General features: G+C 34.4%; 37 protein-coding genes, 1 tRNA gene and 4 pseudogenes (2 of these 42 running past the window's edge). 17 read left to right on the top strand and 25 right to left on the bottom strand.

The annotated features are described in order from the left end of the window. The 3 genes from ACICP9_RS00980 to ACICP9_RS00970 all read right to left on the bottom strand — a co-directional run. On the bottom strand, positions 1–243 hold the start of the coding sequence (locus tag ACICP9_RS00980) for an efflux RND transporter permease subunit (protein ID WP_395498116.1). The gene continues 2,841 nt to the left of window position 1, outside the view; 243 of the gene's 3,084 nt are visible here — the first part of the coding sequence; the start codon lies at positions 241–243; its stop codon lies beyond the left edge, outside the window. Between the two features lie 73 nt (positions 244–316). Then, on the bottom strand, positions 317–1,468 hold the full coding sequence (locus ACICP9_RS00975) for an efflux RND transporter periplasmic adaptor subunit (RefSeq protein WP_395498114.1): 1,152 nt from the start codon (positions 1,466–1,468) through the stop codon (positions 317–319). Between the two features lie 15 nt (positions 1,469–1,483). After that, the gene (locus ACICP9_RS00970; RefSeq protein ID WP_395498112.1) at positions 1,484–2,989 is read right to left on the bottom strand and encodes an efflux transporter outer membrane subunit; all 1,506 of its coding nucleotides are present in this window, start codon (positions 2,987–2,989) and stop codon (positions 1,484–1,486) included. 246 nt (positions 2,990–3,235) lie between these two features. Here ACICP9_RS00970 and ACICP9_RS00965 point away from each other — a divergent pair, with 246 nt between their 5' ends. Beyond that, a complete protein-coding gene (locus ACICP9_RS00965; RefSeq protein ID WP_395498110.1) occupies positions 3,236–4,138 on the top strand; it encodes a DMT family transporter in 903 nt (300 codons plus the stop codon). A 161-nt stretch (positions 4,139–4,299) separates the two neighbouring features. Here ACICP9_RS00965 and pepN read toward each other — a convergent pair whose 3' ends face one another. Together pepN and ACICP9_RS00955 are read right to left on the bottom strand one after the other, a co-directional pair. Beyond that, entirely contained in the window at positions 4,300–6,939 is a 2,640-nt protein-coding gene (pepN, locus tag ACICP9_RS00960) for an aminopeptidase N (protein ID WP_395498108.1), read from the bottom strand. 10 nt (positions 6,940–6,949) lie between these two features. Next, positions 6,950–7,828, bottom strand: a complete 879-nt coding sequence (locus ACICP9_RS00955) for a DMT family transporter (RefSeq protein WP_395498106.1) — start codon at positions 7,826–7,828, stop codon at positions 6,950–6,952. Between the two features lie 91 nt (positions 7,829–7,919). Between ACICP9_RS00955 and dapB the strand changes: the two genes are divergently transcribed. The 3 genes from dapB (at position 7,920) to ACICP9_RS00940 (ending at position 10,690) form a co-directional block, all read left to right on the top strand. Then, positions 7,920–8,612 carry a 4-hydroxy-tetrahydrodipicolinate reductase gene (gene dapB, locus ACICP9_RS00950; RefSeq protein WP_395498958.1) on the top strand — a complete coding sequence of 231 codons (693 nt, stop codon included), beginning with the start codon at positions 7,920–7,922 and terminating at the stop codon, positions 8,610–8,612. Between the two features lie 35 nt (positions 8,613–8,647). Further along, a complete protein-coding gene (gene rsmG / locus ACICP9_RS00945; protein ID WP_395498104.1) occupies positions 8,648–9,286 on the top strand; it encodes a 16S rRNA (guanine(527)-N(7))-methyltransferase RsmG in 639 nt (212 codons plus the stop codon). A gap of 120 nt (positions 9,287–9,406) precedes the next feature. After that, positions 9,407–10,690 (top strand): hypothetical protein, encoded by a 1,284-nt coding sequence (locus ACICP9_RS00940; protein ID WP_395498102.1) that lies wholly within the window; start codon positions 9,407–9,409, stop codon positions 10,688–10,690. Between the two features lie 124 nt (positions 10,691–10,814). On the opposite strand, the gene ACICP9_RS00935 is transcribed toward ACICP9_RS00940, so the two are convergent. Then, entirely contained in the window at positions 10,815–13,613 is a 2,799-nt protein-coding gene (locus ACICP9_RS00935; protein ID WP_395498100.1) for an autotransporter outer membrane beta-barrel domain-containing protein, read from the bottom strand. A gap of 201 nt (positions 13,614–13,814) precedes the next feature. On the opposite strand from ACICP9_RS00935, the gene ACICP9_RS00930 reads away from it, so the two are divergent. Beyond that, positions 13,815–14,108, top strand: coding sequence for a hypothetical protein (locus ACICP9_RS00930; RefSeq protein ID WP_395498098.1), 294 nt, complete (start codon positions 13,815–13,817; stop codon positions 14,106–14,108). Between the two features lie 126 nt (positions 14,109–14,234). Here the strand turns inward: ACICP9_RS00930 and ACICP9_RS00925 are convergent, their stop codons facing one another. Further along, positions 14,235–21,269 carry an NB-ARC domain-containing protein gene (locus tag ACICP9_RS00925; protein WP_395498096.1) on the bottom strand — a complete coding sequence of 2,345 codons (7,035 nt, stop codon included), beginning with the start codon at positions 21,267–21,269 and terminating at the stop codon, positions 14,235–14,237. Between the two features lie 263 nt (positions 21,270–21,532). Further along, entirely contained in the window at positions 21,533–22,729 is a 1,197-nt protein-coding gene (locus ACICP9_RS00920) for a hypothetical protein (RefSeq protein ID WP_395498094.1), read from the bottom strand. Between the two features lie 383 nt (positions 22,730–23,112). Between ACICP9_RS00920 and ACICP9_RS00915 the strand changes: the two genes are divergently transcribed. From ACICP9_RS00915 to ACICP9_RS00900, 4 genes and pseudogenes are all read left to right on the top strand, one after another. Then, entirely contained in the window at positions 23,113–23,535 is a 423-nt protein-coding gene (locus tag ACICP9_RS00915) for a LexA family protein (RefSeq protein ID WP_395498092.1), read from the top strand. Beyond that, positions 23,499–24,803, top strand: a complete 1,305-nt coding sequence (locus ACICP9_RS00910; RefSeq protein WP_395498090.1) for a Y-family DNA polymerase — start codon at positions 23,499–23,501, stop codon at positions 24,801–24,803. The genes ACICP9_RS00915 and ACICP9_RS00910 overlap by 37 nt, the downstream gene beginning before the upstream one ends. Positions 24,804–24,857: 54 nt before the next feature. Then, positions 24,858–25,416, top strand: a pseudogene (locus ACICP9_RS00905) (site-specific integrase); the annotation flags it as partial. Between the two features lie 46 nt (positions 25,417–25,462). After that, a tRNA-Arg gene (locus ACICP9_RS00900) sits at positions 25,463–25,539 on the top strand. A 53-nt stretch (positions 25,540–25,592) separates the two neighbouring features. On the opposite strand, the pseudogene ACICP9_RS00895 reads toward ACICP9_RS00900, so the two are convergent. Next, positions 25,593–25,946: pseudogene (locus ACICP9_RS00895) on the bottom strand (site-specific integrase); the annotation flags it as partial. A gap of 127 nt (positions 25,947–26,073) precedes the next feature. Between ACICP9_RS00895 and ACICP9_RS00890 the strand changes: the two are divergent. Then, positions 26,074–26,820 (top strand): hypothetical protein, encoded by a 747-nt coding sequence (locus ACICP9_RS00890; RefSeq protein ID WP_395498088.1) that lies wholly within the window; start codon positions 26,074–26,076, stop codon positions 26,818–26,820. A 283-nt stretch (positions 26,821–27,103) separates the two neighbouring features. Here ACICP9_RS00890 and ACICP9_RS00885 read toward each other — a convergent pair whose 3' ends face one another. Continuing rightward, on the bottom strand, positions 27,104–27,202 hold the full coding sequence (locus ACICP9_RS00885) for a hypothetical protein (protein ID WP_395498957.1): 99 nt from the start codon (positions 27,200–27,202) through the stop codon (positions 27,104–27,106). 322 nt (positions 27,203–27,524) lie between these two features. Between ACICP9_RS00885 and ACICP9_RS00880 the strand changes: the two genes are divergently transcribed. Genes ACICP9_RS00880 through ACICP9_RS00870 form a run of 3 tightly spaced genes read left to right on the top strand, consistent with a single transcriptional unit; the run spans position 27,525 to position 30,176 of the window. Then, positions 27,525–27,893, top strand: a complete 369-nt coding sequence (locus tag ACICP9_RS00880) for a hypothetical protein (RefSeq protein ID WP_071661869.1) — start codon at positions 27,525–27,527, stop codon at positions 27,891–27,893. After that, positions 27,877–29,799, top strand: coding sequence for a pyrroloquinoline quinone-dependent dehydrogenase (locus tag ACICP9_RS00875; RefSeq protein ID WP_071661870.1), 1,923 nt, complete (start codon positions 27,877–27,879; stop codon positions 29,797–29,799). Before ACICP9_RS00880 ends, ACICP9_RS00875 begins: the two co-directional genes overlap by 17 nt. After that, the gene (locus ACICP9_RS00870; protein ID WP_395498085.1) at positions 29,799–30,176 is read left to right on the top strand and encodes a hypothetical protein; all 378 of its coding nucleotides are present in this window, start codon (positions 29,799–29,801) and stop codon (positions 30,174–30,176) included. The genes ACICP9_RS00875 and ACICP9_RS00870 overlap by 1 nt, the downstream gene beginning before the upstream one ends. A gap of 27 nt (positions 30,177–30,203) precedes the next feature. Here the strand turns inward: ACICP9_RS00870 and pqqE are convergent, their stop codons facing one another. From pqqE to ACICP9_RS00835, 7 genes and pseudogenes are all read right to left on the bottom strand, one after another. After that, positions 30,204–31,343 (bottom strand): pyrroloquinoline quinone biosynthesis protein PqqE, encoded by a 1,140-nt coding sequence (gene pqqE / locus ACICP9_RS00865; protein ID WP_071661872.1) that lies wholly within the window; start codon positions 31,341–31,343, stop codon positions 30,204–30,206. Further along, positions 31,344–31,631, bottom strand: a complete 288-nt coding sequence (gene pqqD / locus ACICP9_RS00860; protein WP_395498083.1) for a pyrroloquinoline quinone biosynthesis peptide chaperone PqqD — start codon at positions 31,629–31,631, stop codon at positions 31,344–31,346. 8 nt (positions 31,632–31,639) lie between these two features. Then, entirely contained in the window at positions 31,640–32,380 is a 741-nt protein-coding gene (gene pqqC, locus ACICP9_RS00855) for a pyrroloquinoline-quinone synthase PqqC (RefSeq protein WP_071661874.1), read from the bottom strand. Between the two features lie 12 nt (positions 32,381–32,392). Then, positions 32,393–33,301: a pyrroloquinoline quinone biosynthesis protein PqqB gene (pqqB, locus tag ACICP9_RS00850; RefSeq protein ID WP_071661875.1), complete on the bottom strand. Its 909-nt coding sequence runs from the start codon at positions 33,299–33,301 to the stop codon at positions 32,393–32,395. Between the two features lie 22 nt (positions 33,302–33,323). Next, positions 33,324–33,398, bottom strand: coding sequence for a pyrroloquinoline quinone precursor peptide PqqA (pqqA, locus tag ACICP9_RS00845; protein WP_071661884.1), 75 nt, complete (start codon positions 33,396–33,398; stop codon positions 33,324–33,326). 762 nt (positions 33,399–34,160) lie between these two features. Further along, positions 34,161–34,331: pseudogene (locus ACICP9_RS00840) on the bottom strand (tyrosine-type recombinase/integrase); the annotation flags it as partial. Between the two features lie 73 nt (positions 34,332–34,404). Continuing rightward, complete coding sequence (locus ACICP9_RS00835) at positions 34,405–35,172, bottom strand: ankyrin repeat domain-containing protein (protein WP_395498081.1); 768 nt, start codon at positions 35,170–35,172, stop codon at positions 34,405–34,407. A 641-nt stretch (positions 35,173–35,813) separates the two neighbouring features. Between ACICP9_RS00835 and ACICP9_RS00830 the strand changes: the two are divergent. Then, positions 35,814–35,908: pseudogene (locus tag ACICP9_RS00830) on the top strand (IS30 family transposase); the annotation flags it as partial. A gap of 98 nt (positions 35,909–36,006) precedes the next feature. On the opposite strand, the gene ACICP9_RS00825 reads toward ACICP9_RS00830, so the two are convergent. From ACICP9_RS00825 to ACICP9_RS00800, 6 genes are all read right to left on the bottom strand, one after another. Continuing rightward, entirely contained in the window at positions 36,007–37,632 is a 1,626-nt protein-coding gene (locus ACICP9_RS00825; protein WP_395498079.1) for a hypothetical protein, read from the bottom strand. An 11-nt stretch (positions 37,633–37,643) separates the two neighbouring features. Beyond that, positions 37,644–39,809: a hypothetical protein gene (locus ACICP9_RS00820; protein ID WP_395498077.1), complete on the bottom strand. Its 2,166-nt coding sequence runs from the start codon at positions 39,807–39,809 to the stop codon at positions 37,644–37,646. A gap of 64 nt (positions 39,810–39,873) precedes the next feature. Next, the gene (locus tag ACICP9_RS00815; RefSeq protein WP_395498075.1) at positions 39,874–40,620 is read right to left on the bottom strand and encodes a hypothetical protein; all 747 of its coding nucleotides are present in this window, start codon (positions 40,618–40,620) and stop codon (positions 39,874–39,876) included. A gap of 417 nt (positions 40,621–41,037) precedes the next feature. After that, positions 41,038–41,862: a hypothetical protein gene (locus tag ACICP9_RS00810; RefSeq protein ID WP_395498073.1), complete on the bottom strand. Its 825-nt coding sequence runs from the start codon at positions 41,860–41,862 to the stop codon at positions 41,038–41,040. A 225-nt stretch (positions 41,863–42,087) separates the two neighbouring features. Continuing rightward, entirely contained in the window at positions 42,088–42,798 is a 711-nt protein-coding gene (locus ACICP9_RS00805; RefSeq protein ID WP_395498071.1) for an ankyrin repeat domain-containing protein, read from the bottom strand. A 256-nt stretch (positions 42,799–43,054) separates the two neighbouring features. Further along, positions 43,055–46,375, bottom strand: a complete 3,321-nt coding sequence (locus tag ACICP9_RS00800; protein ID WP_395498069.1) for an ankyrin repeat domain-containing protein — start codon at positions 46,373–46,375, stop codon at positions 43,055–43,057. Between the two features lie 390 nt (positions 46,376–46,765). On the opposite strand from ACICP9_RS00800, the gene ACICP9_RS00795 reads away from it, so the two are divergent. Then, positions 46,766–53,971: an NB-ARC domain-containing protein gene (locus ACICP9_RS00795; RefSeq protein WP_395498067.1), complete on the top strand. Its 7,206-nt coding sequence runs from the start codon at positions 46,766–46,768 to the stop codon at positions 53,969–53,971. A gap of 146 nt (positions 53,972–54,117) precedes the next feature. On the opposite strand, the gene phrB is transcribed toward ACICP9_RS00795, so the two are convergent. Continuing rightward, positions 54,118–55,533, bottom strand: a complete 1,416-nt coding sequence (gene phrB, locus ACICP9_RS00790; RefSeq protein WP_395498065.1) for a deoxyribodipyrimidine photo-lyase — start codon at positions 55,531–55,533, stop codon at positions 54,118–54,120. 153 nt (positions 55,534–55,686) lie between these two features. On the opposite strand from phrB, the gene ACICP9_RS00785 reads away from it, so the two are divergent. Then, complete coding sequence (locus tag ACICP9_RS00785; protein WP_395498063.1) at positions 55,687–56,658, top strand: hypothetical protein; 972 nt, start codon at positions 55,687–55,689, stop codon at positions 56,656–56,658. A gap of 86 nt (positions 56,659–56,744) precedes the next feature. Then, entirely contained in the window at positions 56,745–57,407 is a 663-nt protein-coding gene (locus ACICP9_RS00780) for an HAD family hydrolase (protein ID WP_395498061.1), read from the top strand. Positions 57,408–57,433: 26 nt separating this feature from the next. Here ACICP9_RS00780 and ACICP9_RS00775 read toward each other — a convergent pair whose 3' ends face one another. After that, on the bottom strand, positions 57,434–57,671 hold the final stretch of the coding sequence (locus ACICP9_RS00775; RefSeq protein WP_395498059.1) for a riboflavin synthase subunit alpha. The gene runs 407 nt beyond the window's last position; the window shows 238 of its 645 coding nt (coding positions 408–645); its start codon lies beyond the right edge, outside the window; its stop codon occupies positions 57,434–57,436.

Genomic DNA, 57,671 nt, shown 5'->3' with positions numbered 1-57,671 from the left:
AGTTAAATAATCAATTCCTTGCGCCTGCGCAATTGAATTTTCTAGTGGTGTCGTGATAAATCCTGCAATTAAAGCAGGATCAGCACCCGTATATACTGTAGAAACCGTTATTACGGCATTCTCAGTATAAGGATATTGCCGAACTTGCAACAAAGTTAACGAACGTATTCCTAACACCAAGATCAATAAACTAATCACGGTTGCTAACACAGGTCGCTGAATAAAAATATCCGTAAAGCGCATAAAAACCGCTATCCTTAATCTAAAACGAGCTCATTCTTTAAAAATAGCTCACTTTGTCTTCCATTCCATTGGTTTATTCATCAATAGCTACTGGTGCTGGATTATTATTCGGCACCACTGAATTATTAATAACGACTAAACTGCCATTCTTTAGTTTGAGCTGTCCACTCGTAACGACCATTTCACCTTCTTTCAGACCGTCTAAAATTGCAATTTGATCGCCGCGTTTTTCACCCGTCGTCACAAAAGTTTGTAGGACACTAAGTTGTGATTTTCCATTTTTATCCTTTCCTTTTTGTTGCACGATATAAGCGATCTCTCCATAAGGGTTAAAGCTAATTGCCGTCTGTGGCAAAGTTAAATAGTGTTTAAGTGGACTCGTTTGCACTTCCGCTGAAACAAACATACCAGGATATAATTCAGACTGTGGATTAGCGATGGTCGCTTCAATTTGCACGTTTCGCGTATTAACATCCACAATCGGATTGATGGTAGTCACTTTTCCAGTAAAAATTTTATCTGGATAGGTATCTGTTCTAATGTTAACTATCGATCCTATATGTAACTGCACTAACTTCTGCTGTGGAATAAAAAAATCGGCATAGAGTGGATCTAAGGCTTGTAAAGTAACGACTTGATCACCCGGATTAAGATATTGGCCTACGTTTACAGTCGAAACACCTAAACGACCACTAAACGGTGCTTTTAAAGTTTTTTTAGCGACTATCGCTTCTTGTTGAGCGACTTGTGCAGTTAAATTTTTTAAATTTTGCTCATCCGTATCAAGCACGGCTTTACTAATCGCTTTGACAGCAAATTGTGCCCTATCACGACGATAGATAATTTCAGCTAATTTCTCTTGTGCTTCTAATGAATGCAATAATGCCACATCTGAATCGGCGTTAAGTTGTACTAAAATATCTCCTTCCTTAACTTCCGCCCCTGGCTTCAAATAAACCATACGCACTAAGCCAGCTAATTCAGTTGTAACATAGACTCCGTTTACCGCACGCATACTACCGTAGGTCAAAATCTTAGGTTGCCACCATGAATATGAAACGCGCATAGCTGAAACAGTGACAACCGGTGAAATATTTTTTTGCATCGCATGTCGAATAAAGAAATGATTAATCGTTTGATAAGCAAAAATTAGAATAAAAAGCGTACCGACGCTGATCAACATGATGATCATGGGTCGATTAAAATGCTTTTTTAACCTATGCACGTTTGTGTTCCTCTACTAACAATCCGAGTTCCACCATCCACCCCCTAAAGCTTGAAATAAAGCGGCTGTATCCGCATATCGACTCGCTTCAGCTTGAACCAAACTAATCCGTGTTTGCTGATATTGTCGTTGTGCATCCAATAAAGAAAGGTAACTAACGCTGCCTAGAAAAAATTGTTGTCTCACTAAATATAAATTAGCATAAGCCGCTGATTCGGCCTGTTTTTGTGCGCGCATTTCTTGAGCATCCGCTTCTATAGCCCGTAACGTATCCGCTACATTTTGAAAAGCTTGCAACACCACTTCTCGATACTGTGCCGCCGCTACATCATAAGCGGCAATAGCCGCACGACGTTCAGCCAGTAAAGCACCTCCTCGAAAAAGTGGTTGAAATAATGCTCCTCCAATATTCCATAAATTACTCTGCGAGCCAAAAACTTTACTACCCACTGAATTAGATTTTCCCCAAGAACCATTCAACGTAAACTGTGGATATAAGTTAGCCGTAGCAATCCCTATTTGAGCATTAGCCGCTTCCCATAATGCTTCAGCGGCACGCACATCGGGTCTTTGCCGAACTAAAGCCGATGGCACACTCAATGGAAGTTCAGTCGGTAAGTGCAATTCATTCAAATCCAAAGACGGAATAACATAACATTCACTAGGAAAAGCACCGACTAAAATAGCCAGTAAGTGACGTGCTTGTGCCCAACTCTTTTCTAAAGGCGGTAAAGCGGCTCGAGTTTGTGCTAATTGGGTTTGTTGTGCAACGACCTCAATTTGTGAAACACTACCGAGATCAAATTGTTTTTTTATGATTGCCAATTGCTCAGCTTGCTCCCGTATCAATTGTTTAGTTACACAAATCTGACTATGCAATGAGGCTATGGTAATAGCCGTCGTTACAATATTGGACGTTAGACTCAGATAGGCCGCGCGAAGTTCAAAATATTGATACTCTACTTGCGATTGTAACCCTTGTATTTGTCGTCGCACCCCTCCAAAAAAATCCAGTAGATATGAAGCATTTACTGAGGCATTAAATAGATTAAATACGGACGTAGGAATCCCACTGGTGGTTAACGTATCACTTGCCGCATTGGATGAATTAAAAAACCCCGCATTGGAACCACGTTGTGCGGTCACTGCAGCTACGATATTGGGAAACAAACCATTACCTATCCCCGCGCTTAGATTTTCCTGTGCTTCAAATAAGGTAGCTTTAGCCGCTTTTAAATTAGGGCTGTTGGTTAACCCTTGGCAAATGAGTTTATTTATTTTAGGTGAATGAAATAAACGCCACCATTCTGCAGAAATAGTTTTAGCTTGAATAAATTGCTGCGAAGCGCCTCCATGCCCTGGTGCGCTGGCAGTTCTACAAGGCCAAGGGGGTTTTGTGTAATGATTTATCTTCGGAGGTTCAGGCGGTTCAAAATCAGGCCCCACCAGGCAAGCACTTAGGCTACCCAACATCATGGCAATCATGGCAAATTGATAATAGCTCCTATAAAAAACCCACATTACATCTGTCCATTTTTACCTGTTATATACACATTTTTTAAGTGTACTTTCCTATCATAGACGATATTTTTAGAACTTTGTGAAAAATTAAAGCGAATCATACCTCATTCACGCCTAATCAAGATAAGAAAAAACTTATCCCTACGCCAACAACAAACTATGCTTTAATTAAACTATTGGGAGATAAATCTACCATCGATAATTTTAAAAAATTAAAAAAAAATTTCTCTAATTGGAGCTTAATTTATGGTCAAGTATTTAAAAAGAATTGGTTCAGAAAAAGAACGTAAACTTGCCTTATTATATTTAGTGATAGGTGCTATAGCGATAGGTTTTGCTCCTATTTTTGTCCGATTAAGCGAAGTGGGTCCCATTGCGACTGGATTTTGGCGCGTAGCTATCGCCTTTCCCATTTTAACTTTACTTTCGTTAGGACAAGGCTATACACGTCCCGATGATAAGCAAGCGCCGACCTTAAAAGATTATCTTTGGCTATTATTTTCTGGTGTTTTATTTGGCGGTGATCTCGCCACATGGCATCTTTCTATTCAATATACGACCATCGCCAATTCGACTTTAATTGCTAACTTTTCACCCATCATCATCGCTTTATGGGGATGGATTGTTTTACGCAGACCGCCAAAAAAAAAGTTAGTGATTGGTTTATTATTAGCCATATTAGGTATCGCTGTCTTAATTCACCCCAGCTTCCATATGGACAAAAATATCCGCATTGGTGATGGATTAGCCTTTATCACTGCCTTTTTCTATGCCAGTTATTTATTAGTTTTAAATCGAGCGCGTAAAAAATTTACAGCTTTTTCCAGTATGGCGATATCCACTTTTGCCAGTATGCTCACTTTACTTACCATCACGTGCCTATCGGGTGAGCTTGCTATACCGCAAACAGAAATGGCATGGATTATTTTATTTGCTTTAGCTTTGTTTGCACATATTTTAGGACAAGGATTAATCGCTTACGCCTTACCGTATTTACCGGTTACCTTTTCATCAACCGCCCTGCTTATCCAACCGATGGTCGCTGCAATGGCAGGTTGGTACTTCTTTTCAGAATATCTAAGTTTCAGTCAAATGATCGGGATGCTGATCGCCTTAGTGGGTATCTTTTTAGCTAAACAGACTATTTAATCTTCAAAAATTCTCAAATGCGGTCGTATAAAATACTTTATACTCACAGCAATGGGATTTTTGGCAAGGCGCCGCGAAAACGAAGCAACCGCAGTGTATTCAAGATACATGAGGATTGCGAGTTGAACGGCAACACAGTCAAAAATTCAAGTGCGAAGAGTTTATAACAAACTTTTACTTACCATTTCATACACGTCTGAAGAAAGTCCCTGTATTTTAATAAGCTTCTCTAGTTGTTCGTGCATTAAGGCTTGACGATCAACATCAAAACGCTTCCATTGTGTAAAAGGTTTTACTAAACGCGCCGCTATCTGAGGATTGATAAGATCAAGGTGCTGTATTTGCTCACTTAAAAATACATAGCCGGCACCAGAACGATCATGAAATTGACTACGATTTTCTGAACAAAAAACACCAATCAAGGATCGAATTTTATTCGGATTCTTCCAATCAAAAGCAGGATGCTTCAGTAATTTTTTAACCTGATGTAAAGTATCCGGCAATGGAGCACGCGCTTGTATGGCTAACCATTTACAAACCACTAAAGAATTCGCTGAATTTTTTTCATAAAACTCTTTTAAAAAACTATCTCTTTGCGATAAATTATGATTGACTATTTCGCTTAATGCCACAATCCTGTCGGTTAAGTTATCGGCTTTTTTGTAATGATTCACACAGAGATGATGCACGTTAGGGTCTTGCAATAACATGAGATAGGTTAAACTTATGTTAGCTAAACGTCGATTCGTTACCGACTGCTTATCAAAAACATAAGGTTTTAAATCATGGCAGGCTTGATAACAGTGTAAAAAATTATTTTCTAGTTTTTTAGCGCACTGAAAACGCAACCATTCCCTTTCTTCATGAATACCATCGATATCAATAATAGGCATTTGTTCTGAAAAAGCAGCTTCACTCGGTAAACTGAGTAATTCTGCCAATAAATCCTTACTGTCCTGCTTATCCTCAGCAAATAGAATTTTATATCCTTTAAACAATTCACTAACGGCTGAATCTTCTAACGTTGATGAGGATTGAATTCGGCGCAACACAATTCGACTAGCTAATTCCTGCGCAGCATCCCATCGATTAAAGCCATCGGTATCCGATTGCATTAAAAAGGCGAGATCCTTGTCAGAATACTTAACCTTCAATTTTACTGGAGCAGAAAAATTTCTCAATAAAGAAGGAATTGGTTTAACATCGACGTTAACAAACTGGAAAACATGCTCAGATTCTCTGAGTTTTAATGTGCATTGCGTCCCCAGAGGTGTATCATCACCGACTAACTGTAAGTCAATCGCTTGGCCTGCTGGATTGAATAAAGCCATCACTAAAGGAATATAAAAAGGTTTTTTAGTCGGTTGACCAGGTGTAGCAGGGGAATGTTGTTTAAGAATCAAATCAAAGGTTTTTTCTTCCGGTGAATAATGGTAATCCACCTGTAATTCGGGTGTCCCGGATTGCTTATACCAACGACGAAATTGTTGTAGATCATAACCACTCCCTTTCTCGATTGATTTAACAAAATCTTCTATAGTAACTGCTTGTCCATCATGAACAGTAAAATAATCATCCATACCTTTGCGAAATAATTCTGGATCCACTAAGACCTTCATCATGCGAATGATTTCAGCGCCTTTTTCATACACGGTCATGGTATAGAAATTATTAATCTCAATATAAGAATCAGGTTGCACGGGATGAGCTAAAGGACCTGCATCTTCTGCAAACTGCATTGCTCTTAATTGTCTTACCGTGTTAATCCGTTCAGTCGCAGGATTGCCAATAGATTCACTAAATTCCTGTTCACGAAAGACCGTCAAGCCTTCTTTAAGACTTAATTGAAACCAATCGCGACACGTAATGCGATTACCGGTCCAATTATGAAAATACTCATGTCCTACAACTTTAGTAATATAACTATAATCTACGTCAGTTGCTGAACTCGGATCCGCCAAAATGGTCTGCGCATTAAAAATATTAAGTCCTTTATTTTCCATGGCGCCCATATTGAAATCATCGATGACCGCAATCATGAATATGTCTAAATCATATTCGCGACCATAGGCTTGTTCATCCCAACGCATGGCTTTTTTTAAAGATTCCATCGCATGATGGCATTTATTTTTCTCACCTTTTTCTGAAAAAATCTGTAAATTTATTTTTCGCTGTGATTGAGTCACAAATTCATTTTGACTATATTCTAAATCGCCTGCAACCAAAGCAAATAAATAACTCGGTTTTTTAAACGGATCTTCCCAAGTAACAGAATGTTGATTATTTTCTAAATCCTGCTGTGTGATTTTATTTCCGTTGGATAACAAAATGGGATATTTCTTTTTGTCAGCAATAATAGTAGTCGTATAACGGGCCAATACATCCGGGCGATCTAAAAAATAAGTAATGCGACGAAAACCTTCGGCTTCACATTGAGTACAAAAAATTCCTCGAGAAACATAAAGTCCACTTAATGCTGTATTTTCTTTAGGTTTAATTCTATTTTCAATCTCAAGATTAAATTGATCGGGTACTTGAAAAATAATAAGTTCATTACCTTTAAGTTGATAGTCGCTATTTGATAAAAGTCGACCATCGAGCTTAATAAAAATCAATTCGCAATTCTCACCCTGCAAAACCAGTGGTTTATTTTTATTTTCTGATATCGAGTTTCGAGTAAGCGCCAAACGAGAATTAACTTGAGTCAAATTTTCATTTAATTTAAAAGTTAATTCAACCCTATTGATCAAAAAACTAGGTGGAATGTAATCTTTAAGAAAAGTAGTTTTTAATTCAGTCATTTTTCACCTATTATTTTATGAGAGGATCAGGTTCTTTGTTCATATTCACTAAAGCAGGTAGAATTAAACTTAACAAAAGGAATGAACCACCCACAATCGTGGTTCTAGCTAGCACTTCTTGATTAATCAGCACACCAAATAGACTAGCAAATACTGGCTCTAAAGCAAATATCAACGCGGCTTTGGGAGCACTGGTAAATTTTTGATATTTATTCTGTAAATAATACGCCAAACTGGTCGCAAATACAGCACAAAATAAAATGCCAATTAAGGCTTGTGGCTGTAAAGCCGCACTAAAAGAATGTCCTTTAGTAAATAAAAATACAAACGGAACGGTAAACAAGAGTTGATAAAAAGCCAATAATTGATAATCACCAATCAATTGATTAGTACGCTGTAGATAAGTAATTTGTAAGGAAAAAAAGATAGCACCCAGAAAAACCCATAAATCGCCATGCTCAATATAAAGATGTTTTATATCCATTAAAACATAAAGTCCTATAAATCCTATGGCCGAACACAATAAATCCAAGCGACCCGGCTTTTCTAGCTTAAACAAAGGCGCTAAAAAAGGGACTACAATAACACTCGCACCGGTAATAAACGCTGCACGTGCAGAATGCACCGTTTCTAAACCGATAGTTAGACAAAGATAAGCCCCTGCATTGAGAACACCAATGATTAAACTGGCACACAAAATAGATCGAGTGGTTTTATGGAACAAAATCCAGACGCTCGGTAACAAAACCAAGGCTGCTAACGCAAAGCGTAAGCTCACAAATACAAACGGATCAACTTCAGTCAAAGCATTTCGAGTCAGTGGAAAAGTAACCCCCCACATCAAGGTGGCTAAAATTAGATAAAGATTAGCTTTACTAGATAATTTCATAAAATATAGAGTATAGTCACTCCAATCCCTTGCAACAACAGGAGAATTTCCGGTGTCAATTCGTGTTCTTGTTAACGGCGCGGCTGGGCGCATGGGGCGAATCACAACTAAAACGATTAAGCAGGATGCAGCATTCGATTTAGTCGCAGAAACTCACAGTAGCGATGAGCTTAAAAAATATCTATTGTCCAGCAAAGCAACAATTGCTATTGATTTTACCAATGCCGCTGTCGTCTTTGAAAATGCCAAAAGCATTATACTGGCAGGGACTCATCCAGTTATTGGAACTAGTGGTTTGCGCCCAGAACAAATAAATGAATTACAAAAGCTTTGCTCTGAGAAAAACTTAGGTGGGATCATTGCACCCAATTTTTGTATAGGTGCTTTATTGATGATGCGGTTTGCTGAACAAGCCGCACACTATTTTCCTGAATGTGAAATTATAGAAACCCATCATGAAAAAAAGTTAGACGCTCCATCTGCAACTGCTATAAAAACCGCTGAATTAATTAGTGCCGCTAGAAAAACATCGCCTAACACCAAAAAAACTCACGAAACACTAGAGGGCGCACGTGGCGCGGTTAAGAATCAAGTTCCGATACATGCACTACGTCTACCTGGGTTTCTCGCCAAACAAGCTATAATATTCGGCCATCTCGGTGGAAATCTCGTTATTGCCCATGAAACAATAGATCGTAATGCGTATATGCCTGGCGTATTACTGGCTTGTAAAAAAGTGAGGTCGTTAAAAAAATTAGTTTATGGTTTAGAAAATTTTTTATAAAAAATTATCATTAAAGCTTCGCGCGGAAAACTCAAATGATCGATTTCAAACAGTTACATGTTGAGCTTTTAAAACAATTAAGCAAAAATCATTTTGACATTAATGAAAAAATCAATAAGAAATTAATTGAATATGTCTTGTTATTACATAAGTGGAATCAAATACATAACTTAACCAGCATACGTGATCCTTTGCAGATGCTCTCCAAGCATATTATTGATAGTCTTGTTATTAGCCCTTACTTGCAAGGTCCACACATTCTAGATGTCGGCACAGGGGCCGGTTTGCCGGGCATACCTTTAGCATTGACGCACCCACACTATCGTTTCGCACTACTAGATAGTAACGGAAAAAAAACGCGCTTCTTAACCCATGTCATACAAACTTTAACGATAACTAACGTCGAGATCATTTCTTTGCGCGTTGAAAAATATCATCCCGAATATTGTTTTAATAGTATAGTCAGTCGAGCTTTTAGCCAGCTCAATGAATTTTTACATAAAACTAAACATTTATGCTGCGAAAATGGAAGTTTTTTAGCCATGAAAGGCCAATATCCCGCAGAAGAGATCCATGTACTTGATACTGATTTCAAGCTCATTGACACAAAACCTTTACGAATTGCTGATCTTGATGAAAAAAGACATCTACTGATTATTGGTTTAAATCACTAATAAATAAAATCCCTTTATGTATTTTATTAATTCCTTGTGAGTTATGAAAAGATTAATTATTCTATCTTACAATTAATAACTCAATAAAAACTTAATAACACTTTTGCCAAGGAGAATAAAATGCAAAACGTTGTTGCTGAAACAATATCTTTACTTCCTGCACAGCATTCTCCTAATTTTTTTCAAAAATCTATTACGGCCACTAAAAATATATCCTGTAAAACATTTAGTATAGCTTTGGCATCGGCAGTCAGTGTGATTACTTATTTTGAACCCTCTTATCAAGCAGGTGCTTCCATTGCAGACGGGCTAAAAGAGATTACCGCAGCAAGTGGAATTGGAACTAACTTTCTTTTTAATATACAAGCCTATCGGGAACTTTCGCAGCAGTTTTCTAAACTTTTTAAGTTGCCTTTGCAACTTTCAGCAGCAATATTTTTTTCTATCATGTGTGTAGCACCTAATTTATTTATGAATATAGTCGATGAAGAAGGAAACTATATTGATGAGCCCTTAATGATATTACAGATAGTTTCTGCCTTACTTAATATCGGTGTCAATATTGTAGGCTCCATGGAATTAATTAATAGCATTTCTTCTCTATTCAAAAATAAAACCGACTTACAAAAAGAAAAACTTATAGAAAAAATTAACCTTGCATTTGAAAAGTTTCAGAAACACCATCAATCAGAACCAAATGAAACATTAAATTCAGAATTACAGGAGCAGTTAATCTTTCTCCTTACAGCCAATAAGGAATCCACTTCACGGCAAAAAATAAGCTATTACTCTTTAAATGCCGGACTTGGCTTGTTCAGTATTCCCCAATTTAGTGCGTATTTATTAATAAGTTATTTTGGTATGCGTGACTTATCCGAAAAAAAATTAGGGACTCATCACTCAATCAGTCTATTACTAGGCTCACTCGCTGCCATTGGCAATGGGATACCGGGTGCAGGATTCTCGATTAAAGGTGTCAATTCGATGAGTAAAAAACTAATGTCTTTGCAAACACCTTCTTTGTTGGCTACACTTTTTGCACTCCCCGCATTATTCTCAGGGTTTACCACACACAAAGCCATGGCAGATAGTTTAAAAGAAGTAGGCTATTCAGGGAACCTAGCTGAAGCATTAAAATGGATAGCCAATCTTGGTGCAGCACTCATTTATAATTTACCGCAAATGCTCACTTTAGCGAACAGCTTGAATGCGCCTGCTGTTAATAATCAACTCCATGCTTTAAAGCAAAAGCTTAAAGATCAAATTAAAAATTTAAACGCTTCTAATGTGAAAAATTTTAAAACTGAATTACCTAATAAATTAAGTAGTTTTTTTAAAGATTATATTGCTGAAGATAGTGAGCCTAATTACCCTCATTCATACGCTGCCATCAATAGTATATAAAAACTTAGGCCCTATGAAAGAAAAGATAGGTTAACTAACAAAACTAGCTAAATTGTTCTTTTTCAAGGCTAGAACTTTTTGACATTCTGCTACTAAAAAACCACCTTAACAAGATATGTCTTGACTAATCCCATTTAATTCGCACACCTAACCTCCCTAGAATGATATAATTATTGTTATTAACATGGCTTAAACTGGTATTTACAGAAGCTTCGCCAAATACTGAAAAACAATCATTATTCCAATTCTTTGAGCCACCAATACCAAGTCCACCCCAAAGAGGATAATTTTGACTACTAAAAGGCGTTTCTGATACAGTAATAGCATATTGATTTAAAAAATCGTAATAAAGATTGGCAATTCCATATAAATGACTCCTATCTACTATACCCAGTGAATTTAACTCTCTATTTTGATAATCTACAGATAATCCTAAACGCCCAATAAGACTTTTGGCATTGTTTAAAGAAACATCCGCACCAAAAACATCTTTAAAATGATTAAAGTCAACCTGGTAATAACCAAATTGAGTTTGCGGAGTAAAAGACCAATTTGTATTGAAAAGAATTCGTTTTCCTATTTCAAGACTAGTAGCATAACTTTGCACATCATTATTATTTTTAAGCGTCTGATTACTTGTATTTGAAAACAAATCACTATCGTACCAAATGGCATGAGCTTGTCCATCAACGTAAAAACCATTGTTACCATACCAAGTTAGTGTTGCGGTTGGCCCATAACCGTTGGCATTGATTTTACCTTTACCGAAATATGAATTAATGTCAGAAAAAACTTTACCATAATGACCAGCTAATCCACCTACTAGTGATCCCGTAGAATCTGCAAATAAACGTTTATCTATACCTAAAGTATATTTCAATAAATTAGCCCGATAATCAAATGGAGCTATTGAGAATTTAGGCTCAAAGGAACCTTGCATTCCATCAATTTTACTCCAAAAACCATCACCTTCAATTAAATTGGAAGTCTTTAGTGATGAAAATTTATTTGAGCCCCACCAACTTCTATTACCAACCCTCTGTTGAAGGGTATCCATCAAGTTGAACAATTGTAAAACGTTGGCATAAGCTTCATAGATAGGTACACCCGGTTGATAAAGTGGCGTAGGACTATCTTTTAAGGATGAACGAAGATACCAATCTCCATCTGTAGGTGTACTAATACCATTTTTATAAAGTCTATATGCATAAGCCCCCGAAACTACTGCGGGATCCCCTTCAAATACATAGTCTCCAATTAATTGAAACGTAGCATTGGAAGCACCGTTTACATCAATGATTTTAATACCCTCATTAGTTGGTGCACCAATACCATCGGTATTAGTTACTTTTACGAAACCAGCCCCCGTCGTATTACCTTGAACAACTACAATATCGGTCGATGAATTGTCAGCACCCAGCGATGTATTTAAATTAATTGTCCCGTTGTTAGTAGTATAATTGCTATTGATCTGCAATTGTTTGTAAGTACCGCTATAGTTCCCAAAATCAATAACCCCATTATTTTCCATATTTAAAATGGTAGAATCAGCCGTCATTAACCATCGACTTGTCGGATCAATTAAAGCACTACCACCATCCATGCTACCAGTCAATAAAGTGTTAGAAAGTAATGATAGGGTGGAAGTTGAACCACCCTCTACAAAAACATCACCGTTTAAAACACTTTGCGAAAAAATACCGGTAAAATCACTGGTGTTATTAACATTTAAAAGCTGCTGACCTGTTACAGCGCTAGCCATACCATTGGTTATTTGTAAATTGGCACTGGTGGAACCGTCAATCAAAATAACATCATCTTCAGCAATTAAATTAATATTCGATAGATTTATTTGTTGATTATTACCATCAAACATTTGGATAGCATGTAATTTTGCATTAATTTGACCAGAGGCAATGTTAATGATGCCGTCATTATCACGAGTCCCTATTCCAACACCATTGGTACCCGATGAAATGATATTGGCATTGTTAATAGTAACAATGCCACTTTCATTTGCGCCCACACCGAGAGAATCATCACCTAAAGTTTGAATATTAGCTGTGCCATTGATGGTTATGCTTGGCGAACCATTGCCCGTTGAACCATTTGCAACGACACCAGGAATGTTGTCATTAACCGTAACCACATCTAAATCATTTAAAACAATACTTCCTGCTCCAGTACCTGAAGAAGTAGCATAAACACCAATAGAGGGAGTTCCTAGAAAAAGGGTACTACCTTCATGACGAATGCTTATTTTTCCTTCGGAAATAATAGTACCGCCATCATTAACATGCATTCCTCGAGAATTTAAGCCCCGCATGATTATGTTTGCATCGTTATGGATAATAATTCGGTTAGTGTTTGCACCTGTTGCCGTTATTCCCTCACTATCATAGCCATTAATATCCAGTTGAAGTGCTCCTCTTGTCTCAAGAAGTCCATTACCCACACCTCCATCAGCTGATAAGCCATTATTTTGTTGTGTGCCAGTAAAAATAGAATTACTTCCATGCGTGGTAATATTGGCACCTGCATTGATATTTATAACGCCATTACTTGAAACACGTGCTGCTGTTGAACCTTCGGTATTGCCGGTATTTCGACCTGTTTCAATCGTAACAAAACCATTAAAATTGATTATGCCACCATTTTGTGCGCGTGCACCAATCCCGTTAGTCCCTGCTAAAGTATTAATTAGAGTTACTGAAGAATTGGCGTTAATAACACTGTTTGTAGTGGAATTGAAAACAGCTTGTCCTACGGTATTTTGAGTATAGATTGCGTTATTAGCGGTACAAACACTTCCGGTAGTCGCATTGAGTCGATTTGCCGTTTGGGTACAAGCAGAATAACAAGGCTGTGAAATCGTGATAAATAACGAAAGCGCACTAATATAAAGTAATTGAATCCTTTTCATATAGGAAGAATTCCTTTTACCCCTGTAAAAAACCTACACGGATACTAATTTAAAAGCAGCTTACTTACAAGTATTAATACGCATTAGCAGACTTACCCAAAAGAAAAACTCTTCACTCTAAAGGCCACTATAAAAATTTACTATTCTTTCTATAGCTGAACTCAAGAGTTGACGGCTGGAGCTTTTAGGCAAGAAATCCTAGTGATCGAAGATAAACAATTACTGGCTTTAGCTTTGTTTATCTTGTTTTTTTCAGAAGGCACTAACGCAACAAATTCCTTGTCATCACAGGTATCAGCCAGTGCTTACACCCGTCATAGTAGTCAAGCTGATCTAATGTTCCCGCTAAACAGTAATAATACACATAATTTTTATGCCAATCCAAGTTGTCTTATGGTACTGATAATCAAGGTTACACTGGACCTAGTTTATCGCTGGATAAAAAATAACGCCGCTATTTTAGGATTATTTATTTGGTGGTTATACGCGCATTGATAATAATGCACGTTTATGGGGATTTCAGGTTCTTAAATGACGACTTATCAACCTCTTAGCTATGATCATCCATAAAAACGTTGTAAGATCACAACTTAAAATTAGATCTACTCCGAGTAGATACTCTTAACTCCAAGAATAACTACTTTTATTTTGTAATTTTTCAAATTTATCGATAGCCCTATATATCTGATTTTCGTGCTCCATTTCGATAGTTTCTCTGAAATTTAAAGGTTTTGCCTTTTTACCCCAAAGCGTATGATAAATCCAACTTAAAAATAAGGACTGGCTGTGAATCTCCGTATCATTAGCCGCGCTGGCTAAAAAATCAGAACCGGAATGAGAAAAATGATCACGAAAGGAAGGTAACAACGCACTAGAATTAGCCAATGGGGGGGGCTGTAATTTTGGTAGGGTTTGAAAAAAATCTCCAGAAACCACTTTATTCCAATTTTTAACCGTACTATTTTTTATTTTAGTTTGTCTTTTACGGCGTCCCACATCTTTTCTTTTATTTTTATTTTTTTTCTGATTCAGTTTTTTAGTATTCCGATACGATTTTTTTCGTAAAGAACTATCATATTTCTTGAGATAATCATCTGCTATTGCTAAGATGCGGTTTTTCTCCTCAATTCTACTAGCTTGAGAAGCATGTTTCCTATCATGAAAAAATGTTTGATTGATTTGTTTAGAATTTTTCTTTGTGTGTGTCGAGCTTTGAGTGGTATGGATTACTATTTTTTCTTCTCGATGAGCTTGACGTTTACGACGCACTCGTGGCTGAGATAACTTCTTCTGATGACCTTTCATCCCTATTGAATTTAAATACATAGGTGTAAGTAGGCTACTCAAATTACTGGTAGTTATTATTTGAGTTAAATGTTGAAAATGTGTCGCATGCTCAATTTGTTTTTGATGGTCATTAGGATGAATTTCTTGGTCAAAAAATTTAAATGTCGTCGATAATATCTTTTTTCTCATTTCCGGTTCTTGATAAAAATGGCGGCAGATAATTGTGCAGTAATCATTTGAAACTATAAAAGCATTAGTAAGTATAAGATTAGTTTCATTACGAAAGAATGCATAATTTCCAATGTTTTTCAATATTTGAATTTCAGTATCCTCTTCTATATCTTGAGTAGTAATGACGATAATCTTTTTATCGGCAGTAAAAAGTAAAGGTGCTGTAATTAAACTCCAAACTTCATCGTCTAGCGAAACTATATTTTTGGGCAGAATATCAAAAAAGATATCCAGTCTTTGATACCAATGACTATTATCAAACAGTGCATTTTTTAATAAGATCGTCAGCCAAGGTTCAAAACAATTTGAGTCATAAGAATCAGGATAAATCGGAGCATAAATCGCATTACTTAAGGTTAAGATTAAATCATTTCCAGAGGGAAATACATCTGAAGAGATAACAGCACTTGGATAGATTTGTTTATATTTCTTTATCATTTCCCGTAAATCTAACGTATCTATCCGCTCGAGCAACTCATTTGAATCTTCATTTAAGGTTTCATAGAGAACTATATTAGAAACTGGAAAGAATATTTTTTTATCAGGCAAAATAGTATAAACATTTTCACCTCCATTCCCCACCAAATGATTTTCATAGGCACCATTGATATAAAAAATCTCATGTTTTTTCTCTCGACCTATCGATAGGGTGAGGTTGTTTATTAATTGCATAGAGAAAGTTTTTTCTAAACGATTGGCTAATGCTTTAAATAAACTAATTTTTTCATCCATTGTTTGATTGTTATCGGTTATTTCTTTTCCATATAAGTGCTCATTACTTATTAATTTTATTTCAAAATCTTTAAACAAATAATAGAAGTTTTTGGAATGCTGTGCTGTATTATGGGTTTGGTTGACCTCTAAGGTCATTAAAGCCTCTGAAATACTAAGAGAAAATGTTTTTTTATCTTTATCTTCACCCACTAAAATAGAAATATGTACTGTATTATCTTGAATCGATATTAAATCAACTTCATGTAGGAAATATTCAAAGAAGAATCGATGCTGAATGGTTTCTTTAAAATAATAATGAATCCAAGACTCACCTATCTCGCCAGAAGGAATTCGATAGCTTATCGAGTCTATTGTTGGGTTTGATAAAAATGTGATTAGTGTATTATTTCTTAACACAAACTCTAAATTCTTATAAGAACGATCAGTGATAAAAAAATTATCGGGATGTGTTTGATTTTTTCCCCCGTAGGCATCGATAAAACGGACATCCTTATTGACATAAAAAATATCAGATTCATTTTTCCGTCCGTAAATGTGATCGATCCGATCGATTTGGACTCTAATCTCATCAGGCGCACAAAAGGGTGGAATCGATTGCATGGCGGCTTTGTTTTTTCCGCATAAGAATCCATCCGTATCAAATAGCAAATAATCACTGTTTTCAGGATGAAATTTATCCAGGACCAGTATATCAGTCTCATTGCCTCCTTGAAGCAGGCCTGCAATCGAATTTCCTTGCAAATTAAATACATTGCCATTATCACCCCCTAGATACCGTTTTTTACCGTTTTGTACAATAAATAATGTGGGGGAATGAGAAAAAGCAATGACTTCGTCCTCTCCTTCTCCTAAATCGACTAAAGTTCCATTACCGGTTCTGTTTAGTGCATAGCTTACGCCTAAGGTCTTATGGCATAAGTAATACTTCATTTTTATATTAAGTACCTCATAAGGAGGTGGAGAGGCGGATAAACAAATTAAATTACCCTCAGCAGGTTCGTCAGGATTATTATCGTCAGGTGTAAAATTTATTTTTTCAGTTAAAAAAGCTTTACGGATTTTGCATGTATCTTCTACAAAAGTAAAAGCAGGAAAAATATACCACTGAATAGCGGTGTTATCTTTTAAAAAATTAATCGCACGTTCTACTAATTGCCCATTATTGGCTTTAAGCTGTATATATTCTAAAGGAGCCAGATGAAGTGTGCTAAGTAAAAACTCAAAAAATTTTTCTCCTCTAGAAAGATGCACATATTTTTCAATGGCTTCAACGTGTTTTTCAACCGCATACCCTTCAGCTCCTAGCCAGACAACTAGCGCCATTCCTTCTCCAAGAGGACCAGTGAAGGCGGATATCCCCGTAATAAATCCAAGAAATTCAGCCCCCTCGATACCGGCTTCGATGCCATCGATACTCAAAATGACACTATTTGAAATGATATTCGGAAGAACATCTTTATTTCCCATTCTATAAGCGTGTATTTCATTTTTAAGATTATAAGCAAAATAAATTGAGGTGGCTTTAGCAACAAATGGCGAAGCCGCTTGCAGTGCTTTACCTAAAAATTGTCGTTTGCCCATGGAAGATACATTTTCATTGAATAAAATGCTGAGTACTTTTTTATTTTCCAAGCCTAAATTCTTTTCAAGTAAACTGGCATCGGAGGCTAAGTTTTTTCCTTGAGTGAGCAAGCTATCGGATATTTTTCCAAAAAACAGACTGCTAGTCATTAATCCGAAATTAATGGCCACTTCATTAAAATGACCTTGAATCAAGGCTGATAGCGTATCTTTAGTCATCAACGCTGAACTGATAAAACGGGATACTTGTTCTATTTTTTTAAAATGAGCTTTAGTACGTGAATTACTGATTTCTTTGATTCTATCTTGATCTGACTCTGATAAGGCACAAACACTCCTCTTTAAACTATGTGATGGGCAGCTATCATATAGTTCAGAGAGAGTGCCAAATATTTTTGATTGAAAACGAAAAAAAAGACTTACTGATTGCTGTTGATTTTGTTTTTTTGCAGCATTGGTTGAATATCGGATAAATTTTAAAGTAGGATTTTTTAAATTTAAAAAATATTCCGAAATATATTTAACATTTTCTTTGGAAAAAATTCCTAGACGCCATTTGTTTTCAATGTAGTTTAATATTTCTGATAAATAAAAAAAACAGCCTAGTTTGATATAATAAGCAATTGCATCGCCCAAAAATCTAAGAAATTTTTTCTTTGGAAATTTGAGATAAGCCAGATCAATAAAATATTGACAATATTTTGCATCCTGAAGAATTAAACTATCAAAAAATTTTTTTTCTGGATGGCCGTATACTAATTGAGTTACTAACTCTGTGTGTTCTGACATATAGATAAGAAAATGAAGATAATGAAAAACATTCTCTGGGTCTTTTCTAAAAGCATAGTCCCAATGCCAAAGAAATAGCTGCGTATTTTCGACTGTTTTTTCAAACATCGAAGAATCCTGTTCGATATTAAGCCGTATGACTTGTTGAACTAAGCGGTGAATAGAGTATTTATCTTCATTATCTTTTGGATTAATCATGGAGTAACTACTTAGCAAATTCATAATTTCATTTAAATCCATTAGTTTAAAGCTGCGATTAAGCTGAATTACTTGAAAAAATTTTGCAGCAGAGATACTATCTGGAGATAAATAGGCCATGATATTTAAAATATTTAACGCACCTTGACCTATTTCATAAGATTTAATTTTATCCAATGTAATAATCCAAGTAGTAAAAACGGTCTTCAAATAAGGATCATTAGCGTAATCTGAAAAATTAAACTTTAAGAGTTCTTGTTGTTTTCTTTTATAAAGCTCTATGTAGTGAAAAATAGAAAAACTAGCGTCCGTGTTCCTTTTTAGTTTAATATAAGCAAGTGCTTGTTGTAATGCTAAAGGTAAGCCTTGAAGTAGTTGGTTTAATTCCATTATCCTTTCGTATTGATTATCTTCCAAGTCTAAAGATTTCTTAATCAATTCTTCGGTTTCTTGCCCTGTAAATACAGACAAGGATAAAGTAGTCGCAATGTTATTCCAATTACTATAACGCGAAGTAATGAGTACCGTTGGTTTATTTCCAGGTGTAGATTTAGGTAGATACGACTCTATCGTATGGTAATCCTCGACATTATCAAAAATAAAAAGACTTTTTTTATCTGAGAAGTAATCATAAATCTCTCCAATGTATTTTAAGTGCTGTTCTTGATCATACTGATCTTGAGTTGTAATCTGTAGCTTGATAGCGAGTTGCTGAAATGAGTAAATTAAATTTTCTTTAGTTTCTGCATCAATCCATAAAACATTATGATCATAATGTTCCGCATAAAGCTCCGCATAGCGTAAAGCTAATTGTGTCTTTCCTATTCCTCCCAAACCACTAATTGACAGTTGAGAACCACTGGAAGCTTGCGATGAATCGCTGTCTGATGGGCTTAATGGAGATGAGATGCCTGAAAGCGATAAAGCAAACCAAGTGGGTACAATAGCGGTTGTTCTTTCTGATATTAAGATATTGTGTAATTTTTTTAGAATCTCAATTCTTCCACTAAAATTTTTTACCGGTTCCCTTAAATTGAAGTAAATTGGTTTTTTACTCTCAGGTTGTCTAACTATAAATTGAGAAGAATAATGATTCTTAATTTTATTAAGAATACGTTGCGCTTCAGCAAATGCATGATTCGTCTTGGAATGTAAAACATAATCATAATTTTTTGAAATAAATGGAAGCAGGTCTTCCGACTGAGAAAAATATTTTTCTATATACTCTTCTTTGAAACACTCCTTCAACGCTCCATTAGTTTTTTTTTCCCAATCAAATAGACGGCGATAGCCATATCGGTTACGTGGAGATTTTTTGGGAGCATAAAATTTCATAGGTTGATCATTGATATTGAATTCAACTAAACCTGTTTTCTCATATAAACTGACGGTACGAATATCATGTTTGTGCTTATCTTGTACATCATATCCTGCCACTCTCACTCTAGCTTGCTTAATATTTTTAAGCTTAGGATCAAAGAATTTTTCTGATGAACCTTTTACTACTCCTTTTTCTATAATCTCCTTAGAAATAATCACATTCTCCTCATCCGAAGTCTTTTCTATATAACTAAATACTCGTTCAACGGCATCCTCAGCTAATTTTTCCATAGCCACTTTGTCGCCTGCTTTATCGGTTACCTGCATAAATTGACTTTCAAAGCTGTAAAAAATATTTATGGCTGCTTCAGCTAAAATAAGATCCAAATAATCTGGTTTAAGCAGTGAAAAAGCGCGAGTAATTTTTTGAGCCTTATTTTTACTATATGCAAAATACTTATTACTAATCATTCTTAGTGAAGCCACTACTGAAGGAATAGAACCTACAAGGCTTTCAGCAACGCTTATACCTATTAAAGCGCCTGTTATGCCGGTTTTCAATTCAGTTTTTAATGCTTCCTCTGTTAATAGTTTATCTTTAGCAAGCAAATGATAGATCCCTAGTGTTTTTATAAAAGCACTCATGAAGGTTTCAAGAAAGATTTCTAAATAAATGGTTGGATTTTCTTTTTCAGTAAGGAGCGTTTTAAATCGTTTAGAATCAGGTTCAATCTTATCTATAGCAGGTCTAACATCATGCGATGGGAGTTCCAATTTTTTTTGTAGGTCGGGCAAAAAAGAAGGGTGTCGCTCTAGCCAAATTGGATCCTTACAGAGTTTTTCAGAAAAAAATACTCGCATTATATCGAAATATTCTTTATTACGCGGCCGGTTCAATTCATTAACAATCGAATGCAACGATTCATTTTGGTCAATCATTTTACTGAGATCGGCTGCATTTTCGAGCGCCCATATACCGCAATTATAATGGTCTTGTTGTTGAGTTAATCCAGGACTTAAACTTAAGGGTTGGATTTGAAAAGTCTCAATAAGCATTTGCGAATATCGAGAGGGTATAGGGTTATTTTTTGAATCCACATAATAAGCGATGTAATTGGCGTATTTATAAGAAATAACTAAAGTTACCCAATGTAAATTTTCTAAATTAATAATTAAAGTCAGCCGTGCTGTATTTAATTGATACGTTTGTACTTTTAATTGAAATGACTCTGAGGTCCTATATAATTGAGTTAGGGAACCTAATATTTCAAATTCAGCATTGCCCTCGCCTACTCCAAGGAATTGGTTATATTCTATTCGAGCAATTTCAGCAATATCTTCTTGACTTAACCAATAAGTATAATCACCTTTTACGGTAGCTCCAGCAAGCGTTTCATCATCCGGAGCGCGTTTATTACGAGAAGAAACTCTTTGTTTAATGGGGCGTTCTATTTCGTTTACAGTATTTACATTAAGAGAGTGATAAAATTGTTGCGTTTCATTTTTTATTAGCATAGTTAATTCCTTTTATTTTAGTTATCTCATTTCAATTTTTTTATGAGCTAATATTTATAATTTTTTTAAATTATTCTAGTAAATTGTTAGATCAATGTTCCCAGAATGCTACTTTTCAGCTATTTAATTTATTTTTTTAATACTTAAATTATTAAAAAAATAAGTATGAATTAATAATTTACTAAAATTTAGCTGTTTTGTCGACTTTTTTAAGGTTATGCCAAACAAGAATACTCAAAAAATTACAGCAAATAACTTAAATTTTAAAATATATTTGAAAAAGAAAAATATGAATAAGATTCCTTAAATGATAGAGATGAAAAATATTCTTTACATTGATCATTTCCATATAAATTTATTTCTTCACTTATTTCTAAAATATCCGCATAACTTAGTGAATTTTTGACATACTGCAAAATAGCTTTAAACATGGCTGGATTTTTATTCATCAAACTACAAACATCAGAAATTGTAATATACTCCTTGTCTAAATATTCAGTTTCAATTAAAAAAATTAAAAATTTTTTCAACTCATAATAGATTATACTATCTAAGATTTCGCGCATATTATTTTTCAAAATAAGCTTATTTTTACTTAAAAATTTAAAACAAAATTTTCCCTTATGATTAATAACTCTATTTATTAACTTTCCTAGTTTTCCTCCAATAATATCAAATCCCTGTCTATTTGAAACAAGGCTACTATCATTATTTAAATTAAAAAAATTAATGCCTCGTTTCATATATTTTTTTTCTTTCAATAAAATACCTCCATTTATTATTTTATTTTCAATGCCTAAAAAATTTACTGAGCGCTTATTTTTATTAATAAATTGCTCTAATGTTTGATTTTTATTTATTACAGTTTTTTTTAAAGAGTCTGGTAACAAACTAAAGTTTTCTAAAGATTGAATGTTTTTAAAAATAAAAGCTAAAGAACTCGGACAAATTTGATGATCAAAATAGATAATAGTTCCTGGAGAAAGAGAACTAAAGCTTGTTAGATCTGCCCAATGTTGATCTCTATTAGATAAGCGAAAAAGATGATCTAAAGTAAAAAAAGAGCAATGTTCAAAATCATATTGTATTTGTAGTCCACTATAAGCAAAAATTACAGGTTGTAAGTTTAAAGAGGCTTCTTTTATTATTTCTATACTTCTATTGAGTACTGCAGCATCAAGAACGAGTAGATAAACCTTACTATTTTTAATATAACAATCGACACAAAACCAATGTCTTTCATTTTCTATAGCAAGCTGAAAACGAGTCGGAGTTTTAGGATTATTAATACTTTTAGTTAAAAGCTTAAAAAAAATACTGAGCTCACTTTTACTGTTTTTTTTATAACCATCGCTACTAAGAACAAAAATATTTAAATTCTTTCTACGCGTTTTTTTCTCTTCAATTAAGCCATGCATTTCTTCTAAATATAAAGTAGGCGTTTTAGTCGACGGGAACACAGGTATTTTCCTCCTTATAAATTACCTTTCTGAAATTTATTATTTAGTATTTAAAAAATTAATCTATTGTTTTGTTATTCTACTTGTTTTTTTATTGTATACTCAATTTCTTTTTCTAAACGTTCAGTTTGAGCTTTTTCCAGCTGGACAAGATTTTGATTATTGTGCATCGGTCATGAGTTTCATGTGGTTAGTATCGATGGACAATTCTGGTACACGAAACCTTATTCTAAAAAATAAATAATCTATAACGGCTTATATTTATAAATTTGATATATGGCATTTTCTGTGAGAGAATATTTGAATAGCGATGAATTTCTTAGGCACTGGATTGACTTAAACACATCGCTGCTACTCTCTATCGCTTTTATAATAAAAATATTATGTCCCGTGCTTATCGATGCATTATCTCTCATTCTTATCTTATTCCTTACCTCTCATCAGCAGTGCATGCTGGGTTTCCTTCTCCGGCAGATGATTTTTTAGAAGGACACCTCGATCTCAATGAATACTTGATTCATCATCCTACAGCTACTTACTACGTACGGGTTAAAGGCGAATCGATGATTAATGCGGGTATTCACGATGGTGACCTCTTAATTGTCGATCGGAGTTTGGAGCCTCGTGATAACAAGGTGGTAATTGCCATCGTTGATGGTCAATTAACTGTAAAACGACTTAAAAAATTAAAGAATCAACAATTTGTTTTGATAGCAGAGAACCCAGATTTTCCCGCAATTGCCGTGAATGAGGAAAATAATGTCAGTATTTGGGGAATAGTCACCAATGTCATTCATCCGTTGTAAGCATGGCTTATTTTGCATTGGCGGATTGTAATAATTTTTATGTTTCTTGCGAACGCGTGTTTAATCCCGCTTTAGAGAAACAACCTATTATCATTCTATCGAATAATGACGGTTGTATTATTTCTCGTTCGAATGAAGCCAAAGCATTAGGTATTCCCATGGGTGCACCGGCTTTTAAGTATCGCGATTGGGTACGTCGCGGCCAAATTCGATGTTTCTCTTCAAATTATGCTCTTTATGGTGATATGTCGCAACGTGTCATGGATTCCTTGCGGCGCTTGTGCCCAGATATGGAAGTGTATTCCATTGATGAAGCCTTTTTAAAACTTGATCATTATTCATACTATGATTTGAAAGCTTATTTAATCGAAATTCGCCAAAAAGTAAAACAGTGGACAGGTATCCCTATTTCAATAGGTTTAGCATCTAGCAAAACCCTCGCTAAAGTAGCAAATTTTTATGCTAAGCGGATAAGCAAAACCGGCGTTTATGATTTACGTTGTGCAGTACACCGTGATTCGTTATTAAAGACGTTACCTATCGAAGAGATTTGGGGAATTGGGCGTAAATTGACTGAAAAACTTCAGCATTACTCGATTAAAACCGCTTTTGATTTACAACAGGCCAATCCCAAAATAATGCGCCGACGTTTTAGTGTAGTGATTGAACGTATTATTCTTGAGTTAAATGGTATTTCGTGTCTTGATTTAGAAACTGTAGCGGCTAAAAAGCAGATTATGTGTTCCCGGTCTTTTGGTCGGCCTGTAACCGATTGGCAGGATTTAAGTAGTGCCTTGAGTCGCTATGCGGCGCGCGCAGCTTATAAGCTAAGGAAACAAAACTCCAAAGCTCAAGCTATTTATGTGTTTGTTACAACCAATAGGCATAAAACTAGCGATCGACAATATACGAAGGGTTTAACGAGTTCGCTAGTAACAGCAACGAATGATACACGTGAGCTAATAACCGCGGCGCAACGTGTTTTAAAACAATTGTATAAAACTGGATTTAATTATAAAAAGGCCGGGATTCTATTAATAGACATTATATCGGATTCTCAACACTTAAATGATCTTTTTGTCCAACCAACTTCACTCCGTTCAGTTGCATTAATGAAAATATTAGATGAGACAAATAAGAGTTTCGGCTCACATACACTCTTTTTTGCAGCCGAAGGATGTGTACAAGCTTCTTGGTCGATGCGATCTGGAAACCGTTCACCACGCTACACCACACATTGGCAAGAAATTGTTAAAGTAATAGCTTAACCGTTGATATTGTTATCGGCAGCCATATTATGCCGGTACGGGCGGATCTAAATCAAGCGAGAACGCTGGTTAACCAAAGATGAAGCAGAACGGTTACTTAAAGAGTTACCCTCACATTTATCCGATATGGCAGATTTCTCTTTAGCTACCGGTTTACGCAAAGCCAATGTCATAGGATTAAGGATTAAGATGGAAGAATGTTGATTTAGTTAGGCGACATGCCTTTGTGAGTGCATCACAATCAAAAACTAGAACAGCAATTCCAGTACCTCTTAATGCAGAAGCTGCGGCAATTATTGCAAGACAAATAGGTAAACATATTGAATTTGTTTTTACCTATGAAGGAAACCCTGTTAAGCAATGCAATACAGCTGCATGGCGTAAAGCGTTAAAGCGAGCAAAGATCGAAGCATGACTTACGTCATACATGGGCATCTTGGCATGTTCAAAATGGAACATCCTTACAGAATTGCAAATATTAGGCGGATGGTCATCTTTTGACATTGTATTACGCTATGCGCATTTAAATAGTGATCAACTTATGAAGGCTGCCGAGCGAGTATCTGGTACAAAATTGGTACATTCTGTTCAAACGGCAGCAAAAGGAGGCTAGCTGAATAAAGGATAAACTGTTAGAATGCCGGGCTCTTTCGAATCATGCGCCCGTAGCTCAGCTGGATAGAGTACCAGGCTTCGAACCTGGGTGTCGGGGGTTCGAGTCCCTCCGGGCGCACCAGAAAATATTATTTTTTCAATAACTTATCTGATTATTTAAAGCCTTATTTTTATTTAAGTATTGCCATGTACCAATTTTGTACCCGACACCACACGTTCAGGGGCAACTTGAAGTTGTTGACTATTTAAATGCGCATAACGTTGTACTGTTTCGTACGAGGACCAACCACCAAGTTTCTGCAATTCATAGAGTGAAGTTCCATTTTGTATATGCCAAGATGCCCAGGCATAACGCAAATCATGTCAGTGAAAATCTTTTATCTCTGCTCATTTTAAAGCTTTTCGCCACGCAGCGTTACATTGCTTAACTGGTTTTCCTTGATAAGTAAAAAGAAATTCCATATGTTTCCCTATCTGTTTTCGAATGATTTCGATGACCTCTATGCTAAGTGGAACAGATATCGCTCGTTTGTGGGCAAAAAAAACTAGTAGAATATAAAGAATAGATCAAAAATAGGGTTGAATACTGTTTTTTAGTTAGCTTTTTAATATTGAATTAATAAATTTTAGACGGCTAGTTTATGAGGTGAAAAAAATGTCGCTATTCCCATTATCTTCTAAAGCTTCTATTGTATCTTCAGAAGAAATGCACGGCTTGATCGAAGAGAAAAAATCACGTAGAAAGGATTTAAATATTTTTTTTCTTTCTAGCGATGGCTACAAAGAAAAAAACTATACGAGTGAACTCAGTATTTTCTTTAAGTTATTAGCCAAAAATATTAACAACACTCAAACTCCTACTCGTTTCCAACTAGCAATAGAAAACCAAGGTCATTGGTTTAGTGTAAATTGTTATATTAAAAATAATCAGGTTTATCTGCTTGTTCTTGATGCCGCAGTACTTTATAGAAGCACAGAAATAATAAAAACAGTGTCTTTAAACTTAAAGCCTATAATTTTTTCTTATAGTGGAACTCAAATACAACATGATTTTGATCATTGCTCTTTTTTTACTTTAGATCATCTTTTTCGCTTATCTATTAGGGATCAGCATTGGGATGATCTAATCGGTTTTAACCTTTTTTCACCAGAAACTACTATCTATTTTGATTACGAATCATGCCCTAATTCTTTAGCTTTTATTTTTAAAAACATACAATCTTTAACAAGATTTAGCCAGTTATCCAATTCATTAAAAAAAACGGTTATTAACAAAAATCAGACAACGCTAGAACAATTTATTAAGAAAAATAATCGTTCAGAAAGTTTTTTAGGTATTGGAAATACCGTAATAAATATAGGTATTATATTGAAATATAAAAAAATATACGAGAAATACTAGATATTGTCATTTACTATGAGTTAAAAAGATTTTTAATTCTTTTAATTAAAACTGGATTACTATGCAAAGAATATATTAAAATTTCTGATATTTGTAATTTGATAAATAAAAATCTAATCATGTTTAAAATTATTTTTGAGTACGCAAAGAGTTCACTCACTTACCGTGATATTTTAAAAATAAGTCACAAAATAAACTTACAGGGAAATGAGCAATTTAAAGAATATTTCTCATCAGTATTTTTTGAAGAGCCCTATTCCCATTCTTCTACATGCTTATTCATCTAGGACCTGGTGCAAGTAAAGACTCGATCATCGGCCACGGTGAATCGCGCATGAGCCCTGTTTAAACACATAATTTGTGATCCACTCGATGCTGAAATGGTGCAAGTAATATAGCGTTGCCCATTGGTATATTGTAGAAAAGATAGTTAAAATTTAATACTTTTAAACCAATAGCGGGTTTGGCTAGAATTTTATTTTGCTGTGGGACAATCCTGAAAGCATGTTACAGGCCGTAGTAAACAAACGGATTCAATGGTTAAAATATTATTTAGCAGCTTATTAAAATAAAAAATATATACCGCTTTGAGAAAAAAGACTTTGTATTTTCCATACAATTTGAAAAAAATAATAAATCGACTACCCTACAGATAATAATTAAACTCTATTACGTTTTTAAAAACCCATAGGTAGGATAGGCAAATGCCGCTTAATGACAAAAAAAATTTAGGAATAGGGATGATGTTCCTGTTTTCTGTTATTGGATTCATTCTGTCGCTATTTAATTTTTTTCTTCCGTCAAGCCCGATTAGTTATACCGGCGGGGCTGAGTTAGTAACCTTAACTACATTGATAATGACCTTATTAAGCGTGCTAATTTACTATTTCCGACGCGATAGTCATCGATGGATACGGATTGGCGTAAATACGCTTATTATTTTGTTACTGCTAGGTACATTATTGGCCTCCTACTTCTTAGAAAGCTGGTCGCTATTAGCTTCCGTGCTTTTGGTTGGTGTGGGTTGGTTTATTCAAGTTTTTACACGAGTAAAGAATGAGCAAACTTATTAAATGCATCGCACTTTTTTTTACGTGTTTTTTCACTATAAACGTTTCCGCAGAAAACACTACCTGGCAAACGTTCAATGGCGACTTAAAAGCACAGAAATATTCACCATTAACCCAAATCACACCACGTAATGTCCATGATTTGTCCGTCGCATGGACTCTACATACCGGTGATTTTTCTACCGGCAAGGGCAAATTACCTCCTACGGTATGGTCAGCTACACCGCTTTTTGTAAATAATACAATTTATGTCAGCACACCCTTTTATCGTGTTTTTGCTCTCAATCCTGCAACGGGTAAAACTAAATGGATTTTTGATCCGCATGCGGTCTTAAAAGCACTGTCGCAACCGGCATTAAAAACTCGGGGGGTGGCTTATTGGCAAGCAGAAACTATGATCCCAGGAAAAGCATGCCAGAAGCGTATTTATATTGGCACCATGGATGCAAAACTATACGCCATTGATGCTAACACAGGAAAGCCTTGTACTGATTTTGGTGTGCAAGGTAAGTTAGATATTAATCAATGGAATAACCATCCAGACCTTTGGCCGTTAGGGATTTTACAGCCACCCACGGTATATAAAAATTTATTAATTTTAGGTTGGGCAGGTAAAGATTGGACATATTCTATTGATCCAGTAGGTAATGTTTTTGGTTTAGATGCGCGAACGGGCAAGTTGCTGTGGACCTTCCAGAGTATACCGCCCGATATCGCAGCAAAAACTGGTACATCTAATGTCTGGGCCAGTATGTCGATTGATCCGGACCAAGGGATTGTCTATCTACCGATCAGTTCACCCAGTCCCAATTTTTGGGGAGGGAATCGTTTAACACCTATTCCTTTTGGAACCTCCGTCACAGCCTTAAATATTAATAACGGCAACGTCATCTGGAGTAAACAGTTAGTTCACCACGATCTTTGGGACCTTGATACTAACTCGGCGCCTTCACTCGTAGACATTAAGAAAGAAGGTAAAACAATTCCAGCATTAGTCCAAACATCTAAACAAGGGTACTTATTTATTTTAAATCGTTATACTGGAGAACCTATTTATCCGATCGTTGAAAAGGCAGTGCCTGCTTCGGATGCAAAAGGTGAGATTGCCGCTAGCACGCAACCCACAGTTCCTTATCCCATTCCAGTGGTTGCTGATAAATGGCCTGGTGTTTTTAAACTCTCTGATTGGCTGAGTTTTGGCTACTGCTCACGAAAATTAGCCACGCTAAAATATCAAGGTCGGTTCACACCACCTAGTGAACAAGGAAGTCTCATTTTTCCCGCAACCGCAGGTGGAGTGGAATGGGGTGGGGGTGCTGTCGACCCGAATAAACAAATTTTCGTGGTTAACAGTTCAATGGCTGTACAAATTTATAAATTAATACCTCGAGAAGATTACAATGATTTTCTTAAACGTCATCACACCGCTAATGTAGGAGAAGCGTATGGAATGTTTACCATGGCCGGATCGCCTTATGGATTTAAATTAGATACGTTTTTAAATCCTTTGGGTATGCCTTGTTGGAAACCCCCTTATGGTGAAATTTCTGCCTATGCTTTGAATACGGGACAGCGGTTGTGGAAAAAACCGTTTGGCGAAGTGCAACAATGGGGATTTTATATGCCAAAATCGTGGGGTAGTATTACCATTGGTGCGCCCGTCATCACAGGGAGTGGTTTAATTTTCATCGGGGCCTCTATGGATTCACGAGTACGTGCATTGGATCTTAATACAGGCGATGTACTTTGGAGTGCAGATGTAGCTGCACCAGCAGTTTCTATTCCAGCTATTTATGAATATCAAGGCAAGGAGTATGTTGTGTTTGTAGTAGGTGGCAACAGTATTTTGACGCCTAAAGTCAGTGACCAAGTCATTGCCTTCGCTTTACCTAGTCAAAGTAAATCCTGATGAATATCAAAACGATAGCAAAAATTATTATCGTGCTAGGTGCTATTTTAGGATTAGTGGGGTCACTAAGTTATTTCTTTGCTGAGAAGTTTATCTATGACTATAATCAAAGCATTCCACAATCAGAGGAAATGGTCATAGGGGCTTTTATCTTTCTTATTTCCCTTGCAAGTTTATTGTTAGCTCTCTTGGCTTTTAAGCACTCATATGCTAATTCTAAATTTTTATTCATTATCGTGATTATTTTAGGCGTAAGTTTATTTACCTTATTATCTTTTACTGCCGTGATCTCTTCGCTTATCTCTCCCTTTACAGCAGCGCTTCTCATTCTTGCAGGTGGCATTATCGGTGATATTGGTGTTGCAATTGATCAATGATACTTCAATATCTCCTAAACGCTCACATTACTTTAAAAATGATTTTGAAGTGTGAGAATTTCGATAGATCAACGGAATTTCTTTGCATAAAGTGATGTTATCCATTGCACGTTGAATCGCTTTTTGCACCACTTCATGATGCGGTGACAAATCACATACCGGATCCGCCGCACGGGCATCGTTAAGCAGTAAATGCGCTTGACAACGGCAACCACCAAAATCTTTAAATCGCAATGTACAAGATCGGCAAGGTTCTTTCATCCATTTATCGCCTCGAAACCGATTAAACAACGGGGATTCATACCATATCCAATGTAGGCTATTTTCATGTACTTTCGGAAAAACCAAATTCGGTAATATTCTCGCTGAATGACAAGGTAAAGCATAACCATCGGGTGTAATAGTTAAGAAAATTTTACCCCAACCATTCATACATGGTTTGGGTCGATTACTATAATAATCTGGAATAACATAATAAATCTTGGCTTTATCGCTATAACGTTTCTGATAGTCATGTGCAATGGCTTCGGCTTTTTTTATCTGTTCCAATGTGGGTAACAAGAGGTCGCGATTCACGAAAGCAAAACCGTAATATTGCGTATTCGCTAATTCAATATAATCGGCCTTTAAATCCAAGGCTAAATCTAATATCTCTCGAACTGAATCAATATTTAATCGATGAATAACGATGTTTAAGGTAAGATTAAAATTCTGCTCTTTGGCCTTTTTTGCCATTAATAACTTATGCTCAAATGACTTCGTTCTTGCAATGCGGTTATTTAATTCTTCTGTACTGGCCTGAAGACTAATTTGTATACTATCTAAACCTGCATTTTTTAATCCTATTAAACGACTTTCATTGAGTCCTACCGTCGATGTAATAAGATTAGTATAATAATTTAATGCGTGGGCTTCGCTGACGATAATTGTTAGATCTTTTCGTAACAGCGGTTCACCACCCGATAAACCTAATTGAACAGCGCCCAATTCTCGTGCGTCCCGCAGTATTTGTATCCAACTTTCCGTATCTAATTCTTCTTTACTTTTAATAAATTCGAGTGGATTCGAGCAATAAGGACATTGTAAAGGACAGGCATAGGTGAGTTCCGCCAATAACCAATGCGGTGGCAATAGAGTTTCCTTTGCTTCTTGCTGATTTCCTAACATTTAAACAACTGCTAACCACCCTTTTTGCAGTGCCTCTGTTAAAAACTGATAAGTATCTTCTGTTAGATCGATTATCGCACCTTGTGTATATTTACTTTGTAACACGGCAATTATGGCTGAAATAGAGCGACCACCGTCACATAATTTTAGGATTTCAGCCGCACTTGTATTTAGCGTTACCATCCCTTCTGGATAAAGCAGCACATAGCACGCTTGGCTTTTTTCCCATTGCAAGCGAAATCCCCCAGCAAGAGCAATATTTGCATCTAAACTTAGTTGATTTTCCATAATGCGTATTATGTATCATCCTTTGAAAATGTGATGGGAGGCTGATCAAGTACATAGGCTAAGTAAAGGTTGTCTGAAATTGCCCAAAGAATTTCTAATTTAAGCGTTAAAATAGCCAATGCTTGTGTTTGTTGTTCTTGTGTTTGAAAATTTTCTAGCGTTAATTGTAAACCTTTCGTGACGTGATGATTTATTTGATCTAATCGACCACGAAAATAAGCCAATGCTTTTAAATCAATCCATGGATAATGTGTTGGCCAATTCGTTAAACGTTGGCGGTGAATTTCTGGCGCAAAAAGCTCCGTCAACGATGAACAAACGCTAGCTTGCCATGTACTGGTACGCGCGAAATGAACATAAGCATCGACTGCAAAGCGTACGCCAGGCAAGACATATTTCATAGACCACAGTAAGTCACTGGTCAGGCCACACGCCTCTCCCAATGCCAACCAGGCTTCAATACCACCTGGATTAATGACATCGCCATCGTGTTCAATGATTCGTTTTACCCATTCTCTGCGTATCTCGCGTATAGGGCAATTAGATAAAATAGCCGCATCTTTTACTGGGATATTTACTTGGTAATAGAAGCGATTAATAATCCACTGTTGAATTTGTTTCCGGGTCAATTGGCCATCATTCATTAACTTATTGAACGGATGATAGATATGATAATATTTTTTAAGGCTTAAAATTTTTTTTTCAAACTCCCTCTGAGACGATAACGCTATGCAGGATTCAGTGTGCATAAAGCAGAGTTCCTAAAGTAAGATATTCATTCCATCATAGGCTATTTCAATGTTCGCATTGTTTAATTGGGCATGTTCAGGAGAGGTTGTATTAAGTATCGGATTCGTATTATTCACATGAATGACTATTTTTCTTGGTTTTTGCAATGCATTCAATTTAGAAAGTAACCCTTCCTCACTGGCTAAGGCACAATGACCCATCTCAGTTGCTAATTTGTTATTTATTCCGCAACGTGACATTTCATCTTCATGCCAAAATGTGCCATCAATTAGGACACAATCTGCATTATTCATGCTTTGAAATAGTCTTTCATCAAACTGCGCAATAGCCGGCGCATAAAAAAAAGTTTTCTGTGTTAGCTGATCTAAAATAATCAAAGCCGTATTCGCACCTTGTTTAAGATTGTGTCTATAAGGCGAATACGGTGGGGACTTTCCCGGCAAATCGATAGGTGTCAATACTAAGTTTTTAAATCCTTGAATCGTAAAAGCGTGAGAAACATTAATACGATTAAAATCAATAACGCAATAATTTTTTAAAATTTTAAACAGTGGAAAATGGTGTGTCAGTTCCTCTTGAACCAGTTCTGTACAATAGATGACTAATTTTTCGGCTTCCCGTAATGAAAGTAATCCAGTCACATGATCAATTTGGCTATCTGTCAAGATGATGGCCTGAATTCCTGTATCACGTAACAGGTTACTTTGTTGCGCTTCGTGAAAATCTTCCAGTTGTTTGCGTATATCAGGCGACGCATTGATGAGAATCCATTTTTTATTGTCCTCGCTGACAGCAATCGAAGACTGTGTACGTGAAACAGCGGCTATCGTTTTTACTCGTAGTCCTTGGCAATTACTGCAATTACAATTCCATTGCGGGAATCCTCCGCCCGCTGCTGATCCTAGAACCTTGAGTAGCATTTTTTATCCATTCCGGATATCATTATGAGTGATATATGTACATGTTTATCTCAAAGCCAAAACGCATCTCAGTATAAACAGGTTTAATCCATTTCATCTCTCATTGGTTCCTTTTGTACTTAAGGAACTCACATTATAGTAGGTGCAGCAGTATCATGCAAAAAGCCTAGAAATTCAGAGGGCATACATGGACTTGATAGCTGCCATACTGATTATTTTTTTATGCATTTACTTTAATTTTTAATGAGTCATCCATTATTAACTTCAGGAATTAATAGATAAACTTATATTTACTCTTCATCAGCGTGAAAATCTAATTCCTAGGAATATCCTTCTATTATAGTAAGTACATCGAGCATAAATTTAAACTTATTAAACATTCAATATTTCTCAAACTTTCCGATCCATTTAAAAAAAATTACAATTTTTCTTTAACATTTTCCATTTAAAAAAAGTATTACTGACTGCTCTATAGAGCAGCTTTTTCCTTCTACCTGCTCTTATCATTAATTTCTAGGTTAAATGGAACTAAATTTATATTTTAGTTATAAAAATCAAAATAATTAGCTTTTTAAAAAAAATGTATGTACCAAAATTGTATCTGGATAAAATGGAAGAAACAGAAGTTCCTGTAGTTTTCAGTAGGTTATTAAGTTTGCAAGGTATCGCAAGTGTTGATTATTAATTGTTTTTTACTTATACATTCAGGCTTCGAACTTGGGGGTCGGGAGTTCGAGTCCTTCCGGTCGCACCAGTACAATCTTATTTTTTCAATAACTTATCTTACTATTCAAAGGCTTATTTTTCATCTATGTATTACCATGCACCAATTTTGTGCCGACACACGTTCAGCAACCTCTTAAAGCTGTTGACTATTTAGATGTATAAAGTTGCACTGTTTCATAGAGACCAACCACCAAATTTCTGCAATTCATAGAGTGAAGTTCCATGCTGTATGTGCCAAGAAGCCCATGCAGGGCGAGTCATGCCAGTGAAAATCTTCGATCCTTGAACGTTTTAACGCATGTTTCTTATTACTCAAGTACGAAATGGAAAAATATCAATTTCTAAAGCTGCTGAAATGAAGTTTAAAAGCTAATATATTAACTCAATTTAGGAGAAGACATAGTAGTATCCCATTGATCAATTTTAGAAACCTGACTCTTTATTGCTTCTGAATTCAATGATTTAAAGAGCTGATGAAAAGAATGGGAAACTAAAGTATCACTTTTTCCTGAAGAAATTTTATTTAAAATAGTTTCTGTCAAGGTTTTACCACCTATAATTTCTTCTTGAGGCAAATATTTAATTTTTAGAATCTGTTCCTTCCAGTAGGCTGACAAATCTTGATGCTTTATAAAGTCAGGTTCTTCTTCTTTTAGATTTTTTAATAATAAACGAGAAATAAGCCATTTTGCTAACTCAATATGGTTATGCAGATAGGCTAAATTTAATGGAGTAAGCCCATCAATATCAGTCGCGTTAAGGTTGGCTCCATTTTCTATAAGCAATTTTGCTACCTTAATAAGGCCTTTTTCACATGCCCAATGAAGAGGTGTCCATCTATGATTAGAAATTGTCGCATTAACATTGGCCCCTTTTTTGATCAGTAACTTTGCTGCCTCAATATAACCATTTTTACATACCCAATGGAGCGGTGTTGCTCCATCAGCATTAGCTGCATTAACATTAGCGCCACCTTCTTCTATAAGAAGTTTTATTAGCTCCTCATGGCCTTCTATAGATAGCCGATAGAATAAAGGTGCTTCAAAAAAAGTCGCATTAACATTAGCCCCCTTTTCTATTAAAGATTTAACACGTTCTAAATCATCCTGCTTAGCAGCTGAATAGAGTTCAAATACTAACGACATGCTATCATCCCAGTAAATTATTATTTAGTTTATTAGATAATATATAATTATTATTAAGCTTTGTTAATTATTCATGTCCTGCGAATACCTTTTTCAGTACGCTATATAAAGGTTTTTATCGATCTTTTTTGTTTGCTGAGTCCTGTCCTCATAATTTTTTTTCAAATCACCAAAAATCACTACATAAATCTATTTTTCTAAAAAAATTTAACAGTCTACAATAGAATAAAAAATAACCAACGCAAAAGCGTTTTATGATGCTTCCGCATTCTGAAGTTTACAATTTTGAGCTATCGTCTAATAGCTCTAAGGATGTATTAAAGCAAAAATAGTGGAATTATTCGAGAAAAACATCAAAACTATCGTGTGATTAACACGCGCAGCAAGGATATTATCGCACAAATTAGGTAGATACAGCAGTTAAATGGATGGGGGTCATGGTAAAACAAATAATACCTGCTGAAGAAACAAAAATAGTTAGAAATGAAGGTCGCTTATACTGTACTTGCTTACGGGTTAGTAATGAAACTTCCTCTAGATCTTTAGTTGGAGTAAGTTATGCTTAATCCACTCTCTGATAACAAAAAATAACGGTTTTTTCAGTATCCCATCAATTTAAAATTAAATTGATAGGATACTTTTATTTCGCACACCCTTATTCCTCGTGGGAACATGACTCAATGAAAATATGAATGGGCTAATCAGAGAGTATTTAAAAAAAGGTTCTGACTTAAGTCACATTTTAAATAGGTAATCTTACTCATCTCTTTGTGTCATATTAAGCTTGAACTATTCCATATGATGTACATATCCCTCTCTTCATCAGCGTCTCCTTTAACGAGAATTAAAGAACCCAGGATTGTTGGAGGGCATAGAATGATCCAATGGAGTTGACTGCTGTTGTAATCGAAGCAAGTCCATTATTTCTTCTATTCGTTCTTCCATCTTTGCGTTGCTTTGTTTAAACTCAGCCCTATCTTGTGCTAGTGTAGCTTTAAACTTAGCGCTATCTTCAGCTAGGGTAGCTTTAAACTTAGCGCTATCTTCAGCTAGGGTAGCTTTAAACTCAGCTTTAAATTGCTCGGACTCAACATACATCTTTTCCCAGAATTTTTGTCGGTCTTGCTCCAATTTCTTATCCAATTCTATTAGGTATTGTTGAAATTTTTTGATTTGTACTTTCAATTCTGCTCGTTCCTGTAATGCCTGCTGTTTTTGTAAATGTTGATTATATGATTTTTCTATACGCTGATGATAATTTTTTAAACATTCTAAATAAAATCGGCTTTGTTCTATGTAAGCTTGACTATAGTGAGTTACCAGGCTCCAAATCTTTTGAGAATGCGTCAAATTCATGACGTGATCCGGATGAAATAAATGTAAACCTCCTTTCAGCAAAGGTTTTAATTGATTTTGTAAGCGCTCCAAATATTCTAAGAAGGAATCATACTCTTTATAGTCTCCTTCAATACGCAAAATGATGGTTTCACAGTAATCCAGCTGAGGTTCTGTAATATTTTTAATCTCATTCAGGCTGCTTTGTAATAACGTTTCTATCTCCTCAGGAGAGTCTTTTTGTATAAGCGTGTTTAATCTTTGTTTCTGTGATTGAAGCCATTTTTTTGCTCCATCTAATGATCTCATTTCATTTTGAAGCGCTACACTCCTATGAGAAGATCGAGATGAAGCGGGGACAAAAGGGCATCCGTTATATACTTCGACTCTTCTATCGGTATTTTCTTCTTTTTCTTGATTAGCTTTTTTAACTTCAGGACGTTGTACACGGCAAAGCGCATTAAAGTGTAATCGATTATAATGAAACATAAACGCCTCGACTTGCTGATATTCCTGTTCGGCTTGTTGTCTTAGCGTCGTTCGCTCTCCTTCTGACGCTAGTTGTTTTAAATAATTATCTAGCTTTGCTAAGAAACTTTTTTTTAACCGTTGTTGATGTCGTTTTGTTTCTGACAAAAAGAATTTTGCAACCCATTTGGAATGACGACAATGTTTTTCTAAATATGCTTCAAACTTAACATTGGATTGATGCAAAGCCAAACCTAGTTTTTCTAATATCGGTTTTCTCTCATCGACAGTGACTAATTTAAATTCAGATCTCGGATTATTTTGACTTATTTCTTTATAAGCTAAACAACGTTGGTAATAATTCCAGACATCAATCTTCTTGTTCATTCCAAAAGAGGCAAACCAACGTCGCCAACGAGGCTTTTTCCAGTAACGTTCTATTTTTCGGCTCAGCTCTTCTGGAGTTAAGTTAAATAAACGTAATAAGCGAAGTTCATCTTGGTTACGTTTCCATAATGGATGTGTTTCTGTTAATGGAGGCTGGATAGTCATATACACTATCCAGCGTCTCGACCACCAATGAGGACGGACAAAAGGCTTTTTGGAAAGATACTCATCCATTTGATTTAATACCTGATGACATATCCTTCTGCCCATCACTTTCTCCTTCAACGAGAATTAAAGAACCCAGGATTGTTAGATGGCACAGAATTATCCAATGGGGTTGACTGCTGTTGTAATCGAAGCAAGTCATTCATTATTTTTTCTATTCGTTCTTCCATCTTTGCGTTGCTTTGTTCAAACTCAGCCCTATCTTGTGCTCGTGTCGTTTCAAACTCGGCTCGCATTATGTTTTGGATATCAATCCTATCTTGCATTTGTTTAGATTCAAATTCTTTTCTTATCTCATTTTGTATATCAACTCTATCTTGTGCTCGTGTCGATTCGAATTTAGCTTTATCTTGGGCATGTTGCGCTTCCATTTTTTCTATCGTTTCTTTAGAGTTTTTTAATTCTTCTTTTAATTGCGTATTCTCTATTAAAATTCCACCTTCCTGTTGCTCCCATTCATTAAATAAAGCACTTTGATATTCTCGAGTTGATTGGAGCACCTGTTCAAGCGATTCGAGTAACTTAACATTAAATTGATAGCCTCTAAACCATTGCTTTTTAGCACTTTCTACTTCCGTGTATAATACTTGGATAATTGCTTCAAAAGCACTCAGACTACTATGTGTAATAGGATTTTTTTGTGTGCCTGCCTGGGCTGCTTGAATAACTAAACGAAAATCCTTTTCCCAATTTTCTTTTTTTGTTTCTACTCCAATTCGTTTAAATAGTTTTAATAAAAAGGGCAATTGATCCAGTTCTAATAAGGTGGTTATAAATTCATCTAAGTGAACTTTAATCTTTTTTAATCCAGCATCAATTTCGCCATATCTTGTGGATAACCGAGATATAAAGGGAACAAAAACGCTTAAATCCTTTTTTACATGATTAAGAATTAATTCTTTATAAATTTGTTCTTCTTTATTCGAGTCCGAAAAAATCGTTCCTATTAAGCTTGGCTTGTCCGGTAATTTTTCCAATAAATCCGCGCCAGCCGTCAAAAGCAATTCCATCGATTTTGGCTTTTTTAACTGAAAAGCTTTCTCTAATAATTGAGCGCCCAGCGTAGTTTGATTATCGATTACTTGACTTAGATCGAGCCGAATAGGAAAACTGTTCTGAAGAAATTCTGGATAATTAGAAAGTCCTTCCGGTAAATCATTAATTAATTTGGTAGGCAATGCAAGATCAGAAGGATAAGTTATTACTAATTTTTTTGTAGTGTGATCAAATTTAAATTTGAGAGGATGAAATTGATCTAATTCCAAACTCAATTCAGCTATTTTATACCGATTGGAATGGGTTAATTGATTTTCCTGAAAACGCAGTAAACTCGAGTGTTTAACACGCTCCTTCATCTCTTGAGTCAATTGATGATGTAATTGATTCAAGTTTCCAAAAGGTGGATATTTCAAGAAAATAATATCCAAACGATAATTATTATTTAATAATTTAAAAAGTTCCTCATAATTCTCTTCATTAAGCGCCGTATCTCCTAAATCAAGTCGTTTTAAACTAGGATGGTAAACTAATGCTTCACATAACATATTTAAAAAAATATTAGACACATTGTAAGGTTGAAATTTATTTTCTAACTGAGCATCTTCTAAACTTAAAACTTTTAATTGCGATGCTTTCTTTAAAAAAGCAGCTAATTTACTTTTATTAAATAAATCCGCTTTTTTTAAACTAAATTCTTTTATTTTATCGGCATAAGGCCAAAGGTTATCGAAAAAATCTGATATAAATTGAAAATTTAATGGTTTACTCTCTTGGTTTTCTAAAATACGGATATTTTCTAATTTAATTACTTTCCATTGACTTATCTCAAACAGATTTAATAAGATGTTTTCAATCGCTTCGGCCGCATATTCACACCCTCCTCTTAAGGAAAATTCTCCCTTCTCCATATAATTTAAAATACGAATTTCTTTATCGTCAGAATTGAATTCAAAGTGATTTCTAAGTGATGCAGGTAACTCTTCTTCAGTCAGAGTTCCTGATAAAGCAGTCGTTTTAATCTCTTTTGAATCCACTAATTCTTCCCTATGAAAAGGAATCAATTCAACATCATGTAAATAAATTTCATAGACAGCGCTATCCGAAGGATAGATATGATCGCTTAGCTTTCGCAGCTGTTTTATCGATAATTTGGAATGAAAAAACTCAAATCGGCCTGTTTTTAAGAAAAAATCAAATGCATCTTCAAATACATCGATACCCATTATATTAACTCCTTTTATTAAATTGGTTTTTTCAATTAAGTATAAATTATTGAGAAATAATTTCCTAGATTATAGGAGTTATGTATTTTTCAAGGTTATTCTTAAGTGCGTCTTTCGCTAATGGCGATAAAGTCTTTGCTTTTAAAGGCACATGGAAAAAAAACATATTATAATTTACAGGTATTTTTTGATTATTTTTTTCATCTATAATTTTTTTAATAGCCTCAATATTTTTTTTGGTAAGCGACAAAGAATCATTTTTTAATAAGAATTGAAATACATTATTTAAGGATTCTTGAAAAGAAATAGAACTTCCAAAGGTAATATTGCAAAAAGGTGATTGTATAAACCATTTTATAGCTTCATATTTAATTTTGTTCGAAAAGAGTATTTCATGTAAGCGGTTTAGGTAAGGTGCATAAAGTTCATAAAAAAGCTTTGCTTCTTTTCTTAATTCATTATCAAACTCAAAAAATAGCTTGAATTTAGGGATCTGTTGCTCAAAAACTTCTCGTTCAGCATAAGAATAGCTTATTGTAGAACTCGCTTCTAAAAATTCATTGAACATTAAATAATTTTCTATTTTTTTTATGAACGCTTTAAAAAATTCTGCATCATTTTCAAGTTCAAATATTTTATAAACTAAATTATTTTTAAGGGAATGGATAGTATCAGTTATAGATTCTGAAAAGAAAGGCTGCGCAAATAATTCCTTTAACTCTTTAAAGCCTTGAAGTAATTCTCCTTTTTTTGGGTATTCCATAGAGCATATTATATTATACGTAATTGAAAATTTATCTTTTATATTCATAAATAGTTTTTAATTTGCTTTAGAAATTAACTTTATCCTATAGATTTACTCTTAACGATTTATTAAACCCCTAGCCTACTCGATAAAGTATCTTACTCTTTTTGAGAGCGCAATTATAATGACATTATCTACTTATCGCTAGCTTTCTTTAGATCCAAATTGATTAGATGGATCTTAGCAATCCCCTTTCCTTGTAACAATCTGACAGATGAAATTTATTTTTTTATCAGGTTTTTATATTTAAAGCTATTTTTAATTATGCAAAGAGCTCATTCACTTACAGTGATATTTAAAAAATAAGGCGAAAATAAAGTAATATGAAAATGATCAATTTAAAGAACATTTCTTATCGAGATCTGAGCTTATTCCTATTTTCTACGTGCGTGTTCATCTAGGCGTGCAAAAGATAATTATTCATTAGAGATGTTTTAATCTATTTTCAAGTGCCAATTTGATCAGTTCTTTACATAATTTATCAGATTTTGACATTTTATGAAAAATAAAGCCATTTGATTTAGGTAAATCATTTATAAAACTCTTTCTCTTATCATATAAAATAGAAAAAAAGCTGTCATAATTAAAAAATTTACCTTCTTTTGTTTTTTTATCGAGTAATATTTCACAATGATTATTAAAATATTTTTTTTTAGAAAGATTTATATCTTGAATCATTAAATGGTATATCTCTGTTAATGTTATAGAAAATCTTTTTGATTCAAAAGTAATTAGCGTAAAAAGATTAGTATTAAAAAACCATTTAATATCGTCTATTTTTATCTCTTCTGTTAGAAGAACTACTTTTAACCTATCTAATTCTTTAAAGTATTCTGCAAAAAAATTCTCTTTTTCTTCCAATTTTTGAATAGATAATTTAATAAATTCTTTTAAATCATCTGCTAGATTAGACAATAAATTAATTATACATAAATGCTTTTCTAGAATAATTTTTTCTCCTTCAGAGTAATTTATATCTGAGACGTTTAAGATTGCTTTGAGAATGCTAGGATCTAAAATTTTCTTAATAAGAACTTTTAAAAACTCAGGATCCTTATCTAGCTTGAAAAATATATAGACTTGATTTCTCTTGAGCTTTTTAATGACTTCCATACAAGATTTCTCAGATATAGAAGAATCGAGTAAACTCATAAGTGCCTCATGTTCCTTCATTAAAATGACTTTATTTGGATAAGTAGCGAGATTAATTTTTTTTAAAAAAAAGCGAAGTTTTATTTTAATTTCCATACTAAAACTCAACTGGTTACTTTTACCTTTTTAGTCAAATTATATCTGGTTGATTCTTTAATTTCTATTAAATAAAAACTAATAGATGATGTATCTTTATATTTTTTATATAAAAAATTATGATAAAAATATCTATTTACAAAATTTTGTTTGGATCTAATTCTGAAAATAGAACGCGTATATAAATCTCATCAGAAAATTGCTGAGATAAAATTTAATAAGTAATTAATTTTTAAAACACGATGTCACACTTAAATTTAAAGCTCTATCATGCTTAATTAAATTAAGTGGTTCAGTTTGACATTCCACCTCTCGAGGTAAATTATGAAAAAAAGATGATGGGAGCATTTGAGTTTTATTAAGGTATACCTCTTTTTGTTTCATAGCAACCTCTGCTAGCAGAGCAAGATCGGAAGTATCTACTATTTCTTCTTCTGATTGTCTACGGTCGTTTTCTGCAGTTTCTTTTCTTAAGCATGGTTGCGCATTGTTAGATAAAATTCTGCATTGATTGGTTTCTAATATAATATTTTCAAGTTCTTTTTTAATCCTTTTGCTCTCTTCTTTTACCGGTCTAACTTGAATATATTGTTCCAAAGTTCTCCCACATTTATTTTTTCGTAAAAAATCTGCTCCATTTTTCTTCAAAAATTCTAAGATTCTAGGCTGGCTATACAAAGCAGCATAATGAGCAGGCGTGTTCCCTTGCTCATCGGGTATATTTATATTAACGCCTTGTTCTAATAAATATAAAAATACCCTATCACTGCCATATCTTGTCGCAATATGTAATAGGCTTTGTCCATTTTTACTGGAAACCACTTGATTAAGATCATAATCTTCACAGATACAACTTTTTAAAAAATCTAATTCTTCTTTTAGTTTTAATAAATCATTTTTCTTAACAGCTTTAATTATATTCATGATTCCCATCATTTTAACCCTTATATAAATCTATATAAAAAACATAATAAAGCATAAATATAAAAAATTAAGGAAATATTAATACCTGATAAAGCACCTTGATTCTTTAGAAAAACTAGAATGACATCCTCTACTTAGAATATTTTCGTCTAACTCCTTTTAGACTCTTAAGTAAATCAGTCCTATCAGCCTTTTTTTGTCAATTTTAGCCGCCTGCACATTACCGACTATATCAAAATCAATGTGATTTTCAGCATCCATTGTCTTTTTATTTTTTTTGGTTAACTTGTTTCAATATCGGAAAATTGGCTTCCTGTATCGTTGATAATAAAATTTTTGAGATTTCACAGAGCTGTCCACTTTTTATTTTACCTACCAATTTCGCTAGCAAAGCAACTTCATTAAAGTCAGCATTAATTTCTGACTCTTTTAAATCTTTCTCAAATTCAGTTATGATATTTAATGCGTAGGCTTGTACTTCTAAATCAGAGAGATAATTATCTTGAAAAGCGTTGTGTTTTTTACCTGTTTTTTTTCTTACCAGCATATCAACTAAATACAACGTATTATTGATATGTAAATAATCAACCTTAAACTTTTGATCATTCAAATTATTATGCGGACAAGAAATTGGCTTGAAAAATCCAAGTAAATTAAACCCCTCTGAGGAGTTGATATTTACTGTACGATGTTTTGAAGGCAACTCATTTTCCAATTTAACCTCTACATGATGCTGTTGAGATATTTTTGTTTTTGACTCTAAATCTTTTGCTAAAGAGTTAGGATCTATCTGAACAACTTCTAGCGATTTGTTACGTTTATAATTTTTTTTTCTTAGATATTGTATTATCTCATAATGGCGATTTATGATTGCCAGGTTTATTGGAGTATGCCCATCTCTATTTTTTACTTTTAAAATAGCCTTTTTTTCCAACAAATATTTCACTATTTCTAACGAAAACTTGGCATCGCGAATGGTCATAGCGAAGTGCAGTGCTGTATTTCCCCTATTACCTGGTGTATTTAGATTCACCGTGCTCTGTTCAACTAGATAATGAATCACTTCTAAACGATGGTTTAAAACAGCCACATGTAACGGAGTATTCCCTTCATTATTTTTTATTTCTATATCCGCCTTTTGTTCCAACAAATATTTCACTATTTCTAATGATAAATTGGAATCACGAATGGTCATAGCGAAGTGCAGTGCTGTATTTCCGCTATTACCTGGTGTATTTAGATTTACCGTACTATGCCCAACCAAGTAACGAATAACTTCTAAATGATAGTTTAAAACCGCAACATGCAACGGGGTATTCCCTTCGTTATTTTTTGCCTCAACATTGGCACTATGATCGAGTAAAATTTGCATCAAATTGATATAACCTACTATACCTACCAGATGTAAGGGTGTATTACCTTGATTATCTGTACTTTTTAAATCAGCACCTTTTTTCACCAAATATTTCACTATCTCTGTATAACCAAACCAAATAGAAAAAAGTAATGGTGTACGCCCGTATAAATCTTTAATCTCTAGATCGATATTTTCTTCTTCTACATGGAATCTAACTAAACTCAACTGACTTTTTTTTATCGCATCAAATATACTGCTTATAGTTAGATTTTTTTCCTTAATTAAATACCTAATCGTCAAAAAACTACCGCTGTTTTCAGCTTCCTGTAAAATGGTTTCATTCTGATTATTTTTAGCTTTTATATCGGCTCCTTGCTCGATTAAATACTTTGTCAGCTTTACGTAATCATATAAGGCGGCAATATGTAATGGCGTACTCCCGTTATTATCCCTTGCATTTAAGATAGCACCGCACTCTATTAGATATTCGACTATCTTTAAATTATTCCTTGAAACTGCTAAATGTAAAGGTGTATTACCTGAATGATCTTTTGCCTCAATATCAGCACCTTTCTCGATAAGATGCTTGACTATTTCTAAATAGCAGCTTTTTGAAGCTTCGTGAAGAGCAGTCCTATTCGACTCGTCCGTTATTTCTAAATTAGCTTTCTTTTCTATAAGATATTGAACTATCTCTAAATGACCATTTTTTGCAGCATAATGCAAAGGAGTACGCCCTTGTTCATCTTGTACTTCTAAATTAACTCCATTTTCTACAAGAAACTTCACTATCTGTAAGTGATTATTTTTGGAAGCCTCATGAAGAGGAGTGCTACCTTGTTTATCTTTTATTTCCAACTTTGCATTTTTCTTTGTAAAATATTTAACTATTTTTAAAGATCCGCTTTTGGAAGCCTCATGGAGAGGAGTTTTATTCCACTCATTCCTTGGCTCTAAATTAGCTTTTTTTTCTTCTATGAGATATTTAACAATTTCTAAATGGCCATTACTAGATGCTACATGCAAGGGAGTAATACCCACCTCATCTTTTATTTCTAAATTTAGCCCTTTTTCTGCGAGAAATTTTACTATTTTTATTTCTCCACTCATTGCTGCATAATAGAATATCTGCTGGTATATATTATTTTTTATTTCCGAATTAACCGCTATTTTTTCTACTAAATATTCCATTAAAGCTATATTATTATTCAAGATAATTATCTGTAGTGGTGTCTTATTTTTATTATTAACGGCTCTCCAATTAGCATTTGCTTCGAGTAAATAATTAACTAATTCTAAATCATCCATTAAAACGGCAATATGTAAAGGGGTATTACCCTCATTATTTTTTGCTTCTAAGTTTACATTTTTTTCAATTAAATACTTCACTAATTCAGGATAGCCATTGCTAATAGCAGAATGTAATGGCGTATTATTAGCACTATCTCTAATCTCTAAATTAGCACCGCTTTCAACAAAATTCTTAACAAGTTCTAAATCTCCTCTTAAGGTCGCAATATATAAAGGAGGCATATTTATATTCGTTTTATTTTCTGGATTTACTTTTTTACTCAGTAAATAATTAACAATCTCTGTATAACCAAATAATGTAGCATAATAGAGTGGGCTATTATGTTGTTTATCCATTGATTCTACATCAGCTCCTTTATCAACTAAATACCGAACCATATCTAAATGACCATTTCGAATAGCATAATACAATGCCGTGTTCCCTGCATTAGTTATTTTGTTAACATCCATGCCTTTTTTGATTAAATATTCTGCTATCGCTAAATTATTTTCTTGAGCAGCATAGTGCAAAGGCGTAATACCATTACTATATTCTTCTTCTAAGTTTGCTCCATTTTCTATCAGATATTTTACTATCGCTAAATGCCTATATTGAGCCGCATAACTCAACAGTGTATCACCTCGTTTATTAATGATATTTAAATCCGATCCACTCTCAAATAAATATTTAACGATATCTAAATGACCGTATAGAGTGGCCAGATGTAATGGTGTATTGCCTATAATTCTGTCCTTTACTTCTAAATGTGAACCATTTTTTAGTAAAAATTTTACTATATTGAGATAACCGTATTGCGCGGCAAGATGTAATGGTGTACTTCCATCTAAATTTTTACTATTTACTCTAGCACCTGCTTCCACGAAAAACTTTACCGTACCTAAACAACCGTGTCTTACTGCTCTAAATATATTATTGATCACTAGATTTCTATTTATTAATTGCGAATTACATTGTCGGCTACGAAAACGAACTAGGTTAATTTTACTCTGTTGAATGGGATATTTATTCTTTTGTAACATTTTCTAAACTCCTTGTTAATTTTTTTACATTCCTAATTTTTATAAAATCTATGTGCAGAATAAATATTATCTCTAATATTTTATTAAATAACAAATAAAATTTTTTAATTCAAATTAATTTAAGAAATTATTTTATATCTTTAATTATTACTCAAATACTCTATCTTGCCAACTAAATATAATGCTATTTTATATATAATTAAAAATAGAAATTTTTTAATTTTTTTCTTACGTTATTAAACTTATTAAGGTTAATAACATTAATTCACAAAAAAATAAAAGGAAATAATAATGCAGAAAAAAAATGAAAATTCAAAAACTTACGTTCAAAATGCATTAGACTCTTCAAGTGACAAGATACTTTATCGAGTTATTAGAGAATCTTTACTCTATTATGAAGAAAATAATTCAAACTACGCTATTTTAAGCACGCGTGTTAAACGAATCAATAATGACGAAACGCTTGTGGAAGCAACAGTAAAAAACCAGTATAGCTATTGGTTAAGCCAAGAGGATATCGCTGAGATCGCTCGCTTAGAGTATAACAATTATCATAGAGAGAGCGATGCTACGTTTGAAGTATTAGGTTCTATGGCACAGCTATATATTACCTTAGAGCTATTTCAGCTTAAAATACAAGCCAGTAAATTAGCTTCCGCTCGACTTACTTTAATTATTAACTTAGCGAATTTACATTGGGTGACGTTGGTTATTGCTTATAAAAATAATCAGTATGTGGGCTATTATAGCGATTCAAAAGATAATCCTATCCCGCCTGAGTACTATCAACTACTTTTAAATACCTTCCAAATATCCTCGTTAAGTTTAAGCCCTGGTTTTATTCAACAAAAGGATGAATTCAATTGCGGTTTATGGGCGCTCGAAAATGCGGCTGACCTAAGTCAAATGATTGATCAGAATCAATCCATACTCTGGATAATTAATAAATTGAAACGGCCACGCAGTAAAGAATATTTTAATACGAGAAGGGAATATTTTGCCGAAAAACTCCGTGCTGATCCAGCTTGGAATGAACGACATCCATTGCTCTCGCAAGGCCTTACCGTCCAAGAAGCGTTACAAACTAAAACTGAGCCTGATCCTAAACGATTTAAATCATTTAACGATAAAAAAGGGAAAATAACAATTCTATTAGAAACGTTTGTCGAGACCTATATGAGTGTTTTTGTAAAAAAACTTGGCGCCTACCATTTATTAGCCAAAGGAGAAAGCTTAACAGAAGAAAGTCTGAAAATTGAATTAAAAACAGGGTTAACCGGTGCGTTATTAGGGATAGGTATTTCTCAAAGTCTTATGGGTTCAATTCCTTCATTGGTGACTTCGTTGAGAATGATTAGTGGTAAATTTTACCCCTCTAAAGATACAGCCCAAAAAATTACCAAGATTTTTTCTGCAATTCAGTCAGAGCATTTAGACTCTATTTTATCTGAAGCAGCCGTGGATATATTTCACAGTTTTGAAAGTCAATTTATGCAGGTAACCGATAAAGCAGGCGACAAAGTGGCTATGGAAAAATTAGCTGAGGATGCTATAGGACGGCTATTCAACGCTATAAAGAAATATTCCAACCTAGATAAGATTATTTCCAAGGAATTGATAGAAAAAAGTGTGCTACAAGGGCCATCAGAAAAGTTCTTTGATCCTAACGTTAAACGAGCCAGATTACGGATTTCAGGATATACCATACAAGATAATAATGGAAAAGCTATTAATACCGCCAACTTATATGAAAAAACAAGCTTAGTTGCTCTCGATAAAAAGGACCAACCTCATAAATTTTATACGCTAAAAAATTTACATGATCGCCCATATGGCTATCGGCGTCTTTTTGAATGGGAAAAAAAGGACAACGGAGAATTGAAAGAAAACTTGAAACCCTCGTATACAGAGCAGCAATTTCTTCAAACCAAGGACATTTTTCAATTTCTTTCGAGACGATATTATTATCTTTTACATGCCGAGACAAATCAAGCGGAAGCACGACGTATTCTAGATAAAATTAAGAATCGATATCTTCCTCAAATTTTGAATAGAGAACCTTTTAGTAAAAAGCCTATTTTTTTTGATTTAAGAAAACCAATAGAAAATTTTAGCGGAAGAATAGAGGTGCTTAAAACATTGCATCGTACCCTAATGTCAGAGAGAACAACCGCCATCGTACCCAATTGGGCTACTTTATCTATTTCGTCAGCTGAAAATACATTGAGTACATTAAATAGCGACTCGACATCAGCCTCAAGTGGCTCCCAATTATCAATTAATGGTTTAGGAGGAATAGGCAAAACACAATTAGCATTACGCTATGCTGAGCTTTATGCGAGTGACTATGATTACAATATTTTATGGATTAGTGCAGAAACTAAGGAAAATATAGCGTATTCTCTCAACAAACTAGCGACAAGACTGCACATTGCAACCAAAGATTGTTATAACCAAAGAAAGAGTCTAGAAGAAATAGTAGAAGAAATCTATGAATATTTTTCGGACAGAAAAAGTCTCTTTATTTTTGACAATGTAGAAAATTATCGCGCCATAGAAGCCTATTTACCTAAATCTATGCTAGGCAATAAACCGACTTTGTTAATCACTTCTCGTTATCGTAATTGGGAAAATGTTGCTCCTACTTTGTCACTTAATATTTTTACTGAACAAGAAACCGAAGAACTCATCAAGAAATCATTGAATTTAGGAGAGGATATTCCGCATGAAAGAATAAAGGAATTGCATCAATTGCTTCAAGGGTTACCTTTGGCATTACAACAAGCACTGGCTTATATCAAACTAAGAAGAAATACCGATACTAGTTTTTCTTTTCATCATTACATCGAACTCTATAAAGAAAAAACTAAAGAATTATTAAATTTTAATTTTGTAAACTATTCTAACGATCCCTACCTAGAAACAGTTTTTACAACCTGGCTCATTACACTATGTAAAATTAAAACCGATCCGATTGGTGATGATGCGATAGAAATTTTAAATATTATGGCCTATTTAGATCCTGATAATATTGCAAGTAAAAAATTTTACCATTTGAATGCTATCAATCGTCGTTCAAATTTATATGATTTAGATACTATTATGCATTTATTGAGTAGTTATTCCATGATCAATCCAAAGGAACAGAAAAGTAAATATACGATTCATCGATTAGTTCAACAGGTCATACGAATTAATCTCGAACAAAATCAACCAAAATTTAAAGAAATAGTCGAAAAAACCCAACTCTTACTTTGGCATTGGCATTTTGCTTTCAAAAAAGATGAAGAAAGTGTTTTTCACTATCTTCATTTTCTTCTCTATATGTCTGAACATAAAGATTTAATACCGAGTTTGTTATACGGTCATCCAGAGAAAGCATTTTTTGATAACTTGGCTCTTCAGAATTTAAAATATTGCCATTATTTTATTGATTTGGCCTATTTTAAATTTTCAACGAAAAAATTTCTTACATTTTTAGGCGATGCGGTAGCTTATTTTATCAAATTGGGCTTAACTTTCCACTTGTCTGAAATACTTAACTATATTGAAAAAAAATGGACGATAGGCTCTTTATCTAAGGAAAATATTAAGTATATTTTAGAACATTTTAAAAATGTACGCGATCCCGTTTTTAAAATAAAACGATATTCGACTGCTCCTTCAAAAAAAATAAGGCAACAGGAAGCGGTAAGACTTTTTTATGAATTTAGATTAAAAATATTCGATAATCAGTTTATCGACTACGATAGCTGCCCGTCACATAGCCGAAAGCGAAATGTTTGTTCATTATCCGAAACAGAACAAGAGCGGATTAAAGAACTCAGGAAACAACCAATTAAAGCTCATTTTAAAAAAATAGAACAGATATCCCGCTATATCAGTTCAGCGTTGATGACCAAAGATACGCTATCAGCCTTGATTCAAGGTCATTTTAATGAAGTGGCCATTAATTTCGGATTAATGACTAGCAGTCTGTTTTTTGGAAAAATATCCAATAGCTTGCTCACTCAAGGAAAAAACTTAGCCTCCGATGCCAGTTTACTTGAAAAGAATTTAGGCTTGGAAAATAAAAAAGTACTCAGCATTTTATTCAATGAAAATGTATCTTCCATGGGCAAACGACAATTTTTAGGTAAAGCACTGCAAGCGGCTTCGCCATTTGTTGCTAAAGCCACCTCAATTTATTTTGCTTATAATCTTAAAAATGAAATACACGCTTATAGAATGGGAAATAAAGATGTTCTTCCGAATATCATTTCAAATAGTGTCATTTTGAGTATCGATGGCATCGAAGCCGGTATCGAGGGGGCTGAATTTCTTGGATTTATTACGGGGATATCCGCCTTCACTGGTCCTCTTGGAGAAGGAATGGCGCTAGTTGTCTGGCTAGGAGCTGAAGGGTATGCGGTTGAAAAACACGTTGAAGCCATTGAAAAATATGTGCATCTTTCTAGAGGAGAAAAATTTTTTGAGTTTTTACTTAGCACACTTCATCTGGCTCCTTTAGAATATATACAGCTTAAAGCCAATAATGGGCAATTAGTAGAACGTGCGATTAATTTTTTAAAAGATAACACCGCTATTCAGTGGTATATTTTTCCTGCTTTTACTTTTGTAGAAGATACATGCAAAATCCGTAAAGCTTTTTTAACTGAAAAAATAAATTTTACACCTGACGATAATAATCCTGACGAACCTGCTGAGGGTAATTTAATTTGTTTATCCGCCTCTCCACCTCCTTATGAGGTACTTAATATAAAAATGAAGTATTACTTATGCCATAAGACCTTAGGCGTAAGCTATGCACTAAACAGAACCGGTAATGGAACTTTAGTCGATTTAGGAGAAGGAGAGGACGAAGTCATTGCTTTTTCTCATTCCCCCACATTATTTATTGTACAAAACGGTAAAAAACGGTATCTAGGGGGTGATAATGGCAATGTATTTAATTTGCAAGGAAATTCGATTGCAGGCCTGCTTCAAGGAGGCAATGAGACTGATATACTGGTCCTGGATAAATTTCATCCTGAAAACAGTGATTATTTGCTATTTGATACGGATGGATTCTTATGCGGAAAAAACAAAGCCGCCATGCAATCGATTCCACCCTTTTGTGCGCCTGATGAGATTAGAGTCCAAATCGATCGGATCGATCACATTTACGGACGGAAAAATGAATCTGATATTTTTTATGTCAATAAGGATGTCCGTTTTATCGATGCCTACGGGGGAAAAAATCAAACACATCCCGATAATTTTTTTATCACTGATCGTTCTTATAAAAATTTAGAGTTTGTGTTAAGAAATAATACACTAATCACATTTTTATCAAACCCAACAATAGACTCGATAAGCTATCGAATTCCTTCTGGAGAGATAGGTGAAGCGTGGATTTACTATCATTTTAAAAAAACTCTTCAGCATCAATTTTTTTTTGAATATTCTTTAGAGCACCTAGAGACAATGACAGTAAAAAATAATACGCTACATATTTCTGTACTAACTTCTGAAAATACAGATAGAAAACTATTTGCTATTACTATTTCAAACAGGATTACCTCAAACAGTAATCAAACTAAGAATGCAACGAGTCTTTCAAAAAATATAGCTTATTTTTTTCAAGGGATTGTAATAAAATTAATACAAAATGAGCATTTATATGGACAAGAAATAACCTCTAATAATAAAACAGTGGATGAAAAAATTAGTTTATTTAGAGCAATAGCGAATCGTTTAGAAAAAACTTTCTCTATTCAATTAATAAACAACCTCACCCTATCGATAGGGCGAGAAAAAAAACATGAAATTTTTTATATCGACGGCTTACATGAAAGTCATTTAGTAGGTAATGGGGGTGAAAATGTTTATATTATTTTACCGGGGAAAAATGCTAAGTTTCCACTTCCTAAAGTAATCTTATACGATACTTCACAAAGCGATTCAAATGACTTAATCGAGCGGATAGATACGTTAGATTTACGGGAAATGATAAAGGAATATAAACAAATCTATCCGAAAGCTGTTATCTCTTCACATGTATTTCCCTCTGCGAATGACTTAATTTTAACATTAAGTAATTCCGTGTATTCTCCGGTTTATCAAAGTTCTTATGACTCCACTTGTTTCTGGCCTTGGATAACTATCCAATTAAAAAATGCACTACTTGATAATAGTAATTGGTATCAAAAACTTGATATCGTTTTGGATTCTGTCTCTAGAAATATAGCCCCCCTAGAGGATGACGTTTGGACTTTGACTGCAGCCCCTTTAATATTTACTGATGATAAGAAGATTATCCTTCTTACTCATCAAGATTTAGAAGAGGAGACTGAAGTTCTCATATTGAAAAACATAGGAAATTTTGCATTTTTTCGTGATAAAGCGGATCTTATTCTGACGAATGCCTTTCCATTCTCTACGGATTACTGCACGATTATCTGTTACCAATTTTATCAAATACCCGAAATGAAAAAAAAGATATTATCCGCGACATTTAAATTTTTTGACTACGAAATTCATCCTCAGGATTATCAAAAAGAAATTAAGCATGCGACTCATTTTTCTTATTTATCTCAACTATTTTCTTCCAATTCTCCTAATGTGAGCGACATAATAGCCCATACCTTTTTAAATACGGTAGGAATGCAGAACCAGAAGAAGTTGCCGCCGCAGATATTGCGCCGTAAGCGCCAAGTACATCGAGAAGAAAAGAAAGCCATCAATGCCCTTCAAAAATCAACCCTTTCTAAAGAAGTATCTCAACACACTGATCAAACCTTTTTTACTCAAATGACTCACTATCCTCAGTCTAGAACTGTTGATGAGAAAAAACGTATCTTAGCAATGGCCGATGATTATTTAAAAAAATATGACGATTCAGAAATGAAAGCTTATCGTGGTAAGAAAAACATCAATCAAACAAAAGGTAAAAAGAAAAAAACAAATTCGCCTCTCTCTGTTCAGAAGGAAAAAGCTAAATTCCTTATTGAAAAGAATGACTCTGTTCAACATAAAAATAAGGAGAATTTTCACAAGCGAACTATGCCGAACTATTCGGCTCAAAATAATCTGAAGGCATTAACCAAACCCATCAAAAATCAGTTTCGAGCACCCAACTTTTCTAAACCAGAAGTCGCTAAGCTAAAGAAAACTTTTTTTAACGTTCCAAATTCGAATAAAAAGATAAATTTCTTAGTAACGCCTCAGTTATCTCATCAAGAAAACTTTAAACCGACTACAAAAGCACTATCACTATCTCCCTACCAACAAAGTGAATCGAGAGCGAAAAAACCGAATCAGCACATTCTTTCTTCGCCTATAGAACCACCGAATCTTCATAACACACTTATTCTTTTTGATCTGATTGCTCGGAAATCTTTAAAAAACCCGGTTGTACCCTCTTCTTCTAATAAAAAATTAAATAAAACTATTCTAAAAGTTGAAAAACAACAAAAAATAATTAACTCTAAAACTTTTGGATTCCAAAAATTATAAAAAATCTTATAAAAACCTATGGTAGCCGTTACATAATGGCAAACCACATTCCTATCATCAGGACGAAAACGCCCGATGGATAACTATACCTTTTCTTTTTGATCGCATACATTTTGCCTTTAAATGGGAAAATTTTAAAATAAACATTAAAGCATTTTAAAAGCCTTAATCGTGGCAATCCGAGAGGTTTTAAAATCAATGATAGGCTTTGGGTAACCGCTGTGTAAAGCAAGCGCCGGTGCTCGCTGATACGGGTCGTGAATTGATCGTGCATCAAATGAACGTAGCTCAGGGCAATATTGACGAATAAAATCCCCTTGGGGATCAAAACGTTCGCTTTGTCGAAGTGGATTAAAAATTCGAAAATAAGGTGCCGCATCTGTCCCCGTAGATGCGCTCCATTGCCAACCCCCGTTATTGGCTGCTAAATCTCCATCGATCAAATGACGAATAAAAAAATCTTCGCCAATGCGCCAATCAAAAAACAAATTTTTAGTTAAAAACATCGCAACTATCATACGTAAGCGATTATGCATCCAACCAATTTGCTTTAATTGGCGCATGCCGGCATCAACCATAGGATAACCGGTATTGCCTTGTTGCCAAGCGACTAATTGTTTTGCATTATAGCGCCATTTTAATTTTTCAGTCTCTAATCGGTAGGGTTGATGCATTGATAAACGTGGTACTGTAGCTAATAAATGCTTATAAAAATCACGCCAGATTAATTCGTTTATCCACGTAATAGCCCCTTTATTTCCAGAGTTATATTCACCTTGATTAGCCATTAATGCATCGAGTAAACATTGGCGTGGTGAGATCATTCCTGCCGACAGATAAGGTGATAATAAACTTGTCCCCGCCAATGCCGGAAAATCGCGGGTTTTGTGATAATTAAATAAGCCATTAGCTATAAATTGTTTTAAGCGCCGTTGCGCTTCTTTTTCACCAGAAGGCCAAATAATAGTAGAGGAAAAACCAATTAACTTTAGTGGAACTTTACTCGATCGAATGCCTAGTGTAGGTTGTAGTTTGGGGAGCGAGTAATGTGGAATTATATTTTGATTATTCAATAGCAATTGTAAGTAGGCACGTTTAAACGGCGTAAAGACACTAAAAGTTTTACCTTGCTTAGTTTGGACTATGCCTGGTGGTAATATGACCTGATCATCGTAAGCGTTACATTTAATCCCATATTGACCTAAATAATTACAAACGGCTTGATCGCGTTTTTTTTCGTCTATTTCATATTGTTTATTAAAAAATAAAGTATCAAGCTTATATTTTTTTGCGTATTGATATAATGCTTGAGCAATATCCGCGGTTTTTTTTACTTGGTTAATTAATAAAGGAATGCCTCTCAACTGTAAACTCTGACTTAATACTAACAACCCAGTAAGTATAAATTGGACACGACACACAGCCATATGATGCTTTTGCCAAAAGCTGACATCGATGATATAAATCCCTATAATACCTTCTGGACATTGTTGAGCAGCATGATAGAGTGCCGTATTGTCATGTAATCTTAGATCTTCACGAAACCATACTAAGCCTTTCATAGACCGTCCTTTTCACGGAAATTAAAATAGAGTCCATCTATTCTAGATTATATTCGATCCTAGTTAACTATCGCTAAAGTTAAATAGATTTATTTTATAAAATTATGTTATATTATTAGCAATAATAAACAATGATAATTTTTATGAAAAAATATGTCTAACTCGAATATAAAGCTAAATTTTTTTACTAAGTATTTCCATATTTTTGACGGTCAATCGCTCTTTATTTGTGATATCAAGAGTAAAGAAGACAGAAAATTTCATTTTCAAATTCGTTTTATTCAAAAGAATTTTCAAAAGATAAATTTAAGTCAACTAGAATCAGATTTAAAAAACTCTATTGTTAAGCTAAGCGTTAACAGTTCATTAGATTTTAATCATGAAAATAAAATTAAGTTTTTAAACGCCTTAAAAAAATTCGGTATTGATATAAAGTTAGTTGAAATTATTCAAAATAATTCTCGCTTCAAAATTGATAATCAATCTAATTTAATTAAAGACTATAATAAAAATTTAATCACTTTATTTTGTATCGGTTCATCGAAAAATATAAATTTTGGCTATGAAATACCCGAAAATTTGTCGGAAAATAGCGCGCCATTATGTTGTGCACAAATTTTCACTGGAAGACAATTATCCAAAAAAATATATCTTTTTCCCATAAGTGCACGATCCTTGGATAACGCGTTTTCTGTACTAAAAAATAATTCAGCTATTGATCTAATAAATCTAGAAATTCCTTATATAGAATACCTCCCTTCTAAATCTGCGCTAAACTCAAACTATGATAAAGAAATTCAAACTCGAATCAATCTTCAAACTATTATTTCAGAAATACTAACCCATCTTGACACACCGAAATGTTTTCGAAAAAATGGTTCAGAAAAAGCTAGTCTATTTAGAAGCCTCGCCAAGGACATTGCTAGCGACAAACCAATCAATACTATTTCTAATCAATTAAATCAACATGATACTTGGAAACTTCTTGCCCAACATAGGGATCCCTGGGGCCTTTTTTCATTCTTTAAAGGGAAAACTCATTCATTAATTGCATGGCAAGCATTGAGAGATGAAATCTCTCATTTTTCTAGCTCATTCAATAATCAGTTTTCCTATCTAGCTTAATTTTCTTTACCGCTAAACCCATAATAAGCTACACTTTTATTGAGTATTCGTTGATTTTCGGTCTTTTTAACCTAAGCTGCTCAATTATGAATAATTATAAATTACTTATCCTTGATTTTGATGGCACACTTTGCGCCACGCATGAAGCCATATTATTTTGCATTAAGCGAACGTATGAGACATTACATAAGACCATACCAAATCATAACTTCATCGACGAAACAATTCGAGCAGGCCTAGGCATGGAAAAAACCTTAGAAGTTCTTAGTCCCGATCTCACACAGCAACAAATTCATCACTTATTAAATACATACGAAACGATCTATTTAGCTGAAGGTGAGGATAAAAGTGCGCCATTCCCTAAAGCTGCAGAAACATTAGCGCAACTTCATGCAGCGGGTTTCATTCTTACCGTGGTCAGCAACAAAGCCGTTGCTGCGGTGGACACCGCTCTAGTACGTTTTGAATTAAAGCAATATATTGCCATGGTCATCGGCGATACTAAAACACTGAGAAAAAAACCGGATCCTATGGCCTATACTGATTTCATCAAACCAAAATTTAACCACATAAATCCAACACAAATCTTAATGGTCGGCGATACACCGGCTGATTTACTATTTGCAAAAACTATTGGTGCTGACTCTTGTTGGGCAGAATATGGTTATGGGGATGAAAAAGCTTGTCTAGCGCTTCATCCGACTTATACAATTAAGCGATTAACAGACATTTTGGCTATTTTATTTTAAATTCCACGCTTGTTTGTTGAGATCTGCTATAGCTTTTTTTCTATGGCAGTTAATCGGTCATCAATATTAGAAAAATAACTCTGTACAGTTTCAACTAATACCATCGTTTTCATATCAGGTTCGATATTAACATTATCACCCACATTTTTATCGGAAAAATTGGTTTTGCGTAATGTTTCGGGAATTAAATACACTTCAAAACTAGGTTGTTTTTTATTCGTCAATCCTACAGTTAAACTAGAACCATCCACCGCGATATAACCT

This window comes from Rickettsiella endosymbiont of Litargus connexus (genome assembly GCF_964277335.1).
Classification (GTDB): domain Bacteria; phylum Pseudomonadota; class Gammaproteobacteria; order Diplorickettsiales; family Diplorickettsiaceae; genus Aquirickettsiella; species Aquirickettsiella isopodorum.
This window is presented reverse-complemented; position numbering and strand designations above follow the sequence as displayed.

Coding starts and splice junctions, on each gene's coding strand:
- ACICP9_RS00870 (WP_395498085.1), top strand. CDS start 29,799: ATGAATATCAAAACGATAGCAAAAATTATTATCGTGCTAGGTGCTATT.
- ACICP9_RS00835 (WP_395498081.1), bottom strand. CDS start 35,172: ATGTCGTTAGTATTTGAACTCTATTCAGCTGCTAAGCAGGATGATTTA.
- ACICP9_RS00965 (WP_395498110.1), top strand. CDS start 3,236: ATGGTCAAGTATTTAAAAAGAATTGGTTCAGAAAAAGAACGTAAACTT.
- ACICP9_RS00815 (WP_395498075.1), bottom strand. CDS start 40,620: ATGAATATAAAAGATAAATTTTCAATTACGTATAATATAATATGCTCT.
- ACICP9_RS00820 (WP_395498077.1), bottom strand. CDS start 39,809: ATGGGTATCGATGTATTTGAAGATGCATTTGATTTTTTCTTAAAAACA.
- ACICP9_RS00970 (WP_395498112.1), bottom strand. CDS start 2,989: ATGTGGGTTTTTTATAGGAGCTATTATCAATTTGCCATGATTGCCATG.
- pqqD (WP_395498083.1), bottom strand. CDS start 31,631: ATGGAAAATCAACTAAGTTTAGATGCAAATATTGCTCTTGCTGGGGGA.
- ACICP9_RS00880 (WP_071661869.1), top strand. CDS start 27,525: ATGCCGCTTAATGACAAAAAAAATTTAGGAATAGGGATGATGTTCCTG.
- pqqB (WP_071661875.1), bottom strand. CDS start 33,301: ATGCTACTCAAGGTTCTAGGATCAGCAGCGGGCGGAGGATTCCCGCAA.
- dapB (WP_395498958.1), top strand. CDS start 7,920: ATGGGGCGAATCACAACTAAAACGATTAAGCAGGATGCAGCATTCGAT.
- ACICP9_RS00915 (WP_395498092.1), top strand. CDS start 23,113: ATGTCCCGTGCTTATCGATGCATTATCTCTCATTCTTATCTTATTCCT.
- ACICP9_RS00785 (WP_395498063.1), top strand. CDS start 55,687: ATGTCTAACTCGAATATAAAGCTAAATTTTTTTACTAAGTATTTCCAT.
- ACICP9_RS00890 (WP_395498088.1), top strand. CDS start 26,074: ATGTCGCTATTCCCATTATCTTCTAAAGCTTCTATTGTATCTTCAGAA.
- ACICP9_RS00825 (WP_395498079.1), bottom strand. CDS start 37,632: ATGGGCAGAAGGATATGTCATCAGGTATTAAATCAAATGGATGAGTAT.
- rsmG (WP_395498104.1), top strand. CDS start 8,648: ATGATCGATTTCAAACAGTTACATGTTGAGCTTTTAAAACAATTAAGC.
- pepN (WP_395498108.1), bottom strand. CDS start 6,939: ATGACTGAATTAAAAACTACTTTTCTTAAAGATTACATTCCACCTAGT.
- ACICP9_RS00955 (WP_395498106.1), bottom strand. CDS start 7,828: ATGAAATTATCTAGTAAAGCTAATCTTTATCTAATTTTAGCCACCTTG.
- phrB (WP_395498065.1), bottom strand. CDS start 55,533: ATGAAAGGCTTAGTATGGTTTCGTGAAGATCTAAGATTACATGACAAT.
- ACICP9_RS00810 (WP_395498073.1), bottom strand. CDS start 41,862: ATGGAAATTAAAATAAAACTTCGCTTTTTTTTAAAAAAAATTAATCTC.
- ACICP9_RS00940 (WP_395498102.1), top strand. CDS start 9,407: ATGCAAAACGTTGTTGCTGAAACAATATCTTTACTTCCTGCACAGCAT.
- ACICP9_RS00925 (WP_395498096.1), bottom strand. CDS start 21,269: ATGCTAATAAAAAATGAAACGCAACAATTTTATCACTCTCTTAATGTA.
- ACICP9_RS00935 (WP_395498100.1), bottom strand. CDS start 13,613: ATGAAAAGGATTCAATTACTTTATATTAGTGCGCTTTCGTTATTTATC.
- ACICP9_RS00805 (WP_395498071.1), bottom strand. CDS start 42,798: ATGATGGGAATCATGAATATAATTAAAGCTGTTAAGAAAAATGATTTA.
- ACICP9_RS00795 (WP_395498067.1), top strand. CDS start 46,766: ATGCAGAAAAAAAATGAAAATTCAAAAACTTACGTTCAAAATGCATTA.
- ACICP9_RS00875 (WP_071661870.1), top strand. CDS start 27,877: ATGAGCAAACTTATTAAATGCATCGCACTTTTTTTTACGTGTTTTTTC.
- pqqE (WP_071661872.1), bottom strand. CDS start 31,343: ATGTTAGGAAATCAGCAAGAAGCAAAGGAAACTCTATTGCCACCGCAT.
- ACICP9_RS00780 (WP_395498061.1), top strand. CDS start 56,745: ATGAATAATTATAAATTACTTATCCTTGATTTTGATGGCACACTTTGC.
- pqqC (WP_071661874.1), bottom strand. CDS start 32,380: ATGCACACTGAATCCTGCATAGCGTTATCGTCTCAGAGGGAGTTTGAA.